The following is a 57671-nucleotide window of genomic DNA, read 5'->3' as shown; positions in this document are numbered from 1 at the left end:
GCAGGTCATTTTTACTTAGCCGGAAAATATCAGAATTTATTTAACACCCGACCGTCAACTTATTTTGTCGAAGCGCCTTCCACTTTAAATGAATTACTGCTTGCAGATCATTTAATGAATACGAACAAAGACAATCCGAAAATGAAACGTTGGGTTATTACACAACTATTAGGCACGTATTACCATAACTTTATTACACATTTGCTGGAAGGGGCATTCCAGCGTAAGGTTTATACGCTAGCTGAAGAAGGCGTACCATTAACTGCGGATGTACTATGTAAGGAAAAACGAAATGTATTAGAATCCTTCTGGGGAGATACTGTCACTTTTGATGACGGGGCAGGTTTGACTTGGATGCGTCAGCAGCATTATTATATGGGCTTATACCCATATACGTACTCTGCTGGTCTCACTGTTTCTACGACAATGGCTAAACGAATTCGTGAAGAAGGCCAGACTGCAGTAGATGACTGGTTAAACGTATTAAAAGCAGGCGGGACAAAGAAACCACTTGAATTAATTAAAGATGCGGGCATTGATATGTCTAATCCAGATAATATTACAGTCGCTGTTGATTATGTCGGTTCTCTTATTGATGAATTAATTGCGAGTTACTCAGAATAAACATCACTATTGTTAAGAGGTTGGGGCAAAAAGAAAGTGTATCTCTAGAAGCCGAACAATATGCTAATAGAACTCAGGAAATATATGTAGCCGGTATTCGCACAAAGGATATTCGGAATTTGCTGGATAAAAAACACTTTTGCTCTCAGCCTCTTTCTTATTTTGCCCATTCTGTCTTTAACAATCCATAAACCTCTCGATCATGAAAGCTATCTCTGATCACTTCATCCGCTCGAATTGTCCCTTCATGTTGAAATCCAAGCCTTTTAGGGATGGCTGCACTTTTCATATTTTTTACTGCTGTTTTGATTTCAACCTTGTTTAATTCCAGTTCCTCAAATGCATAACTGACCATGGCAGCACAGGCATTGGTCATAATTCCCTTGTTTGTATATGCTTCGCCTAACCAGTAGCCGATTTCTGTTTTCTTCACCTTCCAATCAAAATATAAGAAGCCAATGGAGCCAACCAAGGTGTCTTTATACCATATGCCCACCCAAAAGCCTTCCTTATTCACAAAACGGAATAGAGATTTTTGAATGAAGGATTTCGAATCCTCTACATTATTCGTAATAGAGGGGAAGCTTAACCAATTACTTAAGTACGCTTTATTTTCCTTCACTAAATCAAATAAGGTTTGGGCATGATTCTCTTCTAGTAAAGATAACATAATATCTTGGTTAACCCAGTTGTAAAGCATTTTTTCCGCCTCTTTTCCCCATTATCGTTTTTAGTAAATTAATCAAAAATGTTTTCAAAATATAATTTGTATTTGCTATTTTATCATCTTTTCCCTTTTTTCCATATGAGAAAAGCCACGGAATTGAAAAAACAATTCCATGGCTGGCATGAATAAAAAATTTCTTATTTATCTTTTGTCATTGCTTTTAATGCCAAGTCAGCACCTTTTTGTCCATGCTCGATACAATCAGGAAGTCCTGTTCCATCATATGAACTGCCGATTAATTCCAAATTAGGCAGGTGCTTATTTACATAATCTCTCACATGTTCAACAAGCTCCAGATGGCCAACGTGATATTGCGGTCTCGCGTCGATAAATCTTGTTATCTCAGAAAATATTGGTTTACCCTTTATTTTCATGACTTTATTTAAATCTTTTAATACAATATCAACAAGCGTTTCATCTGATTCCCCTACTATTTCTTGATCATCCGGCTTGCCAACATAGCATCGTAATAGAGCTTTTCCTTCAGGTGCCGTTCCTTCCCATTTACGATGGGTCCAGGTGCATGCCGTAATTCGGTAATTACTATTTCTCGTAACCAAAAATCCTGTTCCATCTAAATCACGCTTAATTTGTTTTTCATCAAAGGCAAGCACAACATTTGCTGTTGAGGTTGCTGGAATATCAAATAATTTCTGTAAAGGCTGGTGCTTGCTTAACATTCCCGGTACTTGTGTATGGGGAACTGCAACTAAGACAAAATCTGCTGCCAAAACCTCTCCAGAGTCTAATAAGAGATGATAATTCTCTTCTTTTTGTTCAATATGATTTACTTTATTCTTACGGATAATTTCAACGGAATGAAGTTTTGCTTCAAGTGTATCAATAAGTGTCTGTAAACCATTGGTAAAAGAGAAAAATTGCCCTTGGGAAGGTTTTGCCTTTTTGCCTTTACTCCCCTTTGGCATTGTTTTACGTAGACCTTTCATCACACTGCCGTAACCCTGTTCCATTTCCCTGAAAATAGGATAAATCGCCTGAAGACTCATCCTGTCAATATCCCCAGAGTGAATTCCTGAAAGCAAAGGATCAATTTGATTATCGACAATTTGGTCTCCAAAACGGCGACGCATAAAATGCCCCAAGGACTCGTCTTCCTTGCCTTTTTGTTTTGGAATAAGCAAATCCATCAAACCGCGAATTTTCCCGCTTAATGTGAATGATTTGGAACGTAAGAGCGGCCCAATCTCTTTTGGCACGCCCATATACGCTCCCTGCGGCATTTTATGCAGACGATTTTTAATAAGCATAAAGGATTGACCTGTAGAATTACGTCTCGTTTGATCAAGAATGCCTAATTCTTTTACGAGATCCATTGCAGCTGGCTTACGTGCTAACAAAGAATCTGGTCCTTTCTCTATCGTAAATCCATCTCTTTTGATGGTATGGATTCGACCACCTAGCCGGCTAGAACCCTCTACTAGAGTAATCTCGATTGGGAGTTTTGCTGATTCCACCTTTTTCTGAAGATGGTAGGCTGCAGACAATCCTGTCATACCGCCTCCAACAATTATCACGCTTTTTTTATCCATTATTAAGCCTGCTTAACTTTCTTTAATACCACGTTTGCCAACGTTTCAATAAACGCTGGGTGAGCGTTTGGCATTTCTGGACGATAATAGCTTGCTCCAATCTCATCACAGACTACTTTACACTCATAATCATTATCATATAGCACTTCTAAGTGATCTGCTACAAATCCAACAGGTGTATAAACAAATGCTTTGTATCCCTCTTTGTTAAATAATTCACGTGTTAAATCTTGCACATCCGGACCAAGCCAAGGATCTGGTGTGTTTCCTTCACTTTGCCAGCCAACTTCATAGTTTGTCACGTCTGCAGCTTCAGCAATTAATTTTGCTGTCTCTTCTAATTGCTCTTTATAAGGATCTCCGTACTGAAGAATTTTTTCAGGAAGACTATGTGCAGATACAATTAAAACTGCATTCTCTCTTTCTTCAGCAGGCATTTCCGCAAACGTATTTTTCACGCCTTTAGCCCAGAAATCAATAAATCCAGGTTCTGTATACCAATCTTGTACTGATTCAATCTTAATGCCATGTTTTTCTGCTGTACTATTGGCACGTTCATTGTATGATTTCACACTGAATGTAGAATAATGTGGTGCTAAGACAATAGAAACAGCTTCTGTAATGCCATCTTTGGCCATTTCTTCTACTGCATCCTCAATAAATGGTGCAATATGTTTTAAACCGATATATGCTTTAAATTCATATTCACCCTGAACTTCATTCAACTTACGTTCTAGTGCAGAAGTCTGCTCTTTTGTAATTTTTGCTAACGGAGAGAGCCCTCCAATAGCTTTATAGCGATCCTTTAGATCCTGTAATGCTTCCGGGTCTGGTTTTCTTCCATGACGGATATCTGTGTAATATGGTTCGATATCCTCTTCCTTATATGGAGTCCCATATGCCATTACTAATAATCCTAATTTTTTCTTTTCCATTTTAATTACACCTCGTTGCTTTTTCATGTTCAGTTTTGTTTAGAATAATTATGAATAAGATTTGTCAATTTTTTTAATGTCTCCGGCTTAATGTCAGGAGTGACTCCATGGCCAAGGTTAAAGACATACCCTTCTGTGTTCATACCTTGGTCAAGTATGGCTTTCGTTCTTTTTTCAATTGTCTCCCAATCACTTAGCAAAATAGCTGGATCCAAGTTTCCTTGCAGTGTTTTTGTAACACCTAAGCGCCTGGCTTCTTCTACTGAAGTGCGCCAGTCCAGGCCAATAACGTCTACAGGAAGGTCATTCCATTCTAATAATAGATGGCTGGCACCTACTCCAAATGTAATTAGCGGAACATCATGCTTTTTAAGTGCTGTAAAGATTTCAATCATTACTGGTTTGATAAAGTAACGATAATCTTCCGCATTTAATGCGCCCACCCAAGAATCAAATATTTGAATGGCACTCGCGCCAGCTTCAATTTGGGCCTCTACATAACGAATAATCATTTTTGCCAATTTGTCCATTAAAGCAAACCAAGTCTCAGGTTCACGATACATTAATGATTTCGTTTTTGTATAATTTTTGGAAGGTCCTCCCTCAATCATGTAACTAGCTAATGTAAAAGGCGCCCCAGAAAACCCGATTAGCGGAACGTCTAGCTGTTCCTCTACAAGAAGGCGGATTGTATCAAGCACATAAGGAACATCACTCGTTGGATTAATCTCACCTAACTTCTCCACATCTTGCATGGTACGTATCGGCTGCTCAATTACAGGTCCAATACCGCTTTTGATCTCTACGTCTACTCCGATAGCAGGCAGAGGCGTCATAATATCTTTATAAAGAATAGCCGCATCCACCCCATAATTTTCTACCGGAAGTCTTGTAACATAGGCACAAAGCTCTGGTCGATGTGTAATTTCAAAAAGGGAGTACTTTTCCTTTAATGCTCGATATTCCGGTTGTGACCTGCCAGCTTGACGCATAAACCAAGCTGGCGTGTAATCTGTTTTTTTTCCGCGATAAGCGTCTAAAATTGTCGTATTTTTCACTTTTGCCATGCCACGTTCATCCTTTTATTCTCTATTTTCCATCTCTAACTATAATCTATTTCTTAGGCTTCTGTATAGGGAAGCGAATCGTTTGTCATGAAATTGTCTCATTTTGTTTAAAATTATTCTAAGAAAATAGCTTTTACAGAATAAAAACCATTATTGCACGTCCAAAAAGGAAGTAAAATGTCCGAAAAGGTTGTGGCAGAGCACTTCCCCGTACCAGCCTTTTTGAACAGCCTTTATTAGAAGAAAGACACAGATTTAGAATGGGTTCCTTCCATTTTGGTGATGGGATCAAAAGGGACCACGTAATAAGAATCGTTGCGGAACCAAACATCATCAATAATGTACTCTGTTTCTCCTTTAACTTCTCCTATCAATTCGTCTTCATCCTCGCCTTCCTTGTAAATGCGGTAAATAATGCGGTCATCTGTTGAGCCTTCCCAAGATAACTTTCCTTTAAGTAAAGCAAATCCGCCAAAGGTATAGTTTGCATTTACATTTTCAATGACTGGTAAATCAATTGGATCTGGCAATGGTTCTACACCATCTGGCATAGTAAAAGAAGAAGTTAACGCCCAGCCAGATTGCGTATCAATATCTGTCAGGATTTTCTTTGTTAATGACGTAGGATATGAGCTTCCTCCTGTTAAATAATGCTTTTCATCTGATTTATCATACCCCATCCACAATGCTGTGACATAGTCAGGCGAATAGCCAACAAACCAGGCATCTTTGGTAGCACCTTCTACTAAAGGATGCTGTGTTGTTCCTGTTTTCCCTGCAAGTTCCTTGGCGTAATAGCCAGAGCTGGCTGTACCTGAGCGAACAGTTTCCCTGAGCATTTCTGTCATATCCCAGGCAACTTGAGGAGTAAATATTTCTTTATTACTTGTTTCAGACTCATAAATCACTTCACCGTTGCGATCTTTAATTTCTGCAATAGCTGTTGCTTTTGCCATTTTGCCATTATTTGCGAAAGCCTGGTAACTTTGGGCCATTTGCAGTGGTGTCACACCTTTATTCAAACCACCTAATGCAATAGACAATCCATCATCTTTAATTGGCATTCCTAGTTTGTCCAAATAAGACTTTGCATAATCTATGCCAATCTCATCAAGCAGCCAAACAGCAGATGTATTTGTTGATTCTACAATAGCTTGATAAATTGTAATATTATTCTTATATTCTCCGCTTGCATTAGTTACATTATACTCTTCCGTGTATTGATCTGGAATAACTGTAAAAGGTTTATACGTATCGCCTTTCATTAACGCAGGACCATAAACAGCGACTGGCTTAAAAGCTGACCCTGGCTGTCGCTCCACATTTGACCGATTTAAATCGCCCATGGTATAGTCGCGACCGCCAATAGCAGATATAATATGTCCGTTAGCTTTATCCAACATCACAAAAGCTCCTTCTATTCCCTCAGTATTTCCAGGGAAAAAAGCGTCCTCTTGAAAGTTTTGATAGGCAATCTGCTGATAATCTTCATTCATATAGACAGTGATATCATATCCGCCGCTTTGTATGTCAGCATAACTTAAATCATGCTCTTCTACTAATTCTTTAATCACTAAATCAACATAGCTATCCACCCAAGGATTTGTTTTATTCTTTTTTTCTGATTGATTGATTCCTAAGTCTTTTTCCTGCTCCTGCGTACGTGTCTCTTCGTCGATAAATCCGGCTGACTCCATCGTGTTCAAGACAACGTTTCTACGCTCCAATGCTTTGTCAGGATGGTTTAACGGGGAGTATCCATTAGGCCCCTTCATTAAACCGGCAAGTAAAGCTCCCTCCGAAATAGTTAAATCATCAACATCCTTCGAAAAGAAGAATTGAGAAGCCTTCTGTATACCATACACTCCCTCACCAAAGTAAACTTCGTTGACGTACAATTCAAGTATTTCGTCTTTATCCAGCGTTCTTTCCAGATAAAGGGAGGCCATCGTTTCCTTTATTTTTCTCGTCCAAGATTTATCATTTGTAAGAAAGAGATTTTTAGATAATTGCTGTGTAATCGTACTGCCGCCTTCTACTTTACTTCTCGCAATGATATCTTTATATACCGCTCGTCCAATAGACTGCAAATCAACTCCCTGATGCTCGTAGAAACGACGGTCTTCTACAGCAATAAATGCTTGCAGCACATGGTCTGGAATACGGTCAATCGGAGCGTATTCCCGGTTCTCGTTATACAAAGTACTCACTACTTCCCCATCTTCTGTGCGAATAGTGGTTGTTAAATCAAGCAGTAAATCATCTTCATTTGCAATCATTTTCCCGCCTAACATTAAAAGACCATAACCGCTCAATAGAAAAATAAATACAGCAGCGATGGCAATTCCTAGCCATTTTATTTTTTGTCGAAACATATTTTTTTGTTTCTTTCGTCGTTCATTTCTTTTTTCATTTTTCATTAACTCACCTCAGTGCATATACGTTCCTTATTATACGTTATTCTCCCTTTTTGATAAAGAATGGGCGCTTCTAAATGCGCCAGCACCATATTCAATTTTCGACAAGGTTAAGTATAAGTGAGTGTTCAAAAAGTAACCAATGGTTTCGATGGGACAAGTAATCGCAGTCCCATCGGAAAAGTCACGTCAACGCAGAATTTCGACGCTTATCATTGGGGGACTTTTTGAACATCCTCTATTATTTTCAATATTATTTGTAGTTGTGTACAATTTAATTACAGGAAGATAAAGTCCGTTTATGAAAGGAGGAATTTTATGAAAGCATTTATGTCTAGAGGAACGATGGATTTCTTGGAAAAACTGGAGCAAAAGCATACAAATATTGATTTTTATTTTATTTCCAGCAGCGATGGTGGTATTGCCTATTACGAAAATAGCTCTAAAAATATCTTTTCAGCTGGTCAAACATTTGATGTTCTAAAAGCCGTTGGAGAATTGTCCAAAAGCGGGTATGTAGTCATGAATCATCTTCCTGTTTCAGAAGACAGCAGTCCATCCTTTGAATATCGTATGAAAAATAGCAATAGTGGCATTGAAAAGATGGAAGGATTTCAGGCATGGCGTTTTTTACGCCAAGAAAAGAAGAGCAACTATGTTGTTTTAACACAATGGAGCTCATTTGCTGACTTTGAGAATTGGAAGAACTCTGATCTATTCAAAAAGGCACATGATACACAAAAAGCAAAACAGCCAAGCTATTTTATGGACCGACCATTTGTAGTAACGGGACATATGCACGAAAAAGAGGATTAGAATAAGGACATACTCACAGTTTTCAAAAAGGTTGTTCGCAGAGGAACAACCTTTTTGAATGCAATGCAATAATAATGTTAAACAGTTGCTTTAAGACAAGCTCAAGAATTTTTTCTTCTCCGACTGTCTGAGAATTCGCTATCTAAAAATATATAAATAGTAAGCAGCGCAAAGCCAATAGTAAATCCAGCAATAATATCCGTTAAATAATGAACATTGATAAAATAGCGGCTAATACCTATTAAAAAGACCAGCGAACCTAAAGTTATCTGCACAGTTATTTTTATTTTTTCGGAACGAATTTTTTTACACAGAAAATAGGCAATCAAGCCGTAGCAAACCATTGGAATCATACTATGTCCGGATGGAAAACTAAATCCTTCTGCATTTAAAGCAACTGAAATACTTGGTCTTTCTCTGGCTACCAGTTGCTTTATAAATAAATTCAGTAAGTGCGCAAATAAAGATCCTCCTAAAAGGAATAACCCGGGATACCAATGCTTATATAGAAGCATTATCACTAATGCAGCTACAATTGCTATTGGGATAAGCGTGTGAGAGGATCCAAGTTCCGTAATCACCCGAAAAATATCAAAAATAACTGTTCCGTGAACAAGCGTAACCAGTTCTCTCGTCCATTGATCTGTGTACGGAAGTATTCCAAGCTTTATTTGTATTCCCCAAACAACACTCAGCAAAAATGCTGCTGTCCATATGCTGCATAAAACCACTCGCCATCTATTTCGCATGTTATCTCTCCTTACATTCTCATTCTTCTCCTTCTTTTCATGCTAAACAGGTTTAATAAAAATAACAACGGGAAAGTATAAGAAGAAGTAAAAATTCATAAAAAGGGTGATAACGTAATGGATGCAAAATTACAAGAATTAGTTGATGGATTAAATGAAGATTTATCGAACGAATACGCTGCTGCCATTCAATATACGTATAGTGCATCGGTTGTATCCGGGCTATACCGCTCAGCGCTGAAGCCATTCTTTGAATCAGAAATAACAGACGAATTGGGACATGCGCTATACTTATCAGAAAAAATCAAGTCACTTGGCGGCACTCCAACAACCACCGCTGCTTCTGTACCACAGCCCACACAAGTTGTTGATTTATTAAAAGCTTCTTTACAATCGGAGAAAGATACCATTGAGCGCTATGAAAAAAGAAAAGCACAGGCTGATGAGCTTGGTTTAACAGAACTTGTTATTAAATTAGAGGACTTAATCGCGGATGAAACACATCACAAAGAGGAAATTGAAAGGCTATTAGAGGATCCGCGTATTAATTAAAAGATAGTTGATAAATGTTTTTTCTAATCCATGAGGTATTTGATTTAGATCCTCATGGATTTTTTATCGTCTCCCCCCTATTATAAAATGTTTTAATCCTCGAAATATTTCAATCTACAGGAAGGCGCATTAGTGATATAATAATAATATTGACAAGGTTGGAACAAAAAGACAGTGTTTGACTAGAAGCCGAACAATATGCTAATAGCGTGCAGAAAACATATATACACCTGTGGGAAAGCGGGCATATTTTCCAAAACGGATATTCGCACACATTAAGTTCGGAATTTACTGGATAAAAAACACTTTTGTCTCAGCCTTTTATCTATCATGTTTAAGAGGTGATTAAATTGTTATCAGCTATTCATTCCCTAATTGATAATACTTATGAAGAAATGGTTGAAATCCGCAGATACTTACATCAGCATCCAGAACTGTCATTTCAGGAAACAGAAACTGCTAAATACATCGCAAATTATTACGAAAAATTAGGAATACCTTACAAGAAAAACATTGGCGGAAACGGAGTTGTTGCAACACTCGAAGGAGCAAAGCCTGGAAAAACAATAGCTTTTCGTGCCGATTTTGATGCTTTACCTATCCAGGATGAAAAGGATGTATCCTATAAATCGCAAGTTCCAGGTGTTATGCATGCTTGCGGGCATGATGGACATACAGCTATCTTGCTTACATTTGCAAAAGTCATGCAGCAATTCCAAAGTGATTTAGAAGGAACGATTGTCTTTATTCATCAGCATGCAGAGGAATATGCTCCCGGCGGTGCGAAACCAATTGTAGAAGCCGGGGCTTTAAAAGAGGTGGATGCTGTTTTTGGTACACATTTATGGGCACCCTTGCCACTCGGAAGTATTTATTCATCTCATCAAGCAATTATGGCCGGTGCAGATCGATTTGAAATTACAATTGAGGGGCAAGGCGGACATGGGGCCATCCCTCAGGATACAAAAGATGCCATTGTAATTGGCGCTGAGGTAGTGTCACAATTCCAGCAAATTGTAAGCAGAAGATTAAATCCATTAGACCCAGCTGTTATTTCTATTGGAATTTTTGAAGCAGGAAATGCCTTTAATGTGATTGCAGACCAATCTAAATTAATTGGAACCGTCAGACACTTTGATCTAGCAGTGCAAGAAAAAATAATTCAAGAAATGGAACAAATTTTAAAAGGAATATGCGATTCCTTTGGTGCTTCTTATACGTTTAACTATATCAAAGGCTATCCGCCTGTCATTAATCATTCCGAACAAACAGACCTTGTATTAAAAACAGTGCGAGAAATAGACGAAGTAAATCTCGCTACTACTATAGAACCGTTAATGGTTGGAGAAGATTTTTCTTATTATTTATTAGAAAGACCAGGTTCTTTCTTCCTGACAGGTGCAAATCTAGAAGGAAATAATTATCCGCATCATCATCCAAAATTTGATATTGATGAAAGAGCAATGGCTATTGCTGCAAAGGCATTTGCATCGATTTATTTGACCTATCAAAACCAATATAAATAATCATATAAAAACAAAAGCGCAGAGCGCCCGGGTAGCGACGTACGGACTGGACTGAGCCGTAGGAGATAAAGGAAACACGACGACCTTAGGGAGTCGATGTTGACTTTCACCACGGGCATAAGTGCGACTACGGCTCTGTCTGCACCTGTCGGTTTGCCAGTCGCCAAGTCTTCTTTATCGTACGGAGGTGAGGGAAGTCTCGCTAGTCGCTGGGCGCTGGAGCTAGACGTGGCTGCTTATGTAACTAAGTTATACACAGCATTCAAATTTTATAATTTCCTATAAAATGAAAAGAAGCTGACAGCAATTTCCTCCGTCAGCTTCTTTTTTATATATTCTTCAATTTTGGCTCTACATATAATTTAATATATACCCAAACAAATACGAGTCCGCCAATTAACGTTATAATACTCCCTATCCATTCTAGTTGAATAATAAATAAAAGCGTAAAAACAAACGCCTGTACATAACCAAGTTTTCGAATAATTCGAATCACAGCGCTCTGCTTCAAGGTTGGATGTACCGGATAAAGATCAAGCCACATCTGTGTACGATGATGCTGATACAAAGCCATCATCTGGAAAACACTTAAATAGATAAACAAAACGGCAAACAAAATTTTAATCCAGACATTTGGGAGAATCCAGATAAAAACACCGCCAATTACCATCAGACGAAGGTACATACCTAAATAATCTCCGCTGCGAAGAAAAGAAATTTGATACAAATAATCATACGTAGCTGATTGTTCAAAAGGAATTCTTCTTATAAAGATATTCGTAAGCCACTCTCTTCGCTTCACTTTATTTTTTAAATGTGGTACATCTGCAAATAAATTAGCGATGCGATAAAACGATTGTAATCGGATTTGATCTTTTTCGATTAACAAGTCCCAAAAGATTCCTGGCTGCTTAGATGCGACCATAAAATCGTACACGATGACAATTAGCAATAAGGCGATTGTAATAACAGCAAAGAGAGCCTGTCCTTCGATAACAAAGTAAGCTGCAACGATATTAAGCAACGTACGTGCCGTTAAATCGATTATTCTCGAATTTTTATCTCTTACTTTCAGCATTTTCCAGTTTGCCAGCATGTTCATCCCTTTTAACAAAAGGAATAAGAGAAGCGTAACCAGGAAAATCGTACCTGATCGCGCTGGAAAACTAGTGAAGTATAATGGGCCAAATGCCGCTCCTACAAATACAATGATATATGTTTGAATAACAAAGCTATAAATCATGCTATTTCGGAAATATGTTCCCATTTGTTTTTCTGCTGCAATGATAAATACTAAATCAGGTTCTTCAAGCAATGTACGAATTGGATTGTAGCTCATTAATAATCCTAAAACGATTCCCATGATCATTGCAGTAGGAAAATTTGCTGGCAACTGTTCAAGCCACTGCTGATAATAATAGGCTGTTGCAGCAATAAAAAATAACATAGCAAAGGCAATATGCCCATTAAACATATATTTTAAATACCTGCTTAAGTTCTTTACATGAGAAGATAAGCGTTTTTTATAGAATGCATGGGAATCAAACATGGTCATCTTCCTTTGTCAGTTGAACATACAAATCGTCTAATGTAGCATCTGGCATTCGGAATTGCTTACGAAGCTCCTCCAACGTCCCTTCCGCCCGTAATTTTCCTTCATGTAAAATAATAAAACGGTCACAGTACCTTTCTGCTGTTGCTAAGATATGGGTAGACATTAACACGCCTGCCCCCTGCTTCTTCATAGAGTCCATCATTTGCAGATAGGATTGGATTCCTAATGGATCTAATCCAACAAATGGCTCGTCCACAATGTAAAGCGGCGGTTCAATAAGAAAAGCACACATAATCATTACTTTCTGCCGCATTCCTTTTGAAAAATGAACTGGAAACCAATTTAATTTCTTTTCCAGCCGGAATTCTTTTAAAAGCTTCGGAAGCCTTTGTTCAAATATCTTCTCTTCAATTCCATAGGCCATTGCTGTCAGTCTGAGATGTTCATATAACGTTAGCTCATCATACAGGATAGGCATTTCTGGAATGTACGCCATCTGATTGCGATACGTTTCTGGGCTGTCCTGAAAACTTTTCCCCTGAACCAGCACCTCCCCTTTTTTGGGATGCATTAAGCCAATAATATGTTTAATTGTTGTACTTTTTCCAGCACCGTTTAATCCGATGAGTCCGACGATTTCTCCTTTATTTAAATCAAATGAGATATCATGTAATACATTTTTATGGGTATATCCCCCGTATAGATTTTCAATATGTAATAAGGCCGTCACCTTGTTAACCTCCTTTAATCGCTACTTTGATTTTATCATCATTCTGAAAAGATTCCAAAATGAACCGTTCTACAAATTACGGGAGCTTTTGATAGGATATAAAATTAACTGGAATTTCAGCGATGTTTCATGGACTTTTAACGAGCTAGAATCCCAATCATGAGACTCCAATTTCTCCGTTTCCACGCTTATCCAACATGTGTGCAAGCGTTGCGACATAGACGTTGCGTTCGCAGCCAGTTCCGACGATTTTGGTTTTTGACCATTATCTTAATAAGAATAATGTAGAATCCTTTACTTTACCCAATCTTACTCGATACAATAGACAAAAGAATATTTTTTCAATTTTGAAGGAGGAACTAATTATGGCACATGAAGATTGTATTTTTTGTAAAATTATCCATGGGGATATCCCTTCCGCAAAGGTTTACGAAGATGAAAAGGTATATGCTTTCCTAGATATCAGTCAAGTAACAAAAGGACATACACTTATTATCCCAAAAGAACATACAAAGAATATTTATGAAACTTCCTCAGAAATCGCAAAAGAATTATTTAGCAGAGTACCAGTTATTGCTAATGCCATTCGCGATGCGTATCAACCATTAGGAATTAATTTACTGAACAATAACGAACCAGCAGCAGAGCAATCCGTATTCCATCTCCATATCCATTTAATCCCACGCTACGGCAAAGGAGACGGCTATACGCCAAACTGGACAACACATACGGAGGAGTATTCGTCAGAAGACTTGCAATCCGTTGCTAAAGCAATCAATGAACAAATAAAGCATTAAAATTGATTATTCGTTCTTTTTATTTCCGGCGGCATTTGGTATACTGTCTATAACCTTTCGCAGCTGGCGATGAGCGCACAGCTGGAAAGAAAAGTATAGAATAGCAGAGGAGAGTTTAGTATGAAAACAAAAATTTTAACCATGCTTGCGCTTTTGGTAAGTATTGGAACCGTGCTGCACACAGTAATGCCCCCGCTTTTATTTGGAGTAAAGCCTGATATGATGCTGGCGATGATGTTTCTAGGAATTATATTATTTCCCAAATGGAATTATGTACTTCTGCTTGCAATTGCAACAGGGGCGATTTCTGCATTAACAACGTCAGCGCCAGGAGGACAAATTGCCAATCTGATTGATAAGCCGCTAACTGCTTGTGCTTTCTTTTTGCTATTTTTACTAGCTAGAAAACACTTCCGTAAAAAAGTTACAGCTTCTACACTAACTTTCGTGGGTACTTTAATTAGCGGCAGCATCTTTTTGTCTATTGCCCTATTCTTCATCGGGTTTATGGAAGGCGGTTTTCCAGCTTTATTCGTAGCTGTTGTTCTTCCGGCAGCAGTAATGAATACCGTTATCATGTTGGTTGTTTATCCAATTGTGGAAGGTATTATGAAACGAAGTAAGGTGGCTCCGGTTTAAGGAAGAAGCAGGTAAAATAGCTATGCTTTTTATGTCTTCTTCGCCTTCAAAAGCATTCGTTCCATATCTATTGGGACGAATGCTTTTGTTCATTATAGAAAGCATATTTGTTATATCTTATGTATTTTATGTTAAGATAAAGTTAGTAAAACAATAATACTAGCAGAAATTGATTCCATTTCCTATAATAGGTATGTACCATTTCATCTATTGTAAAATGTTTAAGTACATCTCGTAAAAGGAAAAGGTATATGTGAAAGAAGAAAGGAGTGCGTTTCCTATATGTCTAAGAAAAAATCATTAACCATTGGATTTCTAGTTGGAGCATCTGTCAGCGCTGGTATTGCATTACTAAGCACACCTGAATCAGGTAAGTCCATTCGCGGGAAAATTAAAAATCAATCCTTGGAACTAAAACACGTGTTAATGAACTTAAAAGAGGATAGTATTCGTATGAAAGAACAGCTGCTTCGAACTTCTAAAGAAGGCGCTGTGTTAGTCAAAGAACTAACAGAAGAAATGCGAAAATCTGTTGAGGAATGGAAAAATGCTGTAGAGCCTCAGCAAGAAAATATTCACCAATCACTTGAACAAATTGAATCAAGTATTCGCGAATTAGAAGAGAAAATTAAAAATACAAATGCAAATTCATAAAGAAAGCTTTTTGGTAGCGTATATGCGCTATCAAAGGCTTCTTTTTTATTTGCAAAAGGTTTACTTAACTTCTAACAAAAAAGAATGGCTTTATTCATTTTGCCTCTGTTCAACACGATATGTTTTTGATAGAGTTAGGAGTGTATTATTTCGAAAAAAGGGGCGTACATATAACATGGCTATCTTTTATATCATTTTTGGTTTTATTGTATTACTTATTTTTAACGTCATGACAACTGCTTTTTGTATAAAGATGGAACTTTCCAAACAAAAACAAAAAAGAATGGATCGAGTTACCAATATGACACTGGTTGCCATGCTTGTTTGTTCTTACTTACGCGTATTAAATGTGGCAGTTTAATGTGAATTTTAAGTAATTCGTGATAAATAATTATTTATTATGGAAAAGTATGATATATTAATCATGGTAAACAATAAAAGTAATATTAAGAAAGAGTAGGTGTGTATATTAAATATGAAAAAATGGACATTAGCTGCAACAATATCTGCTAGTCTGCTTGCGTTAGCTGCATGTAATTCATCAGACAGTGATGTTGTCGCAACCACAGAAGCAGGAGATATCACAAAAGAAGAATTTTATAATGAATTGAAAGACCGTAATGGAGAAGCAGTACTTGAAGAGCTTGTTACGATAAAAGTTCTCGAGGATAATTACGAAGTTACTGATAAACAGGTAGATAAAGAAATTGATAAAATGAAAAACGAATTTGACAGTGACGAAGAATTTGAATCAATGGTTAATCAACAATTCGGCGGTCAAGAAGCCCTTAAAGATCTCGTTTATGTAGGAATGCTTCAAGAAGCGGCTATTTCTGAAGATATGGACATCACCGATAAAGATTTAAAAGAATACTATGATAAAAAGAATACAGAAATAGATGCACAGCATATTCTTGTACAAGATGAAGAAACAGCTAAAGAAGTGAAGAAGAAACTAGATGATGGCGAAAAATTTGAAGATCTTGCTAAGGAATATTCTTCAGATGGCAGTGCAGAATCTGGCGGAAAGCTTGGTTACTTCTCTGTTGGTGATATGGTTCCTGAATTTGAAGAAGCTGCATTTTCAATGGAACCAGGAGATGTTAGTGATCCTGTTCAGTCTCAATTTGGCTACCATATCATCAAAGTAAATGATGTTCGGGAAAAAGAGGAAAAAATTGGGGACTTTGATGAATTAAAAGAAGAGTTAAGAAGTGAATTAGTTCTTCAGCAAGCAAATCAGGAAGACATCCAGGCAAAACTTCAAAAACTGATCAAAGAATCTAATGTAGACGTCAAAGCGGAAGGCCTAGAAGATTTATTTGAAACAGAAGACAAAGACACAGGTGCTTCTGAATCAAAAGAGAAAGAGAAAGAAAAATAAAATACGATTATCTAGACAGTACGTTCGTACAAGCTAAAACAATCGCTGCTTTTAAAGTAGCGATTGTTTTTTTACTGCTGTTGCGTTTATCAGAATGTTTATTTTTTCATCAATAGCATTGTTTTTAATAAAAGAGAGGCTGAGACAAAAGTGTTCTTATCCAGCAAACTCCGAAAATCATTTGTGCGAATACCGCTACGTATATGCCTACGTTCTATTAGCATATTGTTCTGCTTCTAAAGATACACTTTCTTTTGTCTCAACTTCTTCTGCTCATTTTAAAGGATGACCATCTTTCATTTCTGTTCCCTGCCTTCTCATACGTTCGTCCTGAATGCGCTCCATGTATATTTTACCTTCACGCTCAATAAACTGCTTATCTAGTTTTCTCTCAGCTAAAAATGCACGGATTGCCATATATCCACTAAAGAAAATTAACAGTATCACTGCAAACACCCAAATTGGAATCGAGCTCATCTTACATCCTCCTTGTCCATTCCTTTCTAAATATATATGAACAAGTTAGTAGAAAATGACACTATCTTCACTTTCAGAATATGGATACACTGAAGAAAGCAGCGATTTACTCAAAGCTCGGTTTGTAAAAAGAACGGTTGTCCATCGCAAAAAGTCTTTCCGTAAATTCTCCCGGTTGAACCTTATCCAATGCTTTATCCAGCATATTCATTTTCGCATCAATTAAGTCGATAAGATGCAGAAGTTCTGCCTCTTTGACCATTGGAGGTTTCGGGCTTCCCCATTCTGCCTTTCCATGATGGCTTAAGACGAGATGCTGAAGGATAAGTACCTCTTCCTTTCCGTCGACTTGCAGTTCTTTCGCCATTTCAGCTATTTCCTCAACCATCATCGTTATATGACCAAGCAGCTTTCCTTCTAGTGTATATGTTGTAGAAACGACGCCGGAAAGTTCCTTTATTTTCCCAATATCGTGGAGAATAATGCCTGCATACAATAAATCTTTGTTAATCGAAGGGTATAGCCCATGAAGCTGTCTTGCGATACCTAACATACTGACAACATGGTAAGCTAAACCAGATGCGACATCATGATGGTTTTTAGCTGCGGCGGGATAGACGAGTAAATCATGTTGATATTTTTTTACAAAGCCACGTACAATACGTTGTAAAGTCGGGTTCTTCATTTCAAAGATAGCTTCTGTCAACTTTGTTCCTAATACTTCTTTACTTATTGGAGCTTTGCCAACAAAATCACTGACTTGCACCTGATCTGTAGGCTGTGAAAGACGGATAGAATGAATTCGCAACTGGTTTTTCCCGCGAAACTGATTAATTTCCCCTGTCACATGAATAATTTGCTCCGCCGTTAAATTTTCCTCGTCCTCTTTCGTTGCATCCCATAACTTCGCTTCTAATTCTCCAGACTCATCACGAAGCATTAACGTTAAAAACGGTTTTCCGTTGCTCGTTGTGCCTTTAGTGGATTCATTAATTAATAAAAACCCTTCAAATTTATCCCCTACTGTTAAATGTGCAATTCCTTTTTTCATGTATATTTCTCCCTCCAAATCAAACAAGCCTCTTTATGTGGATAGATGAATGATCTCTCCATTTGCAGCTTGTGCTAACTCTTTACGGCATGTAAATAATATAACTTGCTGGTTTTTAGCTAATCGCTGTAATACTTGCTGTATTTTCTCCGTACGTTTCATATCAAAATGTACAAATGCATCATCCATGAAGAATGGCAAACCAGATGTTTTTGCCATCACCTCATTAATAGCAAAACGTAAAGAAATATATAACTGATCCTTGGTCCCTTGGGAAAGCTCTTCCACACGAAATCGTTGTTTTTTCTCCTTGTTCTCTACTTGAAAACCATGTTGGTCAGTCGGTGAATATATTGTATCATATTGATTTGCTGTAATCTCTTTAAAGTAGATTTGTGCCGTTTCTATTACAAGAGACAAATGTTTATCTTTATATTGCTTCTTCGCATATTCTAGCATTTGCAAAGCAGTTTTTTGAACAGCCCAATTCCTTACCAAATCCTCTAATTCTTCCTTTTCCATCGCTAGTTGATGCATTTGCAAGGAAATAGATTCCTCTGATTCAAGCTGGTCTAACCGTAATTTCTGTTCTGCTAGCTGACTTCTTACTTGGTCTAATTCCTCTTCGTAATCTGCTAAAGCTAATTCCAGTTCCTTTTTATTCTTGTAGTAATCCCCTTCTTCTATTAATTCCTCTGTCAATTCTTGCTGCCATTTGTTCGGAAGCACTATATGGAGCTGTTCCCTTAACTCTTCTTGGCGCTCATAAAGCTTATTATAACGTTCTTTTCTTGCTTGTTTTTCAAAATAAATCTCTTCAGACTTTGCTCCGGCTGCTTTTAAAAGTTTGTCTCTTTCTTCGGTATATTGACGCCTTTTCTGTTTTAGCGCCAACTGTTTATTCTCTGCGTCTTTTATGAATTGAGTCAGCTGTTGAAACTCATGTTGATACTGTTGCTCCTGTTGCTGTATATCCTCTAAAGTAAGCAGCATTTCTTCCAAATTGGCCTTGGCTAGACCTCTTTGTTCAAACCAAGCTTTGACCTGGTTGGAAAACTGGTCTATTCTTTCGTTTATTCTATCTAACTCTTTTTTATAATTTCGTTTTTCATTGGTTAGCTGAATCAGCTTTTGCAATAAATGATAGGTATCCTGCCAATACAAAACATCAATAGATTGTAAGAATGGAAACTGATTTTGCTGATGGATGATATTTTCTTCTAATTTGTTTTGCTTTTCCGTTAAATCAAACCGTACTACCTCATTCGCTTCCATTTTACTGATTATTTGTTTTAATGTATCTTTCAATGTGTCCAGCTTGCGGTGAATTGCCTGTTGTTCTTCTAGGATTGCCTTTGCTTCCTGGTACTCCGATTCCGTCACATCCATTTCATCTACTGGATGACTTGGCTGCACCCCTTCCCGCTGCTGCTTTAAATTTTCGATATCCCGCAGCTGTTTGCGGCGAAAATAGTACACTCCTGCAATACTGACGAGGCTAAATAAAAATAACCAGGGCCTGCTTCCTGCAAAGCCAAAAAAGGCTGAAGCTAAGGCTATAATCACTCCAATAATGATGGTGAATCTCTCTTGCTTTTTCTTTTCTTGAATCATTTGGGTAAACATTTGCGTCATATACTTTTGCTGCCCTTTATCCTGATGGCTTATCTGTTTATAATTATCTACCCGCTGTCTTAATTCTTCTATGTGCACTTCACCGAGCCGTTCTTTTTCAAACTTCTTCAGCTCTTCTTGTACTTCAGATTTATTCTGTAGAAGCTGTTCTCTTTCTTGGATATTCCGATCCGTTTCCTCTTTTATATTTTCCCGTTCTTTCCGTAATGCTCCCCATTCTTTTTCAAGATAGAATGGCAATTCCAGCTGCTCCAAATCCTCAGCTGTTATGTGAATCTGCTTCTCCTGGATCATCTCTGTCATTTCACGTGTCTTATAACGATAGTCTTGCTCTAGCGTTTTCTGACGTTCCTGCATCAGTGTTATTTCTGCTTTTTGGTTCAAAAGATGACGAAGCTGTTCTTTTTCCTTATCACGAAGAGAAGTGTCTTCTATATCCCGCTTCTTCTCTATATAGATATCTAATGTAGACTGATTGGAGTCCAACTCTCTATTGATATTATTAATTTCATTATGTATCATGTTTATCTGCTCTTGATGATCTAATGAAAAATGGCTAACATCCGTCAACCCTTGAAGTTCCTCAGCAACACGAAGCATTTCTTTTCGAATAGGAAGGATTTTTTCCATTATCTTTTCTTTTTCAAGCTGTTCATTCGTTTGCGCGATTTGTTCTTTCTTTAATACGTATTTTTTTTCTAAGGCATGAATTTTCTCTACCTGTTCTTTATATGATTTTTCCAGTTGTTTGCTTTCCCCTACCTGTTTAGCCTTCTCACTTATCTCACTTAACTTTTCATTAATAATTGGTTTGCTTCCCGATGGCTTAAATAGCTTTTGCAATTCTGTCTGCAGCTTCTTCTCCACCTTATAAATTGCTGCTGAACCAGTTAAACCAACACTTAATAGCAGCTCACTTATATCTGATTCTTTCATATCCTGCAGCAGCGCTAAATCTTGATTAGAAAAGGAATAAATAGATTGAAAGGTTTGGGCATTCATATTTCCCAAGAGCTGTCTGAACCAGGCTTCATCTCTTACAGCACCTTCGTTATCAACGTATTGTACTTGAGAGCTATCGAGCCGTTCTATCAAAATAGTTCCTTCAGAAGGATGATCTATAATCATTCTTCCACCTAATTTACTGCTAGTTTTCGGACGATAAAAATCACATTTCTTTTTCGTCATACCAAAGAGCATATATAAAATAAACTGATGCAATGTCGTTTTTCCAGATTCGTTCTCACCAAGAAGCGTTATCAGGTTGGAGTTGGAAAAGGAGAATGTCTGATCGATCCACCTGCCAAAACCGTAAATCGTGATTTCCTTTATTTTCACTCAGCTCTCTCCTCTCTCAATAACACATTCAACAATTGATATGCATCCTCTTTAATAGCCTGCTCCTGCTCATCCGTTAGGGCTGTTAGAAACTTTCGAGCAGTTCGGTGATGATAGATTTCTTTCAACCCTTCTTGAATAAAAGACTCGTCCGCTTCTTCTAATATGCTTTTTAAAAAGGCATCTTCCGTAAGAGTAGATTCCTCTTCCAAATTAAGCTGACAATGATAGATATACTGCCAAGGAAAGCCCTCCGCCAAAGATTCATTTATCAATTCGATTAACTCTCCCATTAATGCTTCGTCCGGCTTAAAACCATCATTCTCCTTTGCTCTTATTTTCAAATACAATAAGCTGGGAACACTGTATCTTGGCAACTGACTCATGATTCTTTTTTCTGCCTGGGATGGTGTAAGACAGCTGCGAATATCCAGCACAACTTCTTCATATCGAATCGCCTGCAGCGGTAAAAATATCTGATTTATCTCGTGCCTGTCGAGTTTTATAAGATAACAGCCTTTTTCTCCAGTTTCCTTCCGATGTCTTCCTTGTGTATTGCCAGGATAAATAATCGGAGGGTTTGTATGAAGCTGCTGGCGTTTATGTATATGACCCAATGCCCAATAATCCATCTGTTTTTTTAATAAATCCTTTATCTGAAACGGTGCATAGGAATCGTGCTCCGTATTTGTTGCTACACTGCCATGAAGCATCGCAATATGGAATGGAAAATCTTCTTCTACTGGCTCGTATTCTACTGCTTTATTCTCGTATACAGCTCTATTTTCATAGCTGAATCCGTATATGGCTGCGGCCTTTTCGCCATTTTTATAAAAAGGGATGCATGTTACTGTCTCACCAGGAAAAATGTGTACGTTATCAGGATATTCCACGTCAAAGGAATCACCTTTCATAAAATCGTGATTTCCATGGGATAAAAATACAGCAATATTCTGTTCTTCCAGCCGTTCAAAGGCACGACGCAGTCTTATTTGCGCTTTCAGGCTTTGTGATTCATGGTCATATAAATCTCCGGCTAAAAGAATAAAGTCCACCTGATTTTCGATCGCTGCATCGATTAAATGGTTTAGAGCTGTAAATGTACTTTCTTGAATTTCTTTAAATATATTTGCCGGCACATGCCTTAAGCCTTTAAATAAGCTGTCTAAATGTAAATCGGCTGCATGAATAAAAGTAACCGCATTATCCACCATTTCCCCTCCTCATGTAATGATATCCTTATTTTAACAGAGGTAATAACAGAATGCACGTTCTATCAGTTGATAATTTAAGACATACAAAAAAGCCTACATGAAGCGTAGACTTTAATTGTTGTATTGTTCACTTTAAGAAAATATAAAGGAAGGAAAGCGTAAAGTATAAGCATCCCTCGGGCAATCGTTATTTTGTAAATTGATGAAGCACGTCCATCAATTCTTCAATCGCTTCATCGCCCTCTCCGGATTTAACTGCATCACTGACACAATGTTTCACATGACGTTCTGCTACTTCAAATCCCACACGCTTCAAAGCAGAATTAATGGCACTAATTTGAACAAGAATATCCACACAATATCTATCTTCGTCAATCATTTTTTGAATCCCGCGAACCTGTCCTTCAATACGTTTTAAACGATTTGTAACTGCTTTTTTCTCAGCTTCTGTTCGTGGTTTCATTGTATGTTCATGCAAGGAATCCATCGTATCCCTCCTTTGTTCTTCACCTTTAAAATACCACCCAGCCGTATATATGTCAATTAGGATTGCCTTGACTAAAAGAATCAGAGGAGGCTGTATAAGTATATTCGTCACTGGACTCTCCTTTAAAAAAATCCGCGTTCTTCTCAAAAGCTGTATACTTAAACCCTAATCGTTTAACTAATTCAATTGATTTTGTATTTCTAGCATCTATACATGCTTCAAATTTAACAACTCCATGTTCCTCTATCAATTTAGAAATCATCAACCTTAAGGCTTGTGTGGCATATCCTTTCCCCCAGTAAATCGGGTTTAGAAGATAAGCAATAGATGCTTTGTTGCTATTTTGGAATATTGTCGCTTGAATAGTTCCGATATACTTTGATATTTCATTATCAAATAAAGCATAATTAAACCATAGTTCAGATAAATGTTCTGGAGCTCCGTGAGATAAGAAATCAAATTTATCGATTAGAGATTTCTCACTTTTTGGTGGTTCTTCAGGGATATATGTATAAATTTTTGGATCTTTTAACACCTCAAATAATCTTGAAGCGTGTTCTTTCTGTAATGGCTCTAATTTTAATGTATTAAATACATGTTCATCTCTCATATAACTCTCCTTAAATTTCTTAAACAACCTCACCGCTGCTCAACAGTAGTTCTGGCCCTTTCCTTGCACAACTGCGGGCAGAAACTCTAGGCTTCCATTTAGTAAATAGATGCGTAAACTGGTTTCCACTAGTATTTCAGTTTTTTATTTTTTCGTGCTTTTATCTTTTGCTTTAACAAAAAATAAGTTTATCTTAATTATTTTCATTTCTAGTTTAATTTGTGCAGGGTGTTAGTAATTATTTTGTTTTTTAATTCCTAAATAATTTAACCACATGAAACATTTTTCTTGTACCACTTTCATGTATCAAAAGCCTCCATGTAAAAGACCATGAAGGCTTTGGAGATCTATTCTTTTTTCGATAAATTGATAGCACGTTTTAAATCTTTTAGTGAACCGGATTTTCCATACATCAATACGCCGCCTTTATAGACACGTGCTGCCAATGCGGCAAATAAAGCTATCGTTAAAATGAGAATTCCAATGGACAAGCCAACTTCCCAGAACGGAATATTCAGCATGCCGATACGTAAAAACATAATCATTGGTGCAAAGAATGGAATATAGGATGTAACGGTAATAAGGGTTGATTCCGGCATACTTAATCCCGTCATTGCAAGAATAAACGCGATAACAATAATCATTATCATCGGTGTAATCAACTGATTGACATCCTCAATTCGGCTTACTAAAGATCCAAGCATTGCTGCTAAAGTTGCGTATAAGAAATAGCCTAACAAGAAAAACACAATCGCATAAATATAGATAACCGGATTATTATTCGTCAATCCCATTACTTCGAAAAATTCACCAGCCATTGTGTCGGCATTCGCTTGAATCGCAAAATAACCTCCACCCAGCAAAATAATAATTTGCGTCAAACCTAGCAGACCAATCCCAACAATCTTTGCAAACATATGTGTAATTGGTGAAGCGCTAGAAATGAGGAGCTCCATCACACGAGAAGATTTTTCTGTCGCTACGTCTGTTGCAATCATCTGTCCATAAATAAGAACGGTCATATAGAGAATAAATAGCATCACATACACTAAGCCCCTTGACTGATTCATTTCCTCTGCTGTTCTTGCATTATCATCTAACTGTTCTGTTTGTATATTAACAGGGGCGTAAATCGTTTCCAGTGTCGCTTGATCCATTCCTGCCTGCTGTGTTCCGACAATGACTTTAAGCTGTTGCAGTATCTGCTCAATCTCCACTTGTTCTCCCATCTCAGAAATACGATTTGCATAGTAGTTTCCTTCTGGCAAGTTATTTTCATCTGTAGTAACAATAAGTAAGCCTTCATATTCTTCATCCATTACTGCTTTTTTAGCTACTTCCTCTGTTCCTTCAAAATATTCAAAGTCAATTCCAGTACCTTCACTTAACCCGCCATTTTGCAAATAATCATTGTAGCTTTCTGTTTCATCAATGACAAGGATATTCTCTGATGAATCCTCATCACTTGAAAACATATCAATAATGGAAGGTAAATTCGCTAAACCAACGATAATTGCCAGTGTAATAATCGTAGTAATAATAAAAGATTTCGATTTCACACGCGAAAAATAAGTATGACCGACAATTGTCCAGAATTTATTCATAAGAGGCACCTACCTTTGCAATAAAAATATCATTTAAAGATGGCTCTTCGATTTCAAATTTGCTTACAAAGCCTTTCCCCTGTAAGGAAGCAAAGATATCTTGTGCCACCTGCTCATTATCCACATGCAAGGTACAGCCTTCTGGCAATGCTTTATAGGAGGTTACGCCTGGATAATCTTTTAAAAATTCCATCGAAAATTCACCGCGAATGCTTAGATTTTTCTTACCAAATTCTTTTTTAATATCACGCAAAGATCCATGCACAACAGGCGTACCCTTCTGCAGAATACAAACATGCTGGCACATTTCCTCAACATGCCCCATCTGATGGGAGGAAAAAACAATCGAGGTACCCGCATTTTTTAAGTCTACTACCGCTTGCTTCAGCATTTCTACATTTACTGGATCCAGTCCCGAAAATGGTTCATCTAAAATTAATAACTTTGGTTCATGGATAACTGCCGATATAAATTGGATTTTCTGCTGATTACCTTTGGACAATTCCTGGACTTTTTTATCCAAATATTCAGGCACCTTGAATCGATTCAGCCATTCATCAAGTTTCTGAAGAATGTCATGTTTTTTCATTCCTCTTAAGCGTCCTAAATAAATGATCTGTTCTTTTACAGTTAATTTGGGGTACAATCCTCTCTCTTCCGGTAAATAACCAATCAAGTGGCTTTGTTGATAAGAAATTGGATTCCCCTGCCAAGTTATCTCGCCTTCTGTTTTATCTAACAGTCCAAGGATCATTCGAAATGTGGTTGTCTTACCCGCTCCATTCCCTCCTAAAAAGCCAAACATTTCACTTTCTGGGATCTCCAGAGATAAATCATTTACAGCAGTGTGTGTTCCAAACCGCTTTGTTACATTTGATAATTTCAGCACATATTTCTCTCCCTTCATCGTGTAATACGTACAAAGCATCGAATGGTTTCATTTTTTTACATTCATGATACCATGCTAACTTCCTTGCCTCTATATGTAAATCTTCTTTTTCATAAATGAATTCTACTTCATATTAATTGCAGTAATTATTCAGAATGGTTTACAATAATAGTTAAAACGCTTTCAAAATAAAGGAGGGTTAAAATATGGGCACGTATTATTTAACGGTATTTTCAAAGACTGGAGAAAAATTACTTGATGAGCAGTTTAACGCTTCCACTGATTCAGAAGCAAAAGAAATTGGGACAGAAAAACTTCATAAAGAAGGTTATACAGAACATACGCATCGCTGTGTAAATCCAAATGCTAAGCTAGTTCTATTTCATCGTTAAAAAATCCCCGCCGCTGCAAAATGATGCAACGGCGGGGTATTTATTCCATCAGTTTTTCTTACTCAGCGGATCCATAAAGTTCTTCTAATGGTTTTGTAATAATTTGTGAGATTTCATTGATTACGTTGTTTAACTTTTGCTCTTCTTCCATCAACTTAGAGATTGCTTCGTGTTGTTGGACAGTCTCAACAACCTGGCGTGCTTTTTCAATTTCTTCTTCCGAAATATCTAAGCCTTGCATATGTTTTTCTTGTAAGTTTAATTGTGTATCGCGAAAGTTTTCAAACATTTGCTTTGCGGAAGCATCGCTCATCACTGCATCGTATGCTTGTTTTAAATCTTGAAATTCTTCGCTCTCACGTAATGCTTGCTCCAATTGGTTTGCTTGATCTTGTAAATTTGCCATTAAATAAATTCCTCCTTCATTTTCTCTTGCTACTATAACAAAGCTATTAACGTATGTATAGCCATATCTTTCTAAATGTTTATAAAAAATAACTTCAGGTTGTTAACTTCATAGTATAATGAAGAGGAAATATCAAATAGAGAATATAAATTGAAACAGACTTACTTCAAGGTGGGATAAAATTGAATTTACAACGTTTGAAAAGACTTTTCCCTAGTATGACAACCCTTCCAAAAAATCAAAAGGAAATAGATTCTAACTATCTATGGTACCAATTAGATAATACAATTATTGGCATTGATAAAAAGGAGATAACAGAAAGAGATAAAATGCTTTTAGGAACCTTTCTTACAGCTTATCAAATTCATTTACCAGCCCAAACACCAAAAGAGAAAGAATGGGAAAAACGGATACGGGTAAGAAGAAATAAACACCTCGGTAAAGAGGGACGCTACCGTTTTATCTTTTTTCAGGTTGTAAAAGGCCAATTCGAGGCTGCGATTTTTAAACAAACTTTGCAACAATTTTTTATGGGTGACCTGGTCATTCTATGGAATAACGGAAATGAAGGATTTATTATTGAGGACCGAGGCAGTTTTTTAGCAGAGGGCTTAACATATCATCATATTGCAGATACATTAATGAGTGAACTATACGTAAAGACGACTTTCTTTATTGGGCCTTACTTGGAAAATGATAAAGATTTAGAAGACTATATTCAACAAATAACACAAATGGCGGAAAGTAGCTTTCAAAAAATGGATACCGGGGTAGTGGAGTATACCCAAGCATACCCTTCTTTTCTTATTGAAATTCTCTCTTCTAAACAACAACAACATTTAAGTGAATGGATATTAAAGGAATTCACAACAGATCAAGAAGCCATAGAAACCATTCACATGTTCATCCAGTGTAATTTAAATGTTTCTGAAACAGCTAAAAAATTATACATTCACAGGAATAGTCTGCAGTATCGGCTCGATAAATTTTTTGAAAGTACAGGCATTGATATAAAGCAAATGGATAAAGCCTTCACTGTTTATTTAGCCATTTTAGCAAATATGCACAATTTCCATGACTAATTTTGTGCAAATTCTCTATTTTGTTTTCAATGCCTTTTCGATAAACTGAAATCAGTTACAAAAAGCGCTTTCATTTTAGGTGTTATTCTATTGATTGCAAACAATTGGGGGAAAGTAAAAATGGCAGAGTTAAAATTAGAGCATATTCAAAAGAAATATGATAAAGACGTTGTCGCAGTACAGGATTTCAATCTACATATTCAGGATAAAGAATTTATTGTATTCGTTGGTCCATCCGGCTGTGGGAAATCAACCACATTACGGATGATTGCTGGATTAGAAGAAATATCCAGCGGGGAGCTTTACATTGATGATAGATTAATGAACGATGTCGCTCCAAAAGACCGTGATATTGCGATGGTATTTCAAAACTATGCATTATATCCGCATATGAGCGTCTATGATAATATGGCATTCGGTCTTAAACTGCGGAAATTCAAAAAAGAGGAAATTAAACAGCGCGTAGACCAAGCAGCAAAAATCCTAGGCCTAGAAGCATACTTAGACCGTAAACCAAAAGCGCTTTCTGGCGGTCAAAGACAACGTGTCGCATTAGGACGAGCCATTGTACGTGATGCGAAAGTATTCTTAATGGATGAACCTTTATCAAACTTGGATGCAAAATTACGTGTGCAAATGCGTGCAGAAATCCAAAAGCTTCACCAGCGTCTGCAAACTACAACGATCTACGTAACACACGATCAGACGGAAGCAATGACTATGGCTACGAGATTAGTCGTTATGAAAGACGGGGTTATTCAGCAAGTCGGCGCGCCAAAAGACGTATATGATTTACCAGAGAACATTTTTGTTGGCGGATTTATTGGCTCACCGTCTATGAATTTCTTTACCGGAACGCTGAAAGGTAACAAATTCTACATTGGCGACAATACATTTTTGATACCAGAACCGAAGCTGGCACCTCTGCGCAGTCAAGGTTATGAAGGAAAGGAACTTATTATTGGGGTTCGTCCTGAAGATATTCATGATGAGTTAGTCTTCTTGGAAGCATCTCCTGACTCAAAGATTAAAGCGAAGATTGAAGTTGCTGAGTTAATGGGGGCAGAGTCTATTCTTTATTCCAGTGTCGATGGTCAAGAATTTGTGGCACGTGTTGATTCTCGTACAGATGTACAAGGTGGCGATGAACTAGATTTATCCTTCGACATGAATAAAGTACACTTCTTTGATAAGGATAATGAACAGCGCATCCGTTAATGCATTGATAAAGGGAGCTTATGAAAGCTCCCCTTTTTAGCCATTTTTATTTGATTAGTAAAATTATTGACCATGCATTTGTTGCTGAGCAGTCTGAACTAGGCGTTTTGTGATTTCTCCACCTACAGAACCGTTAGCACGAGAAGTTGAATCTGCACCAAGGTTTACACCAAATTCTTGAGCAATTTCATATTTCATTTGATCAAGAGCTTGTTGTACTCCAGGCACTACTAATTGGTTTGAGTTGTTGTTAGCCATGTTTATCACCTCCTGTACAAATATCTTCTGCATTTTTAGCCATCTTATGATAACTAATTTTTGGAAACAAAAAAAGAAATACTGAATCCCAATATAAGATTCAGCATTCCTCTAATATTTGTTATTTTGGATGTGTCATTTCTTCTGGTTTTACATATTCGTCAAATTGTTCCGCAGTTAATAAGCCAAGTTTAACTGCTGTTTCTTTTAATGTTGCATTATCTGCAAATGCTGTTTTTGCGATTTTAGCTGCATTCTCATAACCAATATGCGGGTTCAGAGCTGTTACCAGCATTAAGGAACCATGCAGGTTTTTCTCGATTTGCTCTAAGTTCGCTTCAATTCCAACAGCACAACGTTCGTCAAATGAGACGATGCTATCAGCGAGTAATTGACTGGATTGCAAGAAGTTATACGCAATTACTGGTTTGAACACATTTAATTCAAAATTCCCTTGACTCGCAGCAAATCCAATTGCTGCATCATTCCCCATAACCTGCGTAGCAACCATGGTCACTGCTTCACTTTGAGTTGGGTTTACTTTTCCAGGCATAATGGAGCTGCCTGGCTCATTTGCTGGAATTGTTATTTCTCCAATACCACAGCGAGGACCGCTTGCTAACCAACGAACATCATTGGCAATCTTCATCATATCAGCTGCTAACCCTTTTAAAGCACCGTGTGCGTATACTGTCTCGTCATGACTTGTTAACGCATGGAATTTATTCTTCGCAGATTTAAATGTTTTTCCAGTATATGCCGAGATCGCCCCACAAACTTTTTCTGAGAAATCTGGATGTGCATTCAATCCAGTTCCTACAGCTGTTCCGCCAATCGCAAGTTCGCGTAAGTGTTCGTTGCTTTCTTTAATCATGGTATATGATTTTTCTAACATGCGGTGCCAGCCGCTAATTTCTTGTCCTAATGTCAATGGCGTCGCATCCTGAAGATGTGTTCTGCCAATTTTTACAATGTCCGCAAATCTATTTTGCTTTTCTTCCAACGTATCCATTAATTGCTTAACGGCAGGCAATACGGTATCTTCCAGCTTTAATACAGCTGCAACATGCATTGCAGTAGGGTATGTATCGTTGGAGCTTTGCGATTTATTCACATCATCATTTGGATGAAGTTTTAATTCACTTCCCTGCTCTTTTAACCATTCATTTCCTACATATGCCAATACCTCGTTCACATTCATATTGGATTGTGTACCGCTTCCTGTTTGCCACACCACCAATGGAAAATGGTCATTTAACTTATCTGCTAATACTTGATCAGCAGCATATTTAATGGCTTCTGCTTTTTCTTCTTCCATTAAGCCCAGCTCAAAATTAGCAATTGCTGTACTTCTTTTTAATATTGCAAACGCTTTAATAATTTCTACAGGCATTGTTTCCTGGCCAATCGGAAAGTTTTGCTTGCTGCGCTGTGTCTGCGCTCCCCAATATTTGTCTGCAGGGACCTTGATTTCCCCAATCGTATCTTTTTCTATGCGATAATCCATCCTGATTCCTCCTTGAGCTTTTCCTGAATCCATATCTAGTGTATCAAATTTTTTGATTTTTTTCGATTTCTTTTTCATGATATGATACAAGAAACTTCATTTTTTTAAATTCACGAGCTTTTACCCTATGTTTCATACAATAAGAAAGGCGGAATGAATCTTGCCAAATATTTGGACCCATATTTTTTTCGTTGAAGATGCATGTACGTCATTATCCAGTAATTTACACAATTCATCCAATAGACAAGCTCTTTTCTTAGGAGCACAGGGACCCGACCCTTTCTTTTATTATCGGTTCTGGCCATGGCTTTCTAATCAAAAGGTTGGACAGTCAATTGGCAATGCATTGCATACAGAAAAATGCGGCCCTTTTTTAATGTATCTTATTGAGAAAGCACAACAAGCATCTGACGAGACAAAAGCCTACGTGATGGGGTTTTTGACACATCATTTTCTTGATCGCCACACGCACCCCTACATCCATTATTGTGCTGGATATAAAGGAAGCAAGCATCAAAAGTTAGAAACCATCATTGATACAAAGATGGCTTTAAAACATCGGCAAATGGAACTTTGGAAGCATCCGGCGTATATAGAAATTGATGTAGGCAAAACGTTACCGACTGAAATTTCACAACTATTAGATACGAGTATTCGTAAATTTTATCCTGGCCTGTCATATCAGCTATCAGATATTCAAACTGCTTATCAAGATATGATTGTTGCTCAAAAACTTTTTGCTGATCCGTCTGGATGGAAAAACAAGCTGCTAAAGCCATTTATTCAGTCCTATTCCCATCGGCCGGTTAACGAAAATATCGATTATCTTAATGAAGAAAAGGTACCTTGGATTCATTCTGCTACCGGGGAGATACATGCGGAAAGCTTTGAAGAATTGTATACAACTGCTCTAGACGATATTGTTAGTGTGCTTCCGGTTGTTACAGACTATTGGAATGACCCTACAGAATCTACAAAAAAGCAATTGAATCGACGCATCAGTAATATTTCATACGATACAGGGACACATCTGGCAAATAACTTTAAAAATCGTTTTAGTGTACCAATCGTATAGAAAGGAAAAGACACATGTTATTTCCTACTACCAGAATCAAATAACATGTGTCCTTGTCATTAACTCCCATTATTATTGGGGACGTATTTCTATTGCTTCATTTTTGTCAGAAGCTCTTTTAGCCTCTTCCACCCCTTTGTCGATATCCACGTATTTCAGGAGAATAATCCCAATAATAAAGAAGAAAATAAGAGACAAGATTCCTAAACGGCTATTCCCGGTTAGCTGTCCGATAAGTGCAAATACAAATGGCCCTATAACCGCTGCAAATTTGGACGAAATACCATAAAACCCAAAAAACTCAGCATGCTTTCCAGTCGGAATCATTCGACCAAATATAGATCTGCTCAATGATTGAGCTCCACCTTGGACCATCCCTACCACAATCGCTAAAATATAAAAATGTAATGCGGTATTCATAAAGAACCCAATAATAACAATGCCCAAATAAACATATAAGGTGATAAACAATGCTCTCTTTGCCGTAATTTTTGTCGCTAACCAACCAAAAAAGAAAGTAAATGGGATACCAACAAATTGAGTTATTAATAAGGCAATAATTAAGTCATTTTGACCGATACCTATTTCACTTCCATAGACGGTGGCCATTCGAATAATCGTTGAAATACCATCATTATAGAGCCAAAAAGCGATTAAGAAAATAATAAGCTGTTTGAACTGCTTCATTTCCCGAAAGGTATTTCCTACTCGTGAAAATCCAATAGATACATATGATTTCGTCCGTTCTTCGTTTTGCTTTTTCTCTTCTTTAATGTTTTTAAGCAATGGTATTGTAAAAATAAACCACCACACCCCTACAGAAGCAAGGGATATTCTCGTAGCCATTTCTGTATCTGGCAGTCCAAACCACGATGGATTTAAGATCATCATGACATTAATAGCCAATAAAACACCACCGCCAATATATCCATAGGCAAAACCGCCTGAAGATACTTTGTCTATCTCTTTTTTTTCCGCAATCTCTGGCAAGAAGCCGTCGTAAAATATATTACCGCCAGAAAACCCGATCGAACCAATAATAAATAGGATAGAAGCGAGTAAATAATCCCCTTCACTTATAAATATCATCAAGATACTTGCGGTAATCCCCATAAATGCAAAAAAACGAAGAAACTTTTTCTTTGCTGCTGAAAAATCACTGATAGCACCGAGAATTGGCGCAAGAATTGCAACGATTAATACAGAGATAGATTGTGAATAACCCCAATAGCTGGTAGCTAAATGATCATCTAGACCAGATGCAGCGACGGTTGAATAATAGACAGGAAGTACTGCTGCCATAATGGTTGTTGCAAATGCAGAATTCCCAAAGTCATACATCATCCAACTGCGCTGTATTTTCTTTCTCGACTTTGCATCCATCTTATCTCCCCCCTTACTTGCATTATAATCGATTTATTCGGCTAATCCTATCTATTTATGAAACAAATAAGAATTTAATTATTATTCAGAAATCAATCAATAAAAAGCGTAGGTACGCTTATTCCAAGCACCCTACACCTTTGAGAAAAAATTCATTAATCTTCCCATACATATTGTTTATAAACTTCACTATATTTCTTGAAATTCGTATAATTATTTGTTTCAATGGCCTGGTTTATTTCTTCTTCCAAGCAAGATTTATTCCAGCTAAAACAAAGCTCATCTAATAATAATTGTGCATACAGCTGATCTTCAAACGACAGCTCTTTTCTTGCAACAATCGGCTCTCCTACATACTGAAAAAAGCGATAAACAATTTTTTCTTGTTTCATGGAAGTTTCCCCCTTAAGCCTTTTTCCCATTATGCACAAATTATCAATAAATTTCAACGATAAAAACAACTCTATTGTCCAATCTATCTGCTGGGTCATCTTATTTTCTCATGGGGTTATCTATTTCCCTTCTGGTTATACTTTTCTAACGTGTAAAGTAAGTGGAAACAACAAATACTGACAAAGCAAGGAATGTTTCCCTAAGGAAAATATGCTTACAACTCTCAATAACTCTTCCCAAGGTCTTTTATGTTTCTCTAGACCCACCGATAGGAGATTTGGTAGACTATATAAGCTATCTTGATGAATGCACAGAACCCTGAAAAATAAGATGAAAATGAAATATGGTGGGATAAATATGAATAATCATAATGAAAACTTAAAAACTGGAGAAAAAGGGGCTTGGTTAAGCATTATTGCTTACATATTTTTAGCTGTGTTGAAGCTCTATATTGCCTCTATCGGAAATTCGGATGGCCTTCATGCAGACGGGTTAAATAACTTTACAGATATTATCGCTTCGATTGCTGTACTAGTAGGATTAAAAATTTCCCGAAAACCAGCAGATTCTGTTCACCGATATGGGCATTACAGAGCAGAAAGTATCGCTTCTTTATTTGCAGCGTTTATTATGATGCTTATTGGAATTCAAGTTATATTTAATGCAAGCCAGTCGCTTTATCTCTCTAACTATATGCAGCCAGATATGTTAACAGCATGGGTAGCCCTATTTGCTTCTGTTATTATGTTAGGCGTTTATCGTTATAACTTGAATTTATCTAGAAAAATACAAAGCAGTGCTCTTTATGCCGCAGCAATGGATAATCGCTCAGATGCTTTTGTAAGTATCGGTGTTTTTGTAGGGATTATTGGTGCTCAGTTTGGACTGTTTTGGCTCGATCCTGCCGTAGCTATATTAGTGGGACTAATCATTTGTAAAACAGCCTGGGATATTTTTAAAGATTCCACCATTACGTTAACAGATGGTTTTGATTATAAGAAATTGGACCAAATGAAGGAGGCTATAAGCACATTCGACAATGTAAAGGATGTAGCTGATATTAAGGGACGGATTCACGGAAATCAAGAGCTGTTAGATATAACCATCCTAGTGGATTCCACATTAAATGTAGCTGACAGTCACGCAATCACCGAACATATTGAAGACTATCTCTACAAAGAATACGGAATCTCACACGCATTAATTCACATTGAACCCTATGAAAAAGACAAAGAATGATTGACAAGAAATAAAACGAACGTTTCTCCGAGGATTTCGCATCTCGAAAACTCTAAAGAAATGTTCGTTTTATTTATGTATACATGAGACTTTAAGAAAGGGTGATGCTTGCTAAGGAGTGTTAGTGGTTAACTCGAATGATATCCTTCGGGATGTTGGTGACGTTTATTATGTCTGACAAAAACCATAAAAAATAATCCCTCACATGCGTTCGCTGCGCGCTGTACACTGGGTTGGAGCGCATATTACTCTTTTTCGAGCGCACCCACGCTGGGTTGGAGCGCATATACTCTTTTTCGAGCGCATCCACACTGATTCGGAGCGCATATACTCTTTTTCGAGCGCCTCACACTGGTCCGGAGTGCATTACTTCTTTTTCGAGCGCACCCAAACTGGGTTGGAGCGCATATACTCTTTTTCGAGCGCACCCACACTGATTCGGAGCGCATATACTCTTTTTCGAGCGCACCCACACTGGGTTGGAGCGCATATACTCTTTTTCGAGCGCACCCACACCGGGTTGGAGCGCATATACTCTTTTTCGAGCGCACCCACACTGAGTTGGAGCGCATATACTCTTTTTCGAGCGCACCCACACTGGGTTGGAGCGCATATACTCTTTTTCGAGCGCATCCACACTGATTCGGAGCGCATATACTCTTTTTCGAGCGCCTCACACTGGTCCGGAGTGCATTACTTCTTTTTCGAGCGCACCCAAACTGGATTGGAGCGCATATACTCTTTTTCGAGCGCACCCACACTGGGTTGGAGCTTATATACTCTTTTTCGAGCGCACCCACACCGGGTTGGAGCGCATATACTTTTTTTCGAGCGATTTTACCTTGTGTTGTATAAAACTTTCAAGTGAACTAATCCTCTAAATCGTACTCATAAATTGGGTTTATACACTTTAGGACAGATACAATCGCATTATTATATCCAGACAATTTGTTTATTTCTTTTTCATCCTTAAATTTCTCATTTCCAAATTGCTGAGAAAGTACATTTATTACCCGTAGGTACTTACTTACAAATTCATTCTCATTCATTCCTTTGACGTCCGCCAAAAGTTCATTGTAAGCCAGCAGTTCACCTGCATTATTATCTTCAAAGTCTTTTTTATTAAATATAGTATTTGTTTTTGTGAAGTGTATTTTCCTTTCAATAACATTAACTAATGTAAATTGTTTCAGTTCTTTATTATCGATTTAAATTCCCTCCTACCGCTCAATAATATGGCTCGATTGAGAAGGACCCACTATACGATTGGCGCTCCCTTTAACTTAACAGTGAACTTAATACAAATGGTGAGATAATCAGTATTACAGAAACACCAATAAGTGTAATGGAAACTTTCTTTGGCAATTTATTTCTACCCTCACCTTTATACCAACCAGAAAATTGTAACTTGTTTCTGTACAGAACAAATAGTAAAACTAATATTGCTAATGCCCCGAGCCATGAATAGGATTCGGTAGCTTCATTGATTGTATAAATATTTCTTATAACAACCCAACCTAAGGCGCCAAGTAAACCAAATATAACAATAATACGAATTAACTCTAATAATGTTCTCACTCTACTCACACTCCCTCATTAAGTGGCTCTTAAGTACAATTCGAGCGCTTGGCCTTATTCCGGAATTGCGCCCGGTTGTTTTACAATGCGACCCTATCCCGATATAAAATCAACGTAAGTACATTTAATAAAATGGTAACAATGACAAATATTGCTGAAGCAAAAGCTACAGCATCCATTGTATCCATCAAAGCAACCCAGTCTTCAACTTTTACCAAGTGAAGGTTATAAAAAATTTGTAAACATATCGCGATAGCGCAAGCGCTGAAACTGATAATGGAAAGAGCAATCCATTTCTTATTCTTCTGTTTTTTTATCTCCCGTAAGATTAATAATAGGAATTATCCAAGCTACTAATCCAAGTATCAAACTGCCGATGTTAAGCCAACCAGCATCAATCATATTTCATCCCACCTTCATTTTTTCTTTCTAAATTTCTCCTCAACAATCTGGCTCGATTCTGCAATACAGGGAGCTAATCCTTATTCAAGAATTGCGCCCTTTTATGGAATAAGCTTTATGCTCTATTGCTTAGAATAAAATTACTATACAACCAACTTATAGCGTCTTTCAAATCATTGGCTATGTAATCAATGTTTACGCCATTTAATTTATCGAAATGCTCATTTAGTGAAGATTTTCCAGCCCCGGTTTTAACAAGGATTTTGATACTTCCCATCTTTGCTGCAGCAACTATATCACTCCAGCGGTCTCCTACAACGACACAGTTTTCAAGCGTCAAATTGTGTTTTTGCTGTGCTTCGATTAACATACCTGTTTTCGGCTTTCGGCAGGAACACCCTTCGTCATGTCTGTGTGGGCATATATATACATCATCGAAACCAAAACCTTTTAATTCCTGTACAAAATCCTGTCTTTTAGCTGAACCATTTGAAATTCCGGGTTGATTTGTAAATGAGAAAATTTTTATATTATCTTGTTTTAACCTCTTGATTTCCTTCTCTACGTATGGGAAAAGTTCAAAATCACCTGGATAATGAACTGTATCATCGCCACCAATTGTTCCATCTCGATCTAAAAAGATTGCCTCTATTTGTCTCACACTTATCCCCCTAAATTTAAACTTTTATATTACACACGTTGCAAATTAAATAATGTATCAGGCAACTATTATGTCAAACTTAATTCGTAATGATAAAACTGGGAATCTTGCTCATATCCATTTTTCTCATACAATCTCTGTGCAGAAAAATTATCCGGCGCTGTACTTAGGCTAATGCTTTTAGCACCTGTCTTAACGGCATGTTCTTTCGCCATATGTAGAAGCATTTCTCCTATCCCTTGTTTTCTTGCTTCTGAATCAACATACAGATCATTTAATATCCATGTTTTTTTCATTGATATTGATGAAAATGTGGGGTAAAGCTGAATAAATCCTGCGTAAATTCGCTCGTTTTTAACAACGAATATTACAGAGTCCTCGTTTTCTAAACGCTCTTTTATATAATTTTTCGTCCCCTCAAAATCAGATGTTTGTTCATAAAACATACGATATGAATTAAATAAACTTGATACACCTTCTAAATCTTCGGTTGTAGCTTGATATATTTCCATTTGAAATTCCCCCTTCAGTTAATGAATTTTTTCTCCACAATCTGGCCCGTTTGTGATATACAGTTTAATCTGGGTTCCCCAACTCTTCACCCCTTTAGTAAAATAACTTCTCCATAAAATAGTTATACGGATAACACTTCCACTTCCATTCAATTCCTCCCTCCGCATTCATTACATAGGAATAAAAATCGTTAATAAAAACACTGTAGCAATCGCTCCGATAACAACAAGTACAATATTTATTCCAATCCATGCCAATAATACCGCAACCAAACCGCCAATCAACCCAAAATACGGCCGATCTGGTTCGACGCTTAAAATACCCGGAAAAATCAAAGCTCCTAATGCCGCATAAGGAATTGCCTGTAACCATCGATTTACCCACGGCTTAAATTCAAGTTTTTCCAATATAAACACAGGGATTAAGCGCGGTAGTAACGTCACGAGCGACATCCCAATTATTAATAGAAAAATCATACACTCGCCTCCTCACGAGGAAATAAAACTATTCCAAGACCTGCTCCGAAGATAGTGCCCATTATAATTGCCCATCCTGTACTCATACCGAGTTGAATACAAATAAAGTGAATAAACATAGCGACAATGGCAATTAAACCAACGCGTCGTTCTTTTTTCACAGAGGGGATGAGTAACGCGATAAACATGGCGTATAAAGCAATCCCCATGCTTTGACTTAGTGCAGGCGGAATAACTTCTCCTAGCAATACTCCAATAAAAGAACCAACTACCCATGAAACGTAAGCTACCAGTAATAATGCTGTATAAAACATTCCAGCATGTGCTTCTTTTGCCCTTTCCTTGTTCATAGAAGCTACGGCAAAAGTTTCATCTGTCACTCCAAGAGATAAAGGTATTTTCCATTTCAAGTTTAATGGTCGCCATGTATTAAGAATAGATAAATTCAAGATAAAATGGCGAAAATTCAAAACAAATGTAGCTAAAATAATTTCCAGAGCACCGGTTCCCAGTGCAATCATATTTACTGCCATAAACTGGGACGCCCCCGCATAAACAGCAACGCTCATAAAAACAATTTCTCCCATGCTCATACCAATCTGGTTTGCTAATACACCATATGTAATTGCAATTGGTAAGTATCCAAACATGATTGGCAAGCCAGTCATTACTCCTTCTTTCACGCTTTGCTTACGTGTCATATTATGTACTTCCCCTTCCAATACTCTAATCCCCCTCCATTCTCTAATTTGATATTAGTATATAAGATTCTCTTCCGGTTAGAAAGCTTTTATTAGAAATTACCTTTAAATCTATATTGACAATACAAGTAAATTAATTGTATAGTCATTAATAACAATTCTATCATTTTGACAGGAAAGTCCGCAGTAGATCATTATAGAACAGTTTTTAGAGACAAGGTGGTTGGTGAAAACCTTGGTATATAATGAATTGAATTACAGACTTTGTATTCATACTTGTCATGGTAATAAAGTGGATGTGCTTATCGTGCATCAACTAGGGTGGTAACGCGGAGATACTTCGTCCCTATTTAGGGGGGCGAAGTTTTTTTATTGAATAAAAATGTTAAAATCACGCTCCATGTTCCCTTTTTATAGAAATGAATAGCACTGCATGTAACTTCAAAGGAGGAAATGAAAAGATGAATTCAATTAAAGCAAAACATCATCCCTCACTAGCGGTTTCGATAATTTTCTTAATAATAATTATAGGTATTATCAGCTTTTTTATGATTGGACTGGAAGCTGCGCCACATATACCAATTCTGATCGCTATTTTTATTTTAATCGGTTATGGTTTATGGAATAAAATCAGCTACCAATCCCTGCAAAACGCGATGAGTTTAGGCGCTAGTTCTGCAATGGGAGCAGTATTCTTATTCTTTATTATCGGCATTTTAATCAGCAGCTGGATGATCAGCGGTACCATTCCTGTTCTAATGGTAACAGGTTTATCTATCATTTCGACGACTTGGTTCTATGCTATTGTATTTGCTATTACAGGGATTATTGGCATTTCTTTAGGGAGCTCCCTAACGACAACTGCAACAGTGGGGGTTGCATTGATGGGAATGGCAAGTGCTATGGATGCATCTTTAGCAATTACTGCTGGGGCTATTGTTTCTGGAGCTTTCTTTGGTGATAAGATGTCCCCTTTATCTGATACAACTAACCTAGCTTCCACGATTGTCGGAGTCGATTTATTTGAGCATATTAAACATATCAGCTTAACGACGATTCCTGCATTTATGATATCGTTTATTACTTTTGCTATTTTATCACCAAGCAAATCATATGCTGATAATAATATTGTACAGTACCAGGATGCTTTACATGCTACAGGCTTAATTCATTGGAGTTCTTGGATTCCAATCATCATCTTAATTATTTGCACTGTTTTTAAGTTGTCAGCTTTCTTATCGTTATCGATTAGCAGCGTGATTGCTAGTATCCTCGCTATTGCTGTGAATAAATTTTCTTTAAGCGATATTCCTGGAATTTGGTTTGGCGGTTATACTGGAAACTCCAACTTTGAACCTGTAAATGAATTAATTACCAGAGGCGGTCTGGAAAGCATGTTTTTCACTATTGCCCTTGTACTCCTTGCGTTAAGTTTTGGGGGCTTATTGTTTGTTACAGGTGTTCTGCCTACCATACTTGAGGCACTTCAAGCACGGCTTAAAAGAACAAGGTCCATTATTGCTTCCACTGCATTTACAGCAATTGGTGTAAATGCGTTTATCGGAGAGCAGTATTTATCTATTCTGTTAACCGGAGAAACGTTTCAACAGATTTATGAGCGGGCAGGGTTAACCAGAAAAGCATTATCTCGAGCTTTAGAAGATGCAGGGACAGTTATTAATCCTCTTGTACCTTGGAGTGTATGTGGTGTGTTTATCGCAGACGTCTTAGGAGTCTCAGTACTTACTTACTTGCCATTTGCGTTTTTCTGCTTATTAAGCCCAGTAATTACGATTCTATTTGGTGCAAGAACTGCTAAAAGACAATAAGAAAAAACCCTAATGACTCATTAAAATGATCATTAGGGTTTTCTATTTCAGAATAATTATTTGTCCTGCTCTGTTAAAATGATTGGCTCATCTTTTGTGATAACAATTTGATGTTCAAACTGTACAGAACGGCCTTTATCAACCGTTCTTGCAGTCCAGCCATTATCGTCCATCTTGCTATGCCAATCGCCTTCGTTAAGCATCGGTTCAATCGTAATAACCATACCTTCTTTTAAACGGATCCCTTTATTTGGCAAGCCGTAATGGGGAACGTGGGGGTCTTCATGAATAGTAGGTCCAATGCCATGACCAGTGAAGTCACGTACAACAGAAAAACCTTCCCCCTCTGCATAAGTTTGAATAGCGTGGCCGATATCACCTAAACGATGACCATGTTTAGCTTGAGCAATTCCTCTATATAATGCTTCTTTTGTTACTTCAATCAGTTTTTGACCTTTTTCATCCACATTTCCTACTGCATATGTCCATGCTGAATCAGCTAAACCTCCATTTAAATTAACAACCATATCAATGGTTACAATATCCCCGTCTTTTAACGGCTCATCGTTTGGAAATCCATGACAGATTTCATCATTTACAGAAGCGCAGATTGCATAAGGATAGCCATTATAACCCTTCTGTTCAGGCGTTGCACCATGTTTTTCTAAAAACGTTTCTACAAATGCGTCTAACTCTAATGTTGTCACACCTGGTTTTATGCGCTTAGCAATCTCTTTATGCGTTGCTACTAGTATATCAGCCGCGTCCTGCATTTGTTGTATCTCTCGTTTACTTTTTCTATTTATCATTTTTTTCTTCCTTTCCATGCTCTATATACACTGTACTCTATTGGAATATACTTATTTAAACGTAACGTTTTGTATCCATAATCCATTGTAAATTTTAACACAACCGTAATGAAACGAACAGTATCTTACCCTGCTTCGGAAAATGAAAAATCAATTTTAGGATCGTCGTTTGCTTTCAATGTGAGCCAAATGACATTTTTTATTTCAGGAAAACTTCTTACTTAAAATCAATTTCTTTTTGATACAAGGGTTGCTAGAGAGTAAGGAAAACGATAAGCTTAAAATATATTTATTGTTTGATTTAAAATCGGATAAAGGACTGAAAAAGGAGGTTATCCATTGATAGAAATAACTCATATTAGTAAAACATTTGATGGGAATCATAAAATTATTGAAGATTTAACACTAACCATCCCTGATGGCAAGATTGTCGGCTTCTTAGGACCAAATGGCGCAGGGAAATCGACTACAATCAATATGATGACAGGAATCCTACCAATTGATAAAGGTACAATTACCTTGAACGGGATTGATATTGAAAAGGAGCCTTTAAAGGCAAAACAAATTTTCGGGTTTGTACCTGACCGTTCAGACATCTTTTTAAGATTAAAAGGATTAGAATACCTTAATTTTATTGCAGACATTTATCAGGTTCCTACTGACATCCGCCAAGAAAAAATCAAATACTACTCGGAACAATTCTCGATTGATCATGCCCTAGGAAACTATATCCAGAGTTATTCTCATGGTATGCGGCAAAAGATTATGGTGACAGCGGTATTATTGCATAACCCTAGTATTTGGATTTTAGATGAACCATTAACTGGTCTAGACCCGAAGTCGTCTTATACTTTAAAACAAATGATGCGGGACCATGCCGATCAGGGAAATACCGTTTTCTTTTCTAGTCATGGGCTAGAAGTCGTTGAACAGCTGTGTGATGAAGTAGCTATTATTAACCATGGTGAGCTTTTATTTTACGGAACCATCGAACAACTGCAAAAAGAATACCAAACCGATCAGTCTCTTGAAAATGTATTTCTGGAGTTGACGAATGATGCGTAATACATGGACTGTTACATGGACTATGTTAAAAATGCAATATACCTCTGCGGGAAAGCACAGCAATGCATGGATATATATCTTTCTTGCCGTTATGTTAGTCCCATTTTTTATGATACTCCTTAATGGGATAAGTTCCATCATTGCGGCTGCCTATCATTTTCTAGCGGAAGTAAACCAGGAAAGCTTACTGCTTGGTTTCGTGCTTCTCGTTCTCGCAGCAGTAATTTTCATCCTTTCTATTGTTATGATTCTATCAGCATTTTATTTTTCAGATGATATTACAGCCTACATTCCATTACCGTTACATCCATATCAATTACTTATTGGAAAAGCTGCGAATCCATTAATTTATAATTATTTATTGTCTGCTTTACTCTTTCTTCCCTTTTTATTTATTTATGGAAGCATAAGTAACGCACCATTATTATTTTATATCTATGGTTTCATTTTATTTATCATTTTTCCCGCTATTCCATTTGCCGTGGCTGCAATGATTCTTATGTTTATAATGCGTTATGTAAATATCGCGAAAAATAAAGATCGTTCCAAAATCTTTATGGGGATAGGTTCCTTACTATTTATTATTTTCATTAACGTGATAGTGCGTTTGAACATGGATGAAGCGGCTTTAGTCGACATGTTAACTACCTACATGCAAGAACAAGAAGGCTTACTGCGTATGGTGACAGTGATTTATCCACCAGCATATTTTGGCGCAAGCAGTCTTCACTTTGCTGGCAGCTGGTTCGGCTTCTTATTTCTTATCAGTGTTATTGGTATCTTTGCCATTAGTGTATTCCTTTTTGTAGTAGCTGGTCAGCGTTTTTACCTTAAAGGCGTTAGAGGAATGAGTTCCGGAAGCATGGGAACGTTATCCGATAAAGCGTCCAGTAAATTAACAAAGCAGCGCGCCATTCGCAAAACATATATACGGAAAGAAATAAAGATTATCCTTCGCACTCCTGTTTTTCTAATGCAATGTGTGGTACAGACATTCTTTTTTCCTATATTCTTAACCATTATTTTATTTTTGGATACTTCAGAAGGGTTATCTACCCTTACACAGACCACTTCAGATAAGAAGCTGTTGCTGATCCTGTTTATGCTGTCCATTGTTATGTTAAGCGGGAATGTTACTGCATCTACTGCTATTTCAAGAGATGGAGCCAGTCAGAAGCTGAATTTATTTTTACCTATTCCGCTTAAAAGTATCATTTACGCGAAGTTGTTTGTCGCTTATGCAATTACCATTATTCCTTTTATCATCATGGTTGCAGTCGGAGTTTATATCCATATTCCTTGGCATATATTAGTCAGCTGGATTTGTATTGCATTGGTGTATAATTGGTTATCCACCATGATTAATTTTATGATAGATCTCTATCATCCCAAACTCCATTGGACAGATGAACAGGAGTTATTTAAAGGAAGATATATTCTCTTTCTCCTTTCGCTTGCGCAAACAGCTATTTTTGGAATCCTAACTATCATCATTTGGAAAGCAAATATTACCAGTTTTTATCCAACAGTTCTTATTTTAGGATCAATCATGCTTATTTTAACTTGTATCGTACAGGGCTACCTAAGTAAAAAAATAAAATTAACAACCTTGCAGAATATTGAAACGGGATAAAAGATAAGCATGTATAACAAAGCAAAAGCTTACTCGGCTTCACAACCAAGTAAGCTTTTGTTTTTTATAACAGATTAGCAGTAGTAACCACCCGTGTAGCCATGACCGCCAGAATATGCAGTCCCAATAATAATTAACAAAATAAATAACACAACTAATAACGCAAAGCCCGCTGAGCCGAAGCTTTGACGTTCCTCACAACATTCTTCTCTACCCATGTGTATAACCTCCTCTATCTGAACTACTTTAACTTATGCAGCTTCGTTCAAATTGGGAAGGCGAATGACCATTTTTTTTAATATACGCTTGGGATTCCTAAGTTTTTCCTTTTTCTACATGTTCAAAGAGCAGTATGGATTGCGCATTAAAAGTGGCTTATAGCTCACTCCAATAATAAGCTAAAGTTTCCATACCTTTTTCGAAGCTGTCTAATGGAAAGCTTTCATTAGGTGAATGTAAGCGATCCTCTGGTGTACCAAAACCTAAAAGTACAATTGGGTATTGGTAAGTGGCCTCTAACCATTCCACAACAGGAATAGACCCTCCCATTCTTAGGAAAACTGTTTCTTTTCCAAACGCTTTTGTGTAGCTTTTCGCTGCTTTTTTGATTAACGGGTGGTCTGGCTCTACTTTATAAGCTTTCGCTGAGAGCTTTTCTTTTTCAACATGTACGTGAACACCTGATGGGACATGTTTATGGACGTGATTGACTAATTTCTCTTGCACATCTTGCGGGTCTTGACCAGGAACAAGACGACAAGTAATTTTAGCGGTTGCAGTAGAAGGAATAATTGTCTTCGTACCTTCTCCTTGGTATCCTCCAAATAAACCATTCACTTCTAATGTAGGTCTGCCCATTGTATGTTCTTTCGCTGTATAACCTTTTTCGGATACAGTTTCTGGTATATTTGTTGCTTTTACGAAATCTTCGCCTGGTGCTTTTTCCATTAATTCTCTTTCTGGTGAAGTTAAATCCTCTACCCCATCATAAAAACCATCTACAGTAATCACTTCATTTTCATCTTTCATGGACGCAAGCAGATGACTCATCGCCATCAGTGGATTTCGAACTGCACCTCCGTACATACCTGAGTGAAGATCATGATCTGGCCCTGTTAAGGTGATTTCAATCCCTGTAAATCCTTTTAAGCCATATAAAATTGTTGGTTGATTTTTCTCCGCCATACCAGAATCAGAAATAACCGCAAAATCTGCTTGAAATGTATTTTTCTTTTCTTGAAGAAGCTCATAAAGATTTTCACTTCCAATCTCTTCTTCTCCTTCAATACAAACCTTTACATTCATTGGCAATTTTCCTTCTGTTTTTAAAAATGCTTCAAATACAGCAAGATGCATAAATGTTTGACCTTTATCGTCACTGGATCCACGAGCGTAAATTCTTCCATCACGCACTTCTGCCTGGAATGGTTTACTATCCCATAAATCAATTGGATCAACTGGCTGAACATCATAATGCCCGTAGAGTAAAACGGTTGGTGCTTCCGGACCCGCTTCCATATATTCCGCATAAACAAGCGGATGGCCTTTTGTCTCTATTTTTTCTGCACCTTTAAATCCGATATCATTCAAGTATGTAACTAAAAATTCCGCAGCGCGATGTATATCCTCTTTGTGGGCAGGATCTGTACTCACACTTGGAATAGCTAAAAAATCATATAGTTTTTGCAATAACAGTTCTTGATTTTCTTTAAGATAAGCAATTGCTTTTTCACTCATTACACTTTTCCTCCCTAATTTTAAACTAGACATTGTTGTAACGAAAACGACGATAGTGACATTGCCTCCGAAGAGCCTTACGTTTTCCACAGGAATCCACGTGGTAATTTTCCGCAAAGTTTGAGGTGATAAATGTATGGATGAGCCCCTATTTTTGGCACTGTATCTGTTCTAATCATACATGAAAAATGCAAGTAGTTAAAGCACAGAGATTTCCGGCCTACCCGTTAGATAGTTAAAGGGATTCACAAATATTCGGAAACCTACTCCTTTAAAAGAAGTTGCCAAAGATAAAAATCCAACCCCTTCTATAAAGTAAGAGAATTGGATTTTTATCCTAAAATATTTTGAAGAGAACTCGTTCGTTACATTAAATAAGCGAAATATGCCCGATACTATTCTCTATCTGGGAAGACACGGTCAATCATACCGCCAATTTGGTCAAAGAAGCCTTCCACTGGACGGCCATTATCCATATCATTCACATAATTGTCTGCTAGGTCCAGAAAATCTGGATTAGATGTGACATACACGTTATCAATTGAAGGGTCGACGGAACGCACAATATCAGCGATTTGATTCTTTATATCATCCGTAACCTCCATACTGCTATCGTTATTGTTGTTATTATTTCTATCGTTTTCAATATCCAAATTTGCTCCTACATAGGCATTATTATCCGTAGTTAACACGTACGCATTATCAATATTGTCCATCTCATTTGTAATCTTTTCAGCAGCTTCTTTAGATACATTGTAATCCATATCACGGTTATGTTCACCACCACGATCCGCTTCCCGATTCATCATATAGTCACGGTCACGGTTTCCTAAATTATCACTGGTGTTATTATTATTACCTTCATATCGTGTCGGCTCTACATTTCCATTCGAATTATCTGGATTTGTATCTCCATCATTATCCGTATTTTGACAAGCTACTAAGACCATCATTAGCACGGTTAAAACCGTAAATAAACGTAATTTCATTTTCATTCCTCCTTACCTATTTGCCTTTATTATGGATAATCAGGTAAGGAAATATGCAAAAAGAATGCGTTAATTTATGGAAAACACACCATGAAAGTAAGAGAGAGTTTTTCATGAACAATGGAGAAGATATAAACGAGGCACCTTACCTCAACACAATTTAAAATTCCTTCTTTCGTAAGGGAGTGAAAAATTTTGATACCCGAGATACCTGACTACGACAAAGCACTATATTACACCATTTGGGGTCAGTGGGATAATTTATTTTTATTAATGTCACGAACAGACGATGATTTACTCGCTAAAAAAATTGAGCGATTCCTTCACGATTATCATCATTCCTTAAGTCAAAAAAACGTGAACCAATCCCACGATATGCTACTTTATTATTTAGAACATGCCCTTCAAATCAGCAGTCCATGGATGTATGATATGGAATAATAAAACCTGTAAGAGAAGCAGATGCCAGTCATAAACCGGCTTGTATCTGCTTTTTTCTAAAAATCCTCAAACAGAACCAAGCCGAAGTTATGGACCATGGAACCGTTCGCCATCTTTACCGGCATTTGCCATGGGTTTTTAACGACGCAACTTTTCCTTTACACCAAGACCTTGACGTCTATTTCAGTTACCTGTTCTACATCTTCCATTTCTTGATCTTGAGCAAGTTCTTTTGAGTTCAAATTGAAACCACTTTCCTCCAGCTCTTCTGTTTCTATTTGCAGGGAAGGCTCTGTCTTATAATGGTCTTGCAGGGTATCTATATTTTCTAATTCTTTGCCGGTATCAGGTGTGCCATTATCCTTAAACGGATCTTCCGTTTTCTCTTCAAATTCAGATTCACCCGCTTCTATTTGCTGAACACTTTCTATATCTTTAGGCATTTCCGATTCTAATGGCTTATCTAACCCTTGGGCCAACTTGGGCTTATCATCTTTTATAGGCTGATCCTGCTGCAGATTGATATCTGATTCTTCTTGAATTGTATCCGTTTGTTGATCTTGTGCGTTCTCTTCCTCTACGTTCAGCTTACCATCTCTATTCTCATTATTTTCTTGTTGTTTAAACGGGATTTTTTCTTTTTCATCAGTAGAATCATCTATCTCCGAGCCAGACTTATCTTGTCCATAAAAAAAATCAATAATAGCGCAATCTTCTGAGTCTGTCTTAGTGGAATCCACTTGTTCTACATCCCTGTTTGCTAATTCAAGAGCCATCATTTCATTCATTGATTTATTTTGATTTTGGGCAAGTTCATGGATTTCCTCTGGAATAACCAAAGTAGAAACATTCCAATCCGGGAGTGACTCTATGTATGGGGTGATTTCCGAATGGAGTTCCTCTGTGTTTTCTTTATCCTCAGAACTAATTCCTAACAGCATTGTTTTATGATCTGCAAAACCTTGGTTTTCACTCTCATCGACAATATTGGCTAAAACACGATTGACAGGCTCATGCTCGAGTTCTTCTACCTCTTCTATCAATTGGTCTGCAGATTCATTTAGTGCACTGACATTTGTTACGATTAAATCGTCGTTGACTTCCAGTTCAATACTAGGATCTATATCAATAGCCACGTAGGCGTGTATTTCACTATCATTCCATGCTTTAATCAGAGGATAGCCCACTAGCAGCAGGATCAAGACAACCATTGCCGATATTCTTATGGATATGTGAAACTTTGCCCAATATTTATCTAAAATCGAGGTTTTATACATCGGCCGGAATATAACTTCATCGCCTACTTCTGCTTTCTCTGTTAAAATAATTCCCTTCTCAAAACCACCATTTTTAGAAAGTAAAATGGCATATTTGCGATGGATTTCCATCACAATTCCTTTTTTCATTCCTTCACATCCTTGAGGTAGTCCTTAAGGTAATCCTTAAGATAAACATATTCGTTACTCAAAACAATAAAAATAGCTATAATAAACTTCCGATTCCGTTCTAATGTTTTTTTGCTTACTTCTACTTTCTTTAATAATTTTTTAATTGGCAGCTTCTTTTTGCGATAGACATATTCACTTAACTGCGTATCCTGATATAAGATGTAAGCTACTCTTATGGCGGACTCTCTAGCATCTCTATGTTTAGGTGATACCTTCGTCAATTCTTCCAGTGTAAGTCGATAGGTCTTTAACTTCTCCCTAAATAAAATAATTTCTTCCTTCCTTTGGACGTTCTCTGCTTCCGTTTGATGCTTTTCCTTTGCAGCAGCAATAACAAGAGGGTTTTCCATCTGTTCTTCCTCATTCATCTCATCTAAAGACAACAGGGGGAGACGCTTTTGTTGGTAGCGGATGTAATCAATTACTTTTCTTTTTACAACAAGCTTTGCAAAAGATAGGAAGGAACTGCCTTTATCCGATTTATAGGAAAAAATAGCATCGTTAAATGCCATTAATCCAACACTGAATTCATCGTCCTTCTTCGGATCAATATAACGTTTGCACACCTCTGAAACACACTTAGCGATAAACGGTTTATAAGTCTGTAGTAGTTCATTTTGTAATACGATATCACCTGCCTGAATTGCTTCTATTTTTTCTTCAATAGGGGTATCTGTTAATTGCTTCGTCATCATCATTTTTGGAGACCCCCTACGGCTATATAATTCGAATTTGTTATTATTTTTTCGGGTTTTGAATCTATATTTATATCATGTTTTTTTCTGTTCATTGTATTCATATCTAATAATCACCATTTTTGTCTTTCATTTTATTTATATTATTGGTTAGCGTATTGGTAGTATATATGCATGCTTTTCCATGCTATACCACCAATACTACCCTATCTTTAAAACAGTTACTTCACAAACGAATAACATTTCATTTAAATTAATATGACGAAAATCGACAACTTTGTAAACTAAATTTAAGAATAGTTCTTAACTCATAGACAGATTGGAGGTCACATAATTAGATTTTTATTCTCCTAAGCCAAAAACCCCATAAACACAGCATTAACAAAAAAAGCATTTTCCGCTTATCTTTGCCTGATAAGCGATAAAATGCCTTTATTTGGTATATTTATTTTTGCGCACTAATCAACTTTAGCTTGATTTAAGTGATAAAATACTTCCTCTTCGTTCTTAAATGGCGTTGCCTGTTCAAATCCTTCCACTGAATCGTCTATATATACATCTTTCTCAAACCAATCTACTGAAGTTACTTGGTCCGTCCGATAAAGATACAAATTATTCTCTACATAACTCTCATTGCTGTTGACAACAAGATATTGTATTTTTCCACCTTCCGTTAAGATAACATTATCTATCGTACCAATTTTCCCATCCTTAGCGTGTACTCTAAACGTTATAAATTCGTCTATACTCCTAAGATTATCCATTTGTTTTTCAGGTGCTTCTAAATCAGGTTCAGGCGGTACAACGCTTTGATTTGCTGCATCATTTTCACTTGTTTTCATTGGACCATGATCTGAGTCTAAAACAGCATTTTCTTTATAACTATTCCATCCAAAATAGTCTACAACCGCCTCTTGATAGGAAGAAATTAAATTATCATTTTCTGGAACTTTGGGGCTTTCTCGAATCGTTTCCTTATCCCTATCCACCTTCATGTAGCCTTCATTCATATTAATTTCTTGTTTTACATGAAAAGGTAAAAGAACTTTCTTACTTGGCAGCCATTTTCTTGTATCGACAATAATAAAGCGTAATTGCCATTCATCATTAAAGTATAAATCTTTTATTTTTCCAATTTCTCCATCCAGTGCATAAATATTTAAATTTGTTAATGTAGAACTTAGAAACATGAAAACACCTCCGTAAAAGGTTTTATTGTTAAATTCCCTTTTATCAAGAAGTTAAACAAATCCTATTCTTTAAAATAACTTATTGGAACATATAAACCGACACGGCCTTCTTCATCATGATTCAGGGTTGCGAAAATAACACCTATCACATTCCCTTCTTCATTCATTACAGGACTGCCGCTATTCCCACGATATACAGGAGCTTCGATCATCATAACTTCCCTGTCCCAGCTGGATAACTGCAAAGGACCTATCACCGTACCTTCATTTGCTATTCCATTAAAAAATAATGGATTACCTATAAATCGAATGTCATCCCCTTGTTCGACTGGTGCGTTTTCATCTAAAGTAAGATCAGGCAGATTCTCTCCAATAACTTTAACCACTGCTAAATCAATCTCAGGATATTCTTCCACTACTTCTCCTTCAAATAAACCAGCTTCCAGGAACGCAACTGTAACACTTTGATAGCCTTCAATGACATGATAATTCGTTAACAGGCTTCCATCTTCAGAAATAGCAAATCCCGTTCCTTTACTGCCATTTGTTTCTATAACAACCACTGCTTCTTTATTCGCTGCTATTTGTTCATCTTGCGATAGACGACTAGACACTTGAAGGAAATCGATAGCAGGAATTGAAATCACCTTTGGAAACATAGAAATGATATAAAATGTCATCAGAAAAGCTATCAAGATTGCCAGAACTTTTGGTAAGCGGCGTTTTGGCTCCGCTTCCTTCATACGTGCTTTTTCCAATGCCTCTATTTTAGCTTTCATAACAAGGTTATACATTTCTTCCTCATCGAGGTCTTCCATTAAATCGTCGTCCATCTGTTTCTTTTTGCTACCTGGTTTTTTCAATGTCTAGCCCCCTCTCCATTGCTATAACTCCATACTTTTATTTTAACAAATTAGAAAACTTGACGTATACCTTCGTTGCACGCATTAGAGGAATAGTAGTAGTTTTCTTTTCCATAAAACAAGCTCACCTATCCCGGACGATATTACCGTATAGATGAGCTTTAGCTTTATCCTATTAGTCTTACACACTTACCTTCAAGGAACCTTGTTGCATTTGATACATCTGGTAATATTGCCCTCGTTCAGCAATCAGTGTATCATGGTTTCCTTTCTCTATAATCTTTCCTCTATCCAAGACAATAATTTGATCTGCCTGTTGAATCGTTGATAATCGATGGGCAATAACAAGCGTGGTTCTTCCTTGTTTCAGCACCTCTAATGCATGTTGAATCATCAGCTCTGTTTCTGTATCAATATTCGCTGTTGCTTCATCTAAAATTAAAATGGCAGGGTCAAATGCAAGCGCTCTTGCAAATGAGATTAGTTGTCTTTCTCCCAGTGAGTAGGTCGATCCATTTTCTGTCACTTCTTCATCATAAGTTTTAGGAAGTTTTTCAATAAACCTGTCTGCTCCAACTGCTTTTAAGGCAGCAATTGCCGTTTCTCTACTTATTCGTTTATCTTGCATCGTAACGTTCGTCAAAATAGTACCAGAGAATAGAAATGGATCCTGAAGTACTATTCCCATATGGCTGCGTATCTGCTGTCTCGATAAAGTTGACGTTTCCATACCATCTATCTTAATTTTTCCTTTTTGCGGATCATAAAAACGGAAAAGCAAATTCATAATAGAGCTTTTACCAGAACCTGTATGGCCTACAAAAGCCGTTGTTTGACCAGCATCTACTTTAAAAGTAATATCCTTTAAGACATAATCTTCTTTCTGATAAGCAAAAAATACATGCTCGAAGGAAATTGTTCCTCTGTATTTGGCAATCTCGCTATTATCCGTATTTTCATGCGAATGATCTAGAAGCTCAAATACACGGCTCCCAGCTACTCTCGCCTGCTCAATTAAGGGAAGCTGATTGACAATATCTGTGACTGGTTCAAATAATCGGTTAATATAATCAACAAAAGCATACAGAACACCAATGGAAATAACACTTGTCATATTAAAAGAAGAAGATCCAAAATACCAAATAAATCCAACAAATGTTACATTACGAAAAACGGTTACCAGGTTATAAGAAGTTAGAGCGCTTAAACGAATCAACTTCTTTTGGTACGTATAATTACGCTTATTTAATACTTCAAAATCCTCTTTCATTGCCTTTTCTCTATTAAAGGCTTGAATAATTGGCATTCCTTGAATAGCTTCATTGATATTTCCATTAATTTGACTGATTGTTTGTCGTATTACTTGGTTGTACTTACTGCCAAAATACTTATAAAACCGCATCCATCCATATAATAAAGGAATAATAAGTAAACAACATGCAGCAAGTCTCGTATCCAAAATAAATAAAGCAATAAAGATTCCACCCATATATATCAGACTGGTAACGACTATGGATAAAACGCGTTCATATAAATCACGAATAGCTTCTGTATCGTTCGTAATCCTTGAAACGATAGAACCAGCTGGCTGATCAATATAATAATTAATTGGTATACGCTGTGTATGTGCAAATAAGTCGGTTCGCATCTGTTTTACAATCTGATTCGCTGACTTTTGCAATAAAAATGTCTGGTAAAACTGAAAAACACCGGCGATTATTAATAAAACCATATATAACACTAATAGGCCTATAATTGGTGCTTTTTCCGGTTCAAAAAATGGATACGCCTCTTGAACAGATAACCGATCTCCCACAGCATGAATCACACCATCATTTAATTCAATGGTAAGTTCTCCATCATTCATTTCTCTCTGCCCTGTTAATGGCAACTCACCTTCAAAAATATAATAAGAAAAACCAATCTGTAATAATGTGTAACTCTCTCCTAAAAGCGTATCGTCATCTGAAATACGATCCGATCGTTTTAATGATTGCCCACGATAGGAAGCTGTTGTGGAGTCAGTCGTTTCTACTGCCTCCCAATGTCCTTCTACACCAAGAATATGGTTATCAATAACTCGTTTAGCGATGAGAGGTCCTGCTAACTCCAATGCTACAGCTATTATTAAACAGATTAGACCAATGATAATTCCTTTCTTATATTTTAAAGCATATTGAAATAATCGTTTCTCCGTACTTTTCATCTTTTACACCTCCTCATCTTCCATTTGTTGCTGGACATATTGCGTGTGATACCAGCCTTTTTCTTTCATTAATTGCGCATGCGTTCCTTCTTCAGCAATTTCGCCATCCTCTAGGACAATGATGTGATCTGCATGTGTAACAGCCGATAAACGGTGTGCTGCAATAAATGTTGTTTTATTTTTTCTTTCTTCTTTTAAATGAGTAATAATCGCAGCTTCTGTCTTACCATCCACGGCTGATAGGGAATCGTCTAAAATAAGAATTTCAGGGTCTTTAATAAATGCCCGGGCAAGTGCCACGCGTTGTTTTTGACCACCTGATAAGGTAATACCGCTTTCACCAACCTGTGTATCCAATCCTTCAGGCAGTTGTAAAATGTCACTTGCGAAATAAGCAAGCTCCAATGCTCGAAATATTTCTGCATCGGTTGCAGCTTCTTTACCAAATTGAATATTTTCCCTGATCGTTTTGGAGAACATCATTTGATCTTGAGGTACATAACCAATCCATTCACGAATCTGCTTTAAAGGAATCGTTTCTATGTTCACTCCTGAAATCATTATTCCCCCTTGTACATCCGGATACTGTCTTAGTAATAATTTAAATAGCGTTGTTTTACCTGCACCTGTTTTCCCAACAACACCAATCGTTTCTCCTACTTGGACATTTAATGAAATTCCTTTTAATGCTTTTTCAGCAGTATTTGGATAATGAAATGATACGTTTTGCAGAACGAGCCCTGTAACATTGGCCACTTCTTTCGGCTCCAGCACATCCCGAACATCCGGCTGGTACGATAATGTTTTGTTGACACGATCTAAGGATGCATTTCCCCGCTGTAAAATATTGATTAATTCACCTACTGCAAACATCGGCCAAATCAACATTCCTAGATAGACATTAAAGGTAACTAAATCGCCTAAAGTCAAGCGATTCTCGAATACAAGCAGGGCACCATAGCCAATACCAATTGTATACGATAGGCCTACCAATATTTTCATCGTTGGTTCAAATAAAGCATCAATTTTAGCAACTTCCATATTCTTGGCGTACACATCATTTGTCATATCCCCAAATCGCTCTTTCTCTTGTTCTTCTTGGACAAACGCACGAACAACACGAACACCGCGAATTGATTCTAAAACGCTATTATTCATTTCTCCAAAAGCTTCTTGCGCCTTGGTGAAACGACGATGAATAGCACTTCCATAAAAATTCATAATGACGGCCATTATCGGTAAAGGCAATAAAGCTGCAAAGGTAAGAGGCCAGCTAATCGTTAATCCCATTACAGCAATAATCATTAGCATAAATATACTTGAATCTACCAATGTCAACACACCAAAGCCAGCTGTCAGACTAATTGCTTTTAAATCGTTCGTCGATCTTGCCATTAGATCTCCTGTCCGATATTTCCCGAAAAACGTTGGTGACATAGATAAGAAATGCTTCATCAATTTACTTCGCATCCAGCGTTCTAAAATAACTGCCCCGCCAAAGAGCGTATAATCCCATAAAAAAGAAATAATATAATGCACGATAAGCAATACGATATATCCTGCAATAACTGCCGTTAGAATTTGCGCAGTTAATGTCTCGAATTGAATATGATCAATAATATACCCCACCAATTTTGGGGGAATTAATCCGACCGCACTGGCAAGAATTAATGCAATAATCGCAAATGTGTATCGTTTCCAGTAATGCGCAAAGAACCAGTTTAATTTCTTAAAAACCGCAAACATTTTTTCACCCGCTTTCTATGTAGTATCCTACATCTGAAACATCATTTCCCGTTGAATTTGTTTACATCCGATTTTCATTGTTAAATAAGTGTGAACTTCATCTTTTTGAACAACCTCTTTTAGGCATCAAAAAAAGCATATACCAGCTGATGGCATACGCTTATAACATCCTACTTATCCCTAATTAGCTAGCCACATGGAAAAAACTGCGGCCAAAACGCATTTATCCCTGACGAATCAAGAAAAAATGCACCACTTTGATGGAGGCCACAAAATCATATTCTGTTTTGTTTGATGCGTTTGATTCATTTGGTTAATTTGATGCTGTAAGTTAATCATTTTGTGTACCCTCCTTTTCTCATTTATTTGAAAATTGAATGCCTTATCATTATATATTTTTCAAAATAACAAGTCAATGATTTTTTAAATTTCAATAAAATTATAGAGAATTATTTATTATTGAAATTCATTTTCATATATTCATTTGACCATTTTCAACACACTTTTTTATTTTCATATTTTATTATTCATGCTATATTTTTATTTAAGGAGATGAAGGAAATGAACTTAGACCAACTTTTAGATTTCAACAAAAAATTTGTAGAAAACAAAGACTATGAAGTTTATGCAACCGACAAATTTCCAAATAAACGCATGGTTATATTTACGTGCATGGATACACGTTTAGTGGAATTACTTCCAAAAGCATTAAATATCCATAACGGAGATGTCAAAATGGTGAAAAACGCCGGTGCAATTATCCGTAAGCCATTCGACAGTGCTGTGAAAAGCTTATTAGTGGCTATTTATAGTTTAAAAGCAGAAGAAGTCGTTGTCATCGGGCACCACGGCTGCGGGATGACCAATGTAGATACAGAGGAATTGCAACAATCCATGGTTGAACGCGGGATCTCAGAGGAGACCTTACATACGCTAGAACATGCTGGTATTAATCTTCACAAAGAATTTCATGGATTCGAAAAGGTTGAGGACTCCGTATCTCAAAGTGTAGGGATTATCCGTAACCACCCGCTCCTTCCAAAAGGAATTAAAGTACATGGTCTTGTTATTGACCCGGAAACAGGAAAATTAGACGTTGTCACAAGAGAAGACTAAAAAGCGAAAGCTCATTCATTTTTATAGTGAATGAGCTTTTTCTATTAATCACCTATTTTTTTGAACAGATTCAATAATTTCAATTACTTTATTTCGTGATTCCTCACTTTTATATTTTTTCATTTCGTCAAGCATAACTGGCGCAGCATCTTTTAATGCAACTGCTTCATCAATAAGCTGCTTTGTTGTTAACGTCTCTTCTTCGAGCACTTTGGCATAGTTTTTCTTTTTAAACGAGTTTGCATTAATGATCTGATCACCCCTGCTGGCACCGCGGGAAAGCGGAATTAACAGCATCGGCTTTTGCAGAGCTAGAAATTCAAAAATAGCATTTGATCCAGCACGCGAAACAACAAAATCTGTTGCTGCAAAAATATCTTTTAACTCATCATGTACATATTCAAATTGTGCGTATCCTGGTACTCGTAAAGACGAATCTACTTTGCCGTTTCCACAAATATGAATGATTTCAAAATGCTTCAATAACTCGTCTAATGCTTCTCGAATGGTAGCATTTATTTTTTCAGAGCCGCCGCTTCCGCCCATAATTAAAAGAACAGGTTTCTCCCCTGATAACCCAGCAAATGCTAATC

56 protein-coding genes (2 of these 56 only partly in view) are annotated in these 57671 nt (G+C 37.1%); 19 read left to right on the top strand and 37 right to left on the bottom strand.

The window, feature by feature from the left end:
• Positions 1-624, top strand: the 3' portion of a protein-coding gene (pepF, locus tag KI343_RS01115; RefSeq protein ID WP_212924583.1) for an oligoendopeptidase F. It extends 1197 nt beyond the left edge of the window; only the last 624 of its 1821 coding nucleotides appear in the window; its start codon lies off the left edge, out of view; its stop codon occupies positions 622-624.
• 157 nt (positions 625-781) lie between these two features.
• Here pepF and KI343_RS01110 read toward each other — a convergent pair whose 3' ends face one another.
• The 5 genes from KI343_RS01110 to KI343_RS01090 form a co-directional block, all read right to left on the bottom strand.
• A complete protein-coding gene (locus KI343_RS01110) occupies positions 782-1324 on the bottom strand; it encodes a GNAT family N-acetyltransferase (RefSeq protein WP_212924582.1) in 543 nt (180 codons plus the stop codon).
• A gap of 164 nt (positions 1325-1488) precedes the next feature.
• Positions 1489-2901, bottom strand: coding sequence for a protoporphyrinogen oxidase (gene hemY, locus KI343_RS01105; protein ID WP_212924581.1), 1413 nt, complete (start codon positions 2899-2901; stop codon positions 1489-1491).
• 2 nt (positions 2902-2903) lie between these two features.
• Entirely contained in the window at positions 2904-3836 is a 933-nt protein-coding gene (hemH, locus tag KI343_RS01100; RefSeq protein ID WP_212924580.1) for a ferrochelatase, read from the bottom strand.
• Positions 3837-3865: 29 nt separating this feature from the next.
• On the bottom strand, positions 3866-4903 hold the full coding sequence (gene hemE, locus KI343_RS01095) for a uroporphyrinogen decarboxylase (protein WP_212924579.1): 1038 nt from the start codon (positions 4901-4903) through the stop codon (positions 3866-3868).
• A gap of 236 nt (positions 4904-5139) precedes the next feature.
• Positions 5140-7323, bottom strand: a complete 2184-nt coding sequence (locus KI343_RS01090; protein ID WP_212924578.1) for a transglycosylase domain-containing protein — start codon at positions 7321-7323, stop codon at positions 5140-5142.
• 315 nt (positions 7324-7638) lie between these two features.
• On the opposite strand from KI343_RS01090, the gene KI343_RS01085 reads away from it, so the two are divergent.
• Positions 7639-8136 carry an antibiotic biosynthesis monooxygenase family protein gene (locus tag KI343_RS01085; protein WP_212924577.1) on the top strand — a complete coding sequence of 166 codons (498 nt, stop codon included), beginning with the start codon at positions 7639-7641 and terminating at the stop codon, positions 8134-8136.
• 101 nt (positions 8137-8237) lie between these two features.
• On the opposite strand, the gene KI343_RS01080 is transcribed toward KI343_RS01085, so the two are convergent.
• Positions 8238-8885, bottom strand: a complete 648-nt coding sequence (locus tag KI343_RS01080) for a phosphatase PAP2 family protein (RefSeq protein ID WP_212924576.1) — start codon at positions 8883-8885, stop codon at positions 8238-8240.
• Positions 8886-9002: 117 nt separating this feature from the next.
• Between KI343_RS01080 and KI343_RS01075 the strand changes: the two genes are divergently transcribed.
• Both KI343_RS01075 and KI343_RS01070 read left to right on the top strand, forming a co-directional pair.
• Complete coding sequence (locus KI343_RS01075; protein ID WP_212924575.1) at positions 9003-9437, top strand: ferritin-like domain-containing protein; 435 nt, start codon at positions 9003-9005, stop codon at positions 9435-9437.
• A 350-nt stretch (positions 9438-9787) separates the two neighbouring features.
• On the top strand, positions 9788-10963 hold the full coding sequence (locus KI343_RS01070) for a M20 family metallopeptidase (RefSeq protein ID WP_280530100.1): 1176 nt from the start codon (positions 9788-9790) through the stop codon (positions 10961-10963).
• Between the two features lie 328 nt (positions 10964-11291).
• Here KI343_RS01070 and KI343_RS01065 read toward each other — a convergent pair whose 3' ends face one another.
• Both KI343_RS01065 and KI343_RS01060 read right to left on the bottom strand, forming a co-directional pair.
• Complete coding sequence (locus tag KI343_RS01065; protein WP_212924574.1) at positions 11292-12512, bottom strand: ABC transporter permease; 1221 nt, start codon at positions 12510-12512, stop codon at positions 11292-11294.
• Positions 12505-13248 (bottom strand): ABC transporter ATP-binding protein, encoded by a 744-nt coding sequence (locus KI343_RS01060; protein WP_212924573.1) that lies wholly within the window; start codon positions 13246-13248, stop codon positions 12505-12507. Before KI343_RS01060 ends, KI343_RS01065 begins: the two co-directional genes overlap by 8 nt.
• A gap of 365 nt (positions 13249-13613) precedes the next feature.
• Here KI343_RS01060 and KI343_RS01055 point away from each other — a divergent pair, with 365 nt between their 5' ends.
• The 5 genes from KI343_RS01055 (at position 13614) to KI343_RS01035 (ending at position 16722) form a co-directional block, all read left to right on the top strand.
• The gene (locus tag KI343_RS01055) at positions 13614-14045 is read left to right on the top strand and encodes an HIT family protein (RefSeq protein ID WP_212924572.1); all 432 of its coding nucleotides are present in this window, start codon (positions 13614-13616) and stop codon (positions 14043-14045) included.
• A gap of 120 nt (positions 14046-14165) precedes the next feature.
• Positions 14166-14684 (top strand): tryptophan transporter, encoded by a 519-nt coding sequence (locus KI343_RS01050; protein ID WP_212924571.1) that lies wholly within the window; start codon positions 14166-14168, stop codon positions 14682-14684.
• 282 nt (positions 14685-14966) lie between these two features.
• Positions 14967-15338 (top strand): YtxH domain-containing protein, encoded by a 372-nt coding sequence (locus tag KI343_RS01045; protein ID WP_212924570.1) that lies wholly within the window; start codon positions 14967-14969, stop codon positions 15336-15338.
• 175 nt (positions 15339-15513) lie between these two features.
• Positions 15514-15699: a hypothetical protein gene (locus KI343_RS01040; RefSeq protein WP_212924569.1), complete on the top strand. Its 186-nt coding sequence runs from the start codon at positions 15514-15516 to the stop codon at positions 15697-15699.
• A gap of 114 nt (positions 15700-15813) precedes the next feature.
• A complete protein-coding gene (locus KI343_RS01035) occupies positions 15814-16722 on the top strand; it encodes a peptidylprolyl isomerase (RefSeq protein WP_212924568.1) in 909 nt (302 codons plus the stop codon).
• A 273-nt stretch (positions 16723-16995) separates the two neighbouring features.
• Here KI343_RS01035 and KI343_RS01030 read toward each other — a convergent pair whose 3' ends face one another.
• From KI343_RS01030 to KI343_RS00995, 8 genes are all read right to left on the bottom strand, one after another.
• A complete protein-coding gene (locus KI343_RS01030; protein ID WP_212924567.1) occupies positions 16996-17199 on the bottom strand; it encodes a sporulation YhaL family protein in 204 nt (67 codons plus the stop codon).
• Between the two features lie 106 nt (positions 17200-17305).
• A complete protein-coding gene (gene yhaM / locus KI343_RS01025) occupies positions 17306-18250 on the bottom strand; it encodes a 3'-5' exoribonuclease YhaM (protein ID WP_212924566.1) in 945 nt (314 codons plus the stop codon).
• 33 nt (positions 18251-18283) lie between these two features.
• Entirely contained in the window at positions 18284-21223 is a 2940-nt protein-coding gene (locus KI343_RS01020) for an ATP-binding protein (RefSeq protein ID WP_212924565.1), read from the bottom strand.
• Entirely contained in the window at positions 21220-22434 is a 1215-nt protein-coding gene (locus KI343_RS01015) for a metallophosphoesterase family protein (protein ID WP_374705404.1), read from the bottom strand. Before KI343_RS01015 ends, KI343_RS01020 begins: the two co-directional genes overlap by 4 nt.
• 190 nt (positions 22435-22624) lie before the next feature.
• A complete protein-coding gene (locus KI343_RS01010) occupies positions 22625-22924 on the bottom strand; it encodes a metal-sensing transcriptional repressor (RefSeq protein ID WP_212924563.1) in 300 nt (99 codons plus the stop codon).
• Between the two features lie 52 nt (positions 22925-22976).
• Positions 22977-23534, bottom strand: coding sequence for a GNAT family N-acetyltransferase (locus KI343_RS01005; RefSeq protein ID WP_212924562.1), 558 nt, complete (start codon positions 23532-23534; stop codon positions 22977-22979).
• A 347-nt stretch (positions 23535-23881) separates the two neighbouring features.
• Complete coding sequence (locus KI343_RS01000) at positions 23882-25138, bottom strand: ABC transporter permease (protein ID WP_212924561.1); 1257 nt, start codon at positions 25136-25138, stop codon at positions 23882-23884.
• A complete protein-coding gene (locus KI343_RS00995) occupies positions 25131-26045 on the bottom strand; it encodes an ABC transporter ATP-binding protein (RefSeq protein WP_212924803.1) in 915 nt (304 codons plus the stop codon). Before KI343_RS00995 ends, KI343_RS01000 begins: the two co-directional genes overlap by 8 nt.
• 188 nt (positions 26046-26233) lie before the next feature.
• Between KI343_RS00995 and KI343_RS00990 the strand changes: the two genes are divergently transcribed.
• Positions 26234-26419, top strand: coding sequence for a YhzD family protein (locus tag KI343_RS00990; protein ID WP_212924560.1), 186 nt, complete (start codon positions 26234-26236; stop codon positions 26417-26419).
• A gap of 58 nt (positions 26420-26477) precedes the next feature.
• Here KI343_RS00990 and KI343_RS00985 read toward each other — a convergent pair whose 3' ends face one another.
• Entirely contained in the window at positions 26478-26825 is a 348-nt protein-coding gene (locus KI343_RS00985; protein WP_212924559.1) for a YlbF/YmcA family competence regulator, read from the bottom strand.
• A gap of 182 nt (positions 26826-27007) precedes the next feature.
• On the opposite strand from KI343_RS00985, the gene KI343_RS00980 reads away from it, so the two are divergent.
• The gene (locus KI343_RS00980) at positions 27008-27907 is read left to right on the top strand and encodes a PucR family transcriptional regulator (RefSeq protein ID WP_244856636.1); all 900 of its coding nucleotides are present in this window, start codon (positions 27008-27010) and stop codon (positions 27905-27907) included.
• Positions 27908-28027: 120 nt separating this feature from the next.
• A complete protein-coding gene (locus KI343_RS00975; protein ID WP_212924558.1) occupies positions 28028-29125 on the top strand; it encodes an ABC transporter ATP-binding protein in 1098 nt (365 codons plus the stop codon).
• Between the two features lie 63 nt (positions 29126-29188).
• On the opposite strand, the gene KI343_RS00970 is transcribed toward KI343_RS00975, so the two are convergent.
• Together KI343_RS00970 and fumC are read right to left on the bottom strand one after the other, a co-directional pair.
• Positions 29189-29383 carry an alpha/beta-type small acid-soluble spore protein gene (locus tag KI343_RS00970; RefSeq protein ID WP_212924557.1) on the bottom strand — a complete coding sequence of 65 codons (195 nt, stop codon included), beginning with the start codon at positions 29381-29383 and terminating at the stop codon, positions 29189-29191.
• A gap of 121 nt (positions 29384-29504) precedes the next feature.
• The gene (fumC, locus tag KI343_RS00965; protein ID WP_212924556.1) at positions 29505-30890 is read right to left on the bottom strand and encodes a class II fumarate hydratase; all 1386 of its coding nucleotides are present in this window, start codon (positions 30888-30890) and stop codon (positions 29505-29507) included.
• Between the two features lie 160 nt (positions 30891-31050).
• Between fumC and KI343_RS00960 the strand changes: the two genes are divergently transcribed.
• Entirely contained in the window at positions 31051-31965 is a 915-nt protein-coding gene (locus tag KI343_RS00960) for a zinc dependent phospholipase C family protein (protein ID WP_212924555.1), read from the top strand.
• Between the two features lie 72 nt (positions 31966-32037).
• Here the strand turns inward: KI343_RS00960 and KI343_RS00955 are convergent, their stop codons facing one another.
• Entirely contained in the window at positions 32038-33348 is a 1311-nt protein-coding gene (locus KI343_RS00955; protein ID WP_212924554.1) for an MFS transporter, read from the bottom strand.
• A 155-nt stretch (positions 33349-33503) separates the two neighbouring features.
• A complete protein-coding gene (locus tag KI343_RS00950; RefSeq protein ID WP_212924553.1) occupies positions 33504-33740 on the bottom strand; it encodes a hypothetical protein in 237 nt (78 codons plus the stop codon).
• Between the two features lie 358 nt (positions 33741-34098).
• Here KI343_RS00950 and KI343_RS00945 point away from each other — a divergent pair, with 358 nt between their 5' ends.
• Positions 34099-34980, top strand: coding sequence for a cation diffusion facilitator family transporter (locus KI343_RS00945; protein ID WP_212924552.1), 882 nt, complete (start codon positions 34099-34101; stop codon positions 34978-34980).
• Between the two features lie 1278 nt (positions 34981-36258).
• On the opposite strand, the gene KI343_RS00940 is transcribed toward KI343_RS00945, so the two are convergent.
• The 5 genes from KI343_RS00940 to KI343_RS00915 form a co-directional block, all read right to left on the bottom strand.
• Entirely contained in the window at positions 36259-36558 is a 300-nt protein-coding gene (locus tag KI343_RS00940) for a hypothetical protein (RefSeq protein ID WP_212924551.1), read from the bottom strand.
• A 517-nt stretch (positions 36559-37075) separates the two neighbouring features.
• On the bottom strand, positions 37076-37621 hold the full coding sequence (locus KI343_RS00930) for an HAD-IIIA family hydrolase (RefSeq protein WP_212924550.1): 546 nt from the start codon (positions 37619-37621) through the stop codon (positions 37076-37078).
• A 68-nt stretch (positions 37622-37689) separates the two neighbouring features.
• Positions 37690-38133: a GNAT family N-acetyltransferase gene (locus tag KI343_RS00925; RefSeq protein WP_212924549.1), complete on the bottom strand. Its 444-nt coding sequence runs from the start codon at positions 38131-38133 to the stop codon at positions 37690-37692.
• Positions 38134-38304: 171 nt separating this feature from the next.
• A complete protein-coding gene (locus tag KI343_RS00920) occupies positions 38305-38610 on the bottom strand; it encodes an AzlD domain-containing protein (protein ID WP_212924548.1) in 306 nt (101 codons plus the stop codon).
• Positions 38607-39311, bottom strand: coding sequence for an AzlC family ABC transporter permease (locus KI343_RS00915; protein ID WP_212924547.1), 705 nt, complete (start codon positions 39309-39311; stop codon positions 38607-38609). The genes KI343_RS00920 and KI343_RS00915 overlap by 4 nt, the downstream gene beginning before the upstream one ends.
• A 461-nt stretch (positions 39312-39772) precedes the next feature.
• On the opposite strand from KI343_RS00915, the gene nhaC reads away from it, so the two are divergent.
• Entirely contained in the window at positions 39773-41140 is a 1368-nt protein-coding gene (nhaC, locus tag KI343_RS00910; RefSeq protein ID WP_212924546.1) for a Na+/H+ antiporter NhaC, read from the top strand.
• Between the two features lie 56 nt (positions 41141-41196).
• Here nhaC and map read toward each other — a convergent pair whose 3' ends face one another.
• Positions 41197-41949 (bottom strand): type I methionyl aminopeptidase, encoded by a 753-nt coding sequence (gene map / locus KI343_RS00905; RefSeq protein ID WP_212924545.1) that lies wholly within the window; start codon positions 41947-41949, stop codon positions 41197-41199.
• Between the two features lie 339 nt (positions 41950-42288).
• Here map and KI343_RS00900 point away from each other — a divergent pair, with 339 nt between their 5' ends.
• Both KI343_RS00900 and KI343_RS00895 read left to right on the top strand, forming a co-directional pair.
• Positions 42289-43014, top strand: coding sequence for an ABC transporter ATP-binding protein (locus KI343_RS00900; RefSeq protein WP_212924544.1), 726 nt, complete (start codon positions 42289-42291; stop codon positions 43012-43014).
• The gene (locus KI343_RS00895) at positions 43004-44647 is read left to right on the top strand and encodes a hypothetical protein (RefSeq protein ID WP_212924543.1); all 1644 of its coding nucleotides are present in this window, start codon (positions 43004-43006) and stop codon (positions 44645-44647) included. Before KI343_RS00900 ends, KI343_RS00895 begins: the two co-directional genes overlap by 11 nt.
• A 74-nt stretch (positions 44648-44721) precedes the next feature.
• Here the strand turns inward: KI343_RS00895 and KI343_RS00890 are convergent, their stop codons facing one another.
• The 3 genes from KI343_RS00890 to KI343_RS00880 all read right to left on the bottom strand — a co-directional run bounded on the left by KI343_RS00890 (position 44722) and on the right by KI343_RS00880 (position 47373).
• The gene (locus KI343_RS00890; RefSeq protein ID WP_212924542.1) at positions 44722-44865 is read right to left on the bottom strand and encodes a YjcZ family sporulation protein; all 144 of its coding nucleotides are present in this window, start codon (positions 44863-44865) and stop codon (positions 44722-44724) included.
• Positions 44866-45022: 157 nt separating this feature from the next.
• Positions 45023-46384 carry a dipeptidase gene (locus KI343_RS00885; RefSeq protein WP_212924541.1) on the bottom strand — a complete coding sequence of 454 codons (1362 nt, stop codon included), beginning with the start codon at positions 46382-46384 and terminating at the stop codon, positions 45023-45025.
• A gap of 395 nt (positions 46385-46779) precedes the next feature.
• A complete protein-coding gene (locus KI343_RS00880) occupies positions 46780-47373 on the bottom strand; it encodes a YhcN/YlaJ family sporulation lipoprotein (RefSeq protein ID WP_212924540.1) in 594 nt (197 codons plus the stop codon).
• Between the two features lie 195 nt (positions 47374-47568).
• On the opposite strand from KI343_RS00880, the gene KI343_RS00875 reads away from it, so the two are divergent.
• Positions 47569-47814 carry a YhdB family protein gene (locus KI343_RS00875; RefSeq protein ID WP_374705403.1) on the top strand — a complete coding sequence of 82 codons (246 nt, stop codon included), beginning with the start codon at positions 47569-47571 and terminating at the stop codon, positions 47812-47814.
• Positions 47815-47972: 158 nt separating this feature from the next.
• Here KI343_RS00875 and KI343_RS00870 read toward each other — a convergent pair whose 3' ends face one another.
• From KI343_RS00870 to KI343_RS00845, 6 genes are all read right to left on the bottom strand, one after another.
• A complete protein-coding gene (locus KI343_RS00870; protein ID WP_212924539.1) occupies positions 47973-49220 on the bottom strand; it encodes an anti-sigma-I factor RsgI family protein in 1248 nt (415 codons plus the stop codon).
• Positions 49217-49960: an RNA polymerase sigma factor SigI gene (gene sigI / locus KI343_RS00865; protein ID WP_212924538.1), complete on the bottom strand. Its 744-nt coding sequence runs from the start codon at positions 49958-49960 to the stop codon at positions 49217-49219. The genes KI343_RS00870 and sigI overlap by 4 nt, the downstream gene beginning before the upstream one ends.
• Before the next feature lie 455 nt (positions 49961-50415).
• Positions 50416-51147, bottom strand: a complete 732-nt coding sequence (locus KI343_RS00860) for a PRC-barrel domain-containing protein (protein ID WP_212924537.1) — start codon at positions 51145-51147, stop codon at positions 50416-50418.
• A 62-nt stretch (positions 51148-51209) separates the two neighbouring features.
• Positions 51210-52010 carry a S1 family peptidase gene (locus KI343_RS00855; RefSeq protein ID WP_306432529.1) on the bottom strand — a complete coding sequence of 267 codons (801 nt, stop codon included), beginning with the start codon at positions 52008-52010 and terminating at the stop codon, positions 51210-51212.
• A 181-nt stretch (positions 52011-52191) separates the two neighbouring features.
• Positions 52192-54216 carry an ABC transporter ATP-binding protein gene (locus tag KI343_RS00850; RefSeq protein ID WP_212924536.1) on the bottom strand — a complete coding sequence of 675 codons (2025 nt, stop codon included), beginning with the start codon at positions 54214-54216 and terminating at the stop codon, positions 52192-52194.
• A 3-nt stretch (positions 54217-54219) separates the two neighbouring features.
• Positions 54220-55962, bottom strand: coding sequence for an ABC transporter ATP-binding protein (locus KI343_RS00845; RefSeq protein ID WP_212924535.1), 1743 nt, complete (start codon positions 55960-55962; stop codon positions 54220-54222).
• Positions 55963-56523: 561 nt separating this feature from the next.
• On the opposite strand from KI343_RS00845, the gene KI343_RS00840 reads away from it, so the two are divergent.
• Positions 56524-57078, top strand: a complete 555-nt coding sequence (locus KI343_RS00840; RefSeq protein ID WP_212924534.1) for a beta-class carbonic anhydrase — start codon at positions 56524-56526, stop codon at positions 57076-57078.
• Between the two features lie 48 nt (positions 57079-57126).
• Here the strand turns inward: KI343_RS00840 and KI343_RS00835 are convergent, their stop codons facing one another.
• Positions 57127-57671: the 3' portion of an undecaprenyldiphospho-muramoylpentapeptide beta-N-acetylglucosaminyltransferase gene (locus KI343_RS00835; RefSeq protein ID WP_212924533.1), read on the bottom strand. 541 nt of this gene lie beyond the right edge of the window; only the last 545 of its 1086 coding nucleotides appear in the window; the start codon falls outside the window, past its right edge; its stop codon occupies positions 57127-57129.

Origin of the sequence: Oceanobacillus sp. J11TS1, from assembly GCF_018333215.1 — a bacterium.
Lineage (GTDB): Bacteria > Bacillota > Bacilli > Bacillales > Amphibacillaceae > Oceanobacillus.
This window is presented reverse-complemented; position numbering and strand designations above follow the sequence as displayed.

What these genes read in the sequence shown, in the direction of transcription:
- KI343_RS01110 (WP_212924582.1), bottom strand. Translation starts at nt 1,324, where the DNA reads ATGCTTTACAACTGGGTTAACCAAGATATTATGTTATCTTTACTAGAA.
- hemY (WP_212924581.1), bottom strand. Translation starts at nt 2,901, where the DNA reads ATGGATAAAAAAAGCGTGATAATTGTTGGAGGCGGTATGACAGGATTG.
- hemH (WP_212924580.1), bottom strand. Translation starts at nt 3,836, where the DNA reads ATGGAAAAGAAAAAATTAGGATTATTAGTAATGGCATATGGGACTCCA.
- hemE (WP_212924579.1), bottom strand. Translation starts at nt 4,903, where the DNA reads ATGGCAAAAGTGAAAAATACGACAATTTTAGACGCTTATCGCGGAAAA.
- KI343_RS01090 (WP_212924578.1), bottom strand. Translation starts at nt 7,323, where the DNA reads ATGAAAAATGAAAAAAGAAATGAACGACGAAAGAAACAAAAAAATATG.
- KI343_RS01085 (WP_212924577.1), top strand. Translation starts at nt 7,639, where the DNA reads ATGAAAGCATTTATGTCTAGAGGAACGATGGATTTCTTGGAAAAACTG.
- KI343_RS01080 (WP_212924576.1), bottom strand. Translation starts at nt 8,885, where the DNA reads ATGCGAAATAGATGGCGAGTGGTTTTATGCAGCATATGGACAGCAGCA.
- KI343_RS01075 (WP_212924575.1), top strand. Translation starts at nt 9,003, where the DNA reads ATGGATGCAAAATTACAAGAATTAGTTGATGGATTAAATGAAGATTTA.
- KI343_RS01065 (WP_212924574.1), bottom strand. Translation starts at nt 12,512, where the DNA reads ATGTTTGATTCCCATGCATTCTATAAAAAACGCTTATCTTCTCATGTA.
- KI343_RS01055 (WP_212924572.1), top strand. Translation starts at nt 13,614, where the DNA reads ATGGCACATGAAGATTGTATTTTTTGTAAAATTATCCATGGGGATATC.
- KI343_RS01050 (WP_212924571.1), top strand. Translation starts at nt 14,166, where the DNA reads ATGAAAACAAAAATTTTAACCATGCTTGCGCTTTTGGTAAGTATTGGA.
- KI343_RS01045 (WP_212924570.1), top strand. Translation starts at nt 14,967, where the DNA reads ATGTCTAAGAAAAAATCATTAACCATTGGATTTCTAGTTGGAGCATCT.
- KI343_RS01040 (WP_212924569.1), top strand. Translation starts at nt 15,514, where the DNA reads ATGGCTATCTTTTATATCATTTTTGGTTTTATTGTATTACTTATTTTT.
- KI343_RS01035 (WP_212924568.1), top strand. Translation starts at nt 15,814, where the DNA reads ATGAAAAAATGGACATTAGCTGCAACAATATCTGCTAGTCTGCTTGCG.
- KI343_RS01030 (WP_212924567.1), bottom strand. Translation starts at nt 17,199, where the DNA reads ATGAGCTCGATTCCAATTTGGGTGTTTGCAGTGATACTGTTAATTTTC.
- yhaM (WP_212924566.1), bottom strand. Translation starts at nt 18,250, where the DNA reads ATGAAAAAAGGAATTGCACATTTAACAGTAGGGGATAAATTTGAAGGG.
- KI343_RS01010 (WP_212924563.1), bottom strand. Translation starts at nt 22,924, where the DNA reads ATGGATTCCTTGCATGAACATACAATGAAACCACGAACAGAAGCTGAG.
- KI343_RS01005 (WP_212924562.1), bottom strand. Translation starts at nt 23,534, where the DNA reads ATGAGAGATGAACATGTATTTAATACATTAAAATTAGAGCCATTACAG.
- KI343_RS01000 (WP_212924561.1), bottom strand. Translation starts at nt 25,138, where the DNA reads ATGAATAAATTCTGGACAATTGTCGGTCATACTTATTTTTCGCGTGTG.
- KI343_RS00995 (WP_212924803.1), bottom strand. Translation starts at nt 26,045, where the DNA reads ATGAAGGGAGAGAAATATGTGCTGAAATTATCAAATGTAACAAAGCGG.
- KI343_RS00990 (WP_212924560.1), top strand. Translation starts at nt 26,234, where the DNA reads ATGGGCACGTATTATTTAACGGTATTTTCAAAGACTGGAGAAAAATTA.
- KI343_RS00985 (WP_212924559.1), bottom strand. Translation starts at nt 26,825, where the DNA reads ATGGCAAATTTACAAGATCAAGCAAACCAATTGGAGCAAGCATTACGT.
- KI343_RS00975 (WP_212924558.1), top strand. Translation starts at nt 28,028, where the DNA reads ATGGCAGAGTTAAAATTAGAGCATATTCAAAAGAAATATGATAAAGAC.
- KI343_RS00970 (WP_212924557.1), bottom strand. Translation starts at nt 29,383, where the DNA reads ATGGCTAACAACAACTCAAACCAATTAGTAGTGCCTGGAGTACAACAA.
- fumC (WP_212924556.1), bottom strand. Translation starts at nt 30,890, where the DNA reads ATGGATTATCGCATAGAAAAAGATACGATTGGGGAAATCAAGGTCCCT.
- KI343_RS00955 (WP_212924554.1), bottom strand. Translation starts at nt 33,348, where the DNA reads ATGGATGCAAAGTCGAGAAAGAAAATACAGCGCAGTTGGATGATGTAT.
- KI343_RS00950 (WP_212924553.1), bottom strand. Translation starts at nt 33,740, where the DNA reads ATGAAACAAGAAAAAATTGTTTATCGCTTTTTTCAGTATGTAGGAGAG.
- KI343_RS00945 (WP_212924552.1), top strand. Translation starts at nt 34,099, where the DNA reads ATGAATAATCATAATGAAAACTTAAAAACTGGAGAAAAAGGGGCTTGG.
- KI343_RS00925 (WP_212924549.1), bottom strand. Translation starts at nt 38,133, where the DNA reads ATGGAAATATATCAAGCTACAACCGAAGATTTAGAAGGTGTATCAAGT.
- KI343_RS00920 (WP_212924548.1), bottom strand. Translation starts at nt 38,610, where the DNA reads ATGATTTTTCTATTAATAATTGGGATGTCGCTCGTGACGTTACTACCG.
- KI343_RS00915 (WP_212924547.1), bottom strand. Translation starts at nt 39,311, where the DNA reads ATGACACGTAAGCAAAGCGTGAAAGAAGGAGTAATGACTGGCTTGCCA.
- nhaC (WP_212924546.1), top strand. Translation starts at nt 39,773, where the DNA reads ATGAATTCAATTAAAGCAAAACATCATCCCTCACTAGCGGTTTCGATA.
- map (WP_212924545.1), bottom strand. Translation starts at nt 41,949, where the DNA reads ATGATAAATAGAAAAAGTAAACGAGAGATACAACAAATGCAGGACGCG.
- KI343_RS00895 (WP_212924543.1), top strand. Translation starts at nt 43,004, where the DNA reads ATGATGCGTAATACATGGACTGTTACATGGACTATGTTAAAAATGCAA.
- KI343_RS00890 (WP_212924542.1), bottom strand. Translation starts at nt 44,865, where the DNA reads ATGGGTAGAGAAGAATGTTGTGAGGAACGTCAAAGCTTCGGCTCAGCG.
- KI343_RS00885 (WP_212924541.1), bottom strand. Translation starts at nt 46,384, where the DNA reads ATGAGTGAAAAAGCAATTGCTTATCTTAAAGAAAATCAAGAACTGTTA.
- KI343_RS00880 (WP_212924540.1), bottom strand. Translation starts at nt 47,373, where the DNA reads ATGAAATTACGTTTATTTACGGTTTTAACCGTGCTAATGATGGTCTTA.
- KI343_RS00870 (WP_212924539.1), bottom strand. Translation starts at nt 49,220, where the DNA reads ATGAAAAAAGGAATTGTGATGGAAATCCATCGCAAATATGCCATTTTA.
- sigI (WP_212924538.1), bottom strand. Translation starts at nt 49,960, where the DNA reads ATGATGATGACGAAGCAATTAACAGATACCCCTATTGAAGAAAAAATA.
- KI343_RS00860 (WP_212924537.1), bottom strand. Translation starts at nt 51,147, where the DNA reads ATGTTTCTAAGTTCTACATTAACAAATTTAAATATTTATGCACTGGAT.
- KI343_RS00850 (WP_212924536.1), bottom strand. Translation starts at nt 54,216, where the DNA reads ATGAAAAGTACGGAGAAACGATTATTTCAATATGCTTTAAAATATAAG.
- KI343_RS00845 (WP_212924535.1), bottom strand. Translation starts at nt 55,962, where the DNA reads ATGTTTGCGGTTTTTAAGAAATTAAACTGGTTCTTTGCGCATTACTGG.
- KI343_RS00840 (WP_212924534.1), top strand. Translation starts at nt 56,524, where the DNA reads ATGAACTTAGACCAACTTTTAGATTTCAACAAAAAATTTGTAGAAAAC.